Source organism: Pseudomonas sp. MDT1-16 (genome assembly GCF_054898115.1).
Window position 1 is genome coordinate 706,394 of the sequence record NZ_CM142717.1, and the last position, 57,671, is coordinate 764,064.

Consider the following 57,671-nt stretch of genomic DNA (forward strand, 5'->3'; position numbering starts at 1 on the left):
GCGGCGCTGAGACTGACGTATGGGTGACTTATCGGTCATACGACTAAAGTCTTGAGCCTCTGCGCGTATTTGTCGCACAACCGCCCGGGCGACGAAGTGCAGGAACCAGATCCGCCAATCACAGTCTTTAAAGTTCGCGAGGAAGGTCGCCCGCCAGCAAAATCAAGGCCTTGCGCCTGGATAACCCTGGCATCCATGGTGACTTTTCTTTATCGTACGCGCCCCTTGAAAATGCTTGGAAAATCAAAATGTTGGAAGCATCCCTAAGCCAATTGGAACAGCTGGTCAGCGACCTGGTGCAACAGAACCAGACCCTGCTCGGCACCCACCAAACCCTGAGCGCAGAATTGGCCCAGGCCAAGGATGAAAACGAAAGCCTGCAGCTGAGTCTGATGGAGCAGGAAGAGAAGCAAGGTGCCACTGCGGCACGCATCCAGGCCCTGGTTGAGCGCGTCAGCGCCGGCCCAGTCAGCGCATGAGTCACGGCGCCGCAGGGGTAAAAGTCGTCTCGATCCTGGGGGAGGACTATTCGATCAAGGCGCCGGCCGGGGAAGAGCAAACCCTGCTGGACGCCGCATTAATGCTGAAGGCTGCCCTGGCCGACACCAAAAAGAAGTACCCGACGCTGATCGGTGACCGCTTGCTGGTGCTGGCGGCGATGAATCTGTGCTCCCAGCAGATCGAAATGCAGAAACGGCACAAGCAGGAACTCGACCGTTACCAAGAGCAAGTCAGCGCCACGGTTGAAGTGATCTCCAAGACGATCAATCAGGCCTGATCGGCTTTGCGCACAACCAAGGAATAAATTGTCGTTTGCATTGTATACAATCGGCACGGCTGTTGCAGTGTTTCAGCCTCTTATTCTTTGGGGGTGCTCCATGCAGTTCTGGCGACGCAGTATTCAATGGCAGTTGATCCTGAGTATGGGCACCGCCCTGCTGGTCAGCATTCTGATCGTGGTTGGCGTTTATACCCTCGTGGTCAACCGTCTCGCCCAGCGCTATCTGGTCGAACAAGCGCTGCCGTCGAGCATCGAAGCGATGCGCAACGACATCGAGCGAATCCTCGTTCAACCCCTCACCGCCGCCAAGGACATCGCCAGCAATAGCATGGTGCGCGACTGGTTGGCCGGGGGCGAAAACAGCGCCCAGACCGCCACGTTCGTGCGGTATCTGGAAGGCATCCGCGCCGAGCACAAGGCCTTTACCGCGCTGATCGTCGGCACTCCCTCAAGCAATTACTTCACTGAAAAAGGTCTGGACCGGACCCTCAGCCGCTCCAACCCCAAAGACGCCTGGTTCTACTCGTTTCTCGACAGCAATCAGCCGCGAACCCTCAATATCGACAATGACACCGCGACCGGAGAATTGGCGCTGTTCATCGACCTCAAAGTCGAGCAGGCCGGCAAAGTCGTGGGCGTTGCCGGGCTTGGCCTGAGCATGAAAGAGCTGTCGGAGTTGATCCACAACTTCAACTTCGGTGAGCGCGGCAAGGTCTATCTCGTGCGTTCCGACGGTTTGATCCAGGTTCATCCCGAGGCGCAATTCAGCGGCAAACGCACGTTGGCCGAGCAAATTGGTGCAACTGCCGCACAAGCGGTGATGGGTCAAAAAGTTGCCACCAACAGTAGCTTTGTCCGCGACGGCGAAGATTATCTGGCGCTGAGCCTGCCGCTGAGGGACTTGGGCTGGACCCTGGTGGCCGAAGTGCCGCAGTCGCAAATCTACGCCGAAGCCCGCCGCGCCATGTGGACCAGCAGCGCCATCGGCCTGGCGGTGGCGCTGGTCTGCCTGTTGCTGGTGGTGTTGCTGGCCCGCGGATTGGTGCGCCCGATTCGTCAGGTAACAGCGGCGCTTGTAGCCATCGGTAGCGGTGGGGGAGATTTGACCCACAGGTTAGATTCCAGTCGCGCCGATGAGCTGGGTGACCTGGCGCGTGGCTTCAATCGGTTCCTGGAAAGTCAGCGCGACATGATTGGCGAAGTGCTGACCACCAGCGAGCGTTTGCGCACGGCAGTCGGCCAAGTGGCGCGGGTGGTGGACAACACCGCCGAACGCTCCGGCCGTCAGCAGGAAATGACCGACATGGTCGCCACCGCCGTCCACGAAATGGGCCTGACGGTGCAGGAAATCGCCCAAAACGCCGGTAACGCCGCGATGGCTTCGCAAAACGCCCGTGATGAGGCGATGCAGGCGCGAGAAGTGGTGGGCGGATCGATCCGGCATATTGAAAGCATGTCTGCCGAAATCGGCCTCGCCGCGAGTGCGGTGGGTGAGCTGGCCCATCAAGTGGCGTCCATTGATCAGGTGTTGGCGGTGATTCGCGGGATTTCCGAGCAGACCAATTTGCTGGCGCTTAACGCGGCCATTGAAGCGGCGCGAGCCGGGGACATGGGCCGTGGGTTTGCCGTGGTGGCGGATGAGGTGCGCACGTTGGCGCGGCGGACTCAGTCGTCGACTGATGAGATTCAGCAGATGATCGGCAGCCTCAAGCAAGGCGCGGAGAATGCGGTCTCGTCGATGCATTCGGGGCAGGCGGCGACGGGCACTGGGGTTGAGTCGAGCCAGCGCACCGGGGCGTCGTTGACGGCGATCACCGGGCAGGTCGAGCGGATCAGCGACATGAACCATCAAGTAGCGACCGCGACGGAAGAGCAGTCGGCGGTGACCGAAGAGATCAACCGCAACGTGCAGGGGATTTCCGATTTGGCTCGGGCAACGGCTGGGGAGGTCAGGGCTTGTCGTGAGGATTGCCAGACGTTGCAGCGGTTGGCGGATGATCTGGCGCGGCAGATGGGTAGTTTCAAACTGAGCTGATACTTGTGACTGATCGTTCCCACGCTCCGCGTGGGAATGCAGCCCGGGACGCTCCGCGTCCCATTGGAACGCGGAGCGTCCCCTGAGGCATTCCCACGCAGAGCGTGGGAACGATCAGTGTGAGGGATCAGAACCACTCATCCTGCATCCCCAGGCACACATCATCCCGAGCCTCAAGAATCGCCAGCTCATGGTGGCAACCCGGCACTTCCCACGTCAGGAAGTACCGCGCCGCCTGCAGCTTGCCCTTATAGAAGCTCGCATCCGCCGCATTCCCTTTGGCCAACCCTTCTTCGGCGCGAATCGCCTGTTCCAGCCAGCGCCAGCCAATCACCGTGTGCCCGAACACCTTCAGGTACAGCGCCGAGTTCGCCAGGCTGCTGTTGACCTTGCCTTGCCCCAAATCCGTCAGCAAACCAATCGTCACTGTTTGCAGGCGTGCCACCAGTTTCTCCAGCGGTTCACGCAGCGCGGTTAACGATTCATACGCTTGAGCGCGCTCGGCGGTATCGGCGATCAGTCGAATCAGTTGCTTGAGCCCAGAACCACCGTTCTGCGCCAGTTTACGTCCCAGCAAGTCCAGCGACTGAATGCCATGAGTGCCTTCATGAATCGGGTTCAAACGGTTGTCGCGGTAGTACTGCTCAACGGGATATTCGCGGGTGTAACCGTGGCCGCCAAGAATCTGGATCGCCAGTTCATTGGCCTTCAGGCAAAACTCCGACGGCCAGGATTTGACGATCGGTGTCAGCAAATCCAGCAACTCATGGGCCTGTTTGCGCTCGGCTTCAGTCTCAAGGGTCGTGGTGTCATCGAACAGCCGCGCCGCGTACAGCCCGAGGTCGAACGAGCCTTCGACGTAGGCTTTCTGAGTCAGCAACATGCGTTTGACGTCGGCGTGCTGAATGATCGCCACCGGCGCGGTGTTCGGGTCCTTGCTGTCCGGCACGCGACCCTGCGGACGCTCGCGGGCGTACTCCAGGGAATACAGATAGCCGGCGTAACCGAGCATCACCGCGCCCATGCCGACGCCGATCCGCGCTTCGTTCATCATCTGGAACATGTAGCTCAGGCCATGGTGCGGCTTGCCCACAAGGTAGCCGACACACTCGCCGTTATCGCCGAAATTCAGTGCAGTGGAGGTGGTGCCGCGCCAGCCCATTTTGTGAAACAAGCCGGCCAGCAGCACGTCGTTGCGCTTGCCGAGACTGCCGTCATCGTTGACCAAAAACTTGGGCGCGATGAACAGCGAAATACCTTTTACCCCGGCCGGTGCGTCCGGCAATTTCGCCAGCACCATGTGCACGATGTTTTCCGACAACGGGTGATCGCCGCCGGAGATGAAAATCTTATTGCCCTTCAGGCGATAGGTGCCGTCAGGCGCGGGCTCGGCGCGGGTACGAATATCCGACAGCGACGAGCCAGCATGCGGCTCGGTCAGGGCCATGGTGCCGAAGAAGCGGCCATCGATCATCGGTTGCAGGAAACGCTGTTTCTGCTCCTCGGTGCCGAAACTTTCGATCAGGTTTGCCGCGCCCATGGTCAGGAACGGATAAGAGGTCGACGCCGCGTTGGCCGACTGAAAGTGCGCGAAGCAGGCTTGGGACAACAGCGTAGGAAGTTGCATGCCGCCGGCGTCGAAACTGCGCGCGGCGTTGAGGAAACCGGCTTCAAGGAAGGCATCCACCGCCGGTTTCACCTCCGGAATCAGAATAGCCTGACCGTCTTCATAGCGCGGCTCGTTCTCGTCACCCTTGCGGTTGTGCGGGGCGAAGAACTTCTCGGCGATGTTGCGGGCAGTGCCGATGGCAGCGTCGAAGGTCTCGCGGTTGTGTTCGGCGAAACGCTCGCGCTGAGTCAGGCCCTCGGCATCGAGGACTTCATACAGCTCGAAAGCCAGATTGCGGGAACTGAGCAGCGTCTCGGACATGTCGGCCTACCTTTTTTTGGAATGGACCGAGTCTAGGCGTGGGAAGGGCGGAGTGAACAGGATGATTGATGAGCGTGATGGAGGGGCAAAACGAGGGTAGGACATGATCGTTCCCACGCAGAGCGTGGGAACGATCACGAGGAGGGTTTAGCCAATAGTCATCAAACTGGCATTACCACCCGCCGCAGCAGTGTTAACACTCAATGCCCGCTCGATCACCAGACGCTCCAACGCAATGTTGGTCTCGCCTTGCGACAAACCATGAACCCCGACAATTGCACCGGCACGCTTGGCCACCTGCTGGCAGACCGCACGCAGCTGATCGGAATGGCCGTGATGCAGAGCCGCATCAAACAGCACTTCGTCCTTACTCCAGTCGGAAACCAGCTTGATCCTTGCCTGAACTTCCTTCGGCAGACGTGCGAACAACGCCTTGGTCAATTCAGCTTCCGGCCATACCGCCGAACCGCCGACGGCCAATACCGCCGCCAGTTGCGTCAGCAGATCGCCTTCGACTTCCGCCAGGCACAGCACGTGTTCGCGCGGCAGGATGGCGTAGCTGTTGCGCTCGCCGGTCGGGCCCGCCAGAACACGGGTGATCCCGCTTTGCGATTGCGCCGCGAACTGCACGCACAGGGCGCTTAGGTCGGCAAACTTGTTGCTGTCAGCCCAGGCTTGCAGAGCCTTCAGCGGCTTGCTCATGGCATCACGCAGACGAACATCCGGGGCCGCGATAGCATCACCGCGAGCGAAGGACTGTTCGATCGCATCGGTAGGGCGCGTCGACAACAGACGGTACAGGTACAGCGGACCACCCGCCTTCGGCCCCGTGCCCGACAAACCTTCGCCGCCGAACGGCTGCACGCCGACCACGGCACCCACGATGTTGCGGTTCACGTAGACGTTACCGGCGTTGACGTTGTCGATCACCTTGGCGATGGTCTCGTCGATGCGCGTGTGCACGCCGAGCGTCAGGCCGTAACCGGAAGCGTTGATCTGGCCAATCAGCTGATCGATGTCTTTGCGCTTGTAGCGAACCACGTGCAGCACCGGGCCGAAGATCTCCCGTTGCAGCTCATCGAAGCTTTCCAGCTCGATCAACGTCGGCATCACGAAGGTGCCGCGTTTGACTTCTTCGGTATTGGCGATTGCCACCTGGTACACGCTGCGACCTTTGTCGCGCATGGCCTGGATGTGTTTCTCGATGCCCGCCTTGGCTTCGGCGTCGATCACCGGGCCGATGTCCACGGACAGGCGCTCAGGATTGCCGAGACGGCATTCAGCCATGGCGCCTTTGAGCATTTCGATGACACGGTCAGCGGAGTCTTCCTGCAAGCACAAGACGCGCAGCGCCGAGCAACGTTGACCGGCGCTGTCGAACGCCGAGGACACAACATCGATCACCACTTGTTCGGTGAGTGCCGAGGAGTCGACGATCATCGCGTTTTGGCCACCGGTTTCGGCGATCAGCGGAATCGGGCGACCTTGAGCATCCAGGCGACCGGCGACGTTGCGTTGCAGCAAGCGAGCGACTTCGGTGGAGCCTGTGAACATCACACCTTTGACCCGATCGTCACCAACCAGACGGGCACCGACGGTTTCGCCGCGACCCGGCAGCAGTTGCAGCACACCTTCCGGAATCCCGGCTTCAAGCAGCAAGCGCACGGCCTGAGCGGCGACCAGCGGGGTTTGTTCCGCAGGCTTGGCCAATACCGGGTTACCGGCGGCCAGTGCGGCAGCGACTTGACCACTGAAAATCGCCAGCGGGAAGTTCCACGGGCTGATGCAGACCACCGGACCCAGTGGGCGGTGGGCGTCGTTGGTGAAATCGTTGCGAGCCTGCACCGCGTAATAACGCAGGAAGTCCACGGCTTCACGCACTTCGGCGATGGCGTTGGCGAAGGTCTTGCCGGCTTCGCGAGCCAACAGGCCCATCAGCGGCTGGATCTCGCCCTCCATCAAATCGGCGGCACGTTCCAGAATCGCGGCGCGTTCGGCGGGCGGAGTGGCCTGCCAGATCGGCGCGGCGCTCAAGGCGCACTGGATCGCATTGTCGACGTCTTCGACGGTGGCTTCCTGCACATGGCCGACCACATCACGCAGATCGGACGGGTTCAGCACCGGCGCCGGCGTTTCAGTGCTGGACGCGCAACCGAGCATCGGCGCAGCTTTCCAGTGGTTATGAGCGGTCGCCAGCAGGGCGCAGGACAGGGAAGCCAGACGATGTTCGTTGGCCATGTCGATGCCGCTGGAGTTGGCGCGCTCGGCACCATAAAGATCACGCGGCAGCGGGATACGCGGGTGCGGCAGGCCGAAGCCGCCTTCCAGCGTCGCCATCTGCTCGATGCTGGCCACTGGATCGGCCACCAGCGCCTGAATCGAGATGGACTGATCGGCGATCTGGTTGACGAACGAGGTGTTCGCGCCGTTTTCCAGCAGGCGACGCACCAGGTACGCCAGCAATGTTTCGTGAGTGCCGACCGGTGCGTACACGCGGCACGGACGGTTCAACTTGCCTTCGGAAACTTTGCCTACAACCTGTTCGTACAACGGTTCACCCATGCCGTGCAGGCACTGGAACTCGTACTGGCCGGGGTAATAGTTCTGACCGGCGATGTGGTAAATGGCCGACAGGGTGTGGGCGTTGTGCGTGGCGAACTGCGGGTAGATGACTTCCGGTACCGACAACAGTTTGCGAGCGCAGGCGATGTAGGAAACGTCGGTGTACACCTTGCGGGTGTAGACCGGATAGCCTTCCAGGCCTTCGACCTGGGCGCGCTTGATCTCGCTGTCCCAGTACGCGCCTTTCACCAGGCGAATCATCAGGCGATGACGGCTGCGACGCGCCAGGTCGATTACGTAATCGATCACGTACGGGCAACGCTTTTGATAAGCCTGGATCACGAAACCGATGCCGTTCCAGCCGGTCAGTTGCGGCTCGAAGCACAGACGCTCCAGCAGATCCAGCGACAGCTCGAGACGGTCGGCTTCTTCGGCGTCGATGTTCAGGCCGATATCGTATTGCTTGGCCAGCAGGGTCAGCGACAGCAGGCGCGGGTACAACTCGTCCATCACACGTTCGTACTGGGCACGGCTGTAGCGCGGGTGCAGGGCCGAAAGCTTGATGGAAATGCCCGGGCCTTCATAAATCCCGCGGCCGTGAGACGCTTTGCCGATCGAGTGGATGGCTTGTTCGTACGAGGCCAGGTACTTCTGGGCATCGTGCTCGGTGAGTGCGGCTTCACCCAGCATGTCGTAGGAATAGCGGAAGCCTTTGGCTTCGAACTTGCTGGCGTTGGCCAGGGCTTCGGCGATGGTTTCACCGGTGACGAACTGCTCGCCCATCAGACGCATGGCCATGTCGACGCCCTTGCGGATCATCGGCTCGCCGCTCTTGCCGATGATGCGGCTCAGCGATGAAGTCAGGCCGGCTTCGTTGTGGGTGGCGACCAGTTTGCCGGTCAGCAGCAAGCCCCACGTAGCGGCGTTGACGAACAACGACGGGCTGTTGCCCAAGTGCGGGTGCCAGTTGCCGGTGCTGATCTTGTCGCGGATCAGCGCGTCACGCGTGCCTTTGTCCGGGATGCGCAGCAGCGCTTCGGCCAGGCACATCAACGCCACGCCTTCCTGGGACGACAGGGAAAATTCCTGCAACAGGCCCTGAACAATCCCGGCACGGCCGCCGGCGCTTTTCTGATTGCGCAGTTTTTCGGCAATCGAAGAGGCGAGTTTGTTAGTGGCTTCGGCCATCGCAGCAGGCAGACGCGCCTGTTCGATAAGCATCGGCACCACTTCCGGCTCAGGGCGACGGTAAGCAGCCGTGATCGAAGCGCGCAGCACCGATTGCGGCAGGATGCTTTCGGCGAATTCGAGGAAGCATTGGTGGGCGTGATCCAGAGGCGCATCGACGACGTCGTCGGAATCCTTGGTCAAACCGCTCAGCTCGGTCAGGGTTGCACCACCCTCGAGTTTTTCCAGGTAATTGAAAATTGCCTGCTTGATCAGCCAGTGCGGCGTGCGATCAATCGAGGTCGCGGCGGCCTTGAGGCGCTCGCGGGTCGGGTCGTCAAGTTTGACCCCAAGGGTGGTGGTAGCCATATTTTTATCCTCATGTTTGCCACGACCGCGTGGCATCAGCTGGCGGCAAGATTAGCTGCGCAACTCTCGAGGTGCAACCGGGTGCAACCCTTTTTTTGTCGGAATAATAAGCAGTTCGTCAGGAATTAAATTCCGGTACGAACGTACCGCTCCTGCTTGGTGCTTTTGCTTCTAGTAAATCGCGTGGACTGCGCTAAAAGGGAGCAAAAACAGGACTTTTTCAGATAAATCCGACTAGGTGCAACTTATTCTCACGAAACTGGTTGCACCTTATTTGCTTTGTTGAATAGCATTCGCGCCCAAGGTGCAACCAGTCAAAAAAGACAGGTGCCCCGGCTGATGGCTTTCCTGGGGAAACATCAGTCATAAATGCGCGGGACCCGAAATCGTCTGTCAAACGTCGTCGTTTGCGTGCGGTTCACCAGCCGCCGCTACATAAAAACAAAGCCAGGGCGTAACTTAATGAGCGTTAGCAATCCAACCCTGATCACTTTCGTGATCTACATCGCAGCAATGGTGCTGATCGGCTTCATGGCCTATCGCTCCACCAATAACCTTTCTGACTACATTCTGGGCGGTCGTAGCCTGGGCAGCGTCGTGACTGCATTGTCCGCCGGCGCCTCCGACATGAGCGGCTGGTTGTTGATGGGCCTGCCGGGCGCCATCTACATGTCCGGTCTCTCCGAAAGCTGGATCGCCATCGGCCTGATCGTCGGTGCTTACCTGAACTGGCTATTCGTCGCCGGCCGTCTGCGGGTGCAGACCGAGCACAACGGTGATGCGTTGACCCTGCCGGATTACTTCTCCAGCCGTTTCGAAGACAAAAGCGGCCTGCTGCGGATCATCTCTGCGGTCGTGATTCTGGTGTTCTTCACCATCTACTGCGCCTCCGGCATCGTGGCCGGCGCCCGTCTGTTTGAAAGCACCTTCGGCATGTCCTACGAGACGGCGCTGTGGGCCGGTGCTGCAGCGACGATTGCCTACACCTTCGTCGGTGGTTTCCTGGCAGTGAGCTGGACTGACACCGTACAAGCCACGCTGATGATCTTCGCTCTGTTGCTGACGCCGATCATTGTGCTGCTGGCCACTGGCGGCGTCGACACCACGTTCCTGGCCATCGAAGCACAAGATCCAAGCAACTTCGACATGCTGAAAAACACCACTTTCATCGGCGTGATTTCGCTGATGGGCTGGGGCCTGGGCTACTTCGGCCAGCCGCACATCCTCGCGCGTTTCATGGCGGCGGATTCGGTCAAGTCGATCGCTAACGCTCGTCGTATCTCCATGACTTGGATGATCCTGTGCCTGGGCGGCACCGTCGCTGTAGGCTTCTTCGGTATCGCTTACTTTTCGGCGCACCCGGAGCTGGCCGGTCCTGTGACCGAAAACCCAGAGCGCGTGTTCATCGAACTGGCCAAAATCCTGTTCAACCCATGGATCGCCGGTGTACTGCTGTCGGCCATTCTGGCGGCGGTAATGAGTACCCTGAGCTGCCAGCTTCTGGTGTGCTCGAGCGCCCTGACCGAAGACTTCTACAAGACCTTCCTGCGTAAATCGGCGTCCCAACTGGAGCTGGTTTGGGTCGGTCGTGCCATGGTGCTGCTGGTTGCCCTGATCGCCATCGCGATGGCCGCTAACCCGGAAAACCGCGTACTGGGCCTGGTCAGCTACGCCTGGGCTGGTTTCGGTGCTGCGTTCGGTCCGGTTGTCCTGATCTCCGTGATCTGGAAAGACATGACCCGTAACGGCGCATTGGCCGGCATCCTGGTCGGTGCGATCACCGTGATCGTCTGGAAACACTTCGAACTGCTGGGTCTGTACGAAATCATCCCTGGTTTCATCTTCGCCAGCCTGGCGATCTACATCGTCAGTAAAATGGGCGAGCCTACCAAAGGCATGCTTCAGCGCTTCGCTGCTGCCGAGGCAGATTTCCGCCTGAACAAGTGATGGGGATGAGCTGATGCTCTGACCTTTCGCCGAACATGAAAAAGGCCCGCTTCCTCATGGACGCGGGCCTTTTTTTGTCTGTGCGACCAATCTGACGGGTATGTCTGTAGGTCACTGTTCCGATTTTTGAAGGACGATTCCCTAAAAAAGTAGGGCAAATCTGATTTTCCTGTCCCTCCCTCAACACCCCTATCCGCTCATGCAGAATCGCCCGCCTTCAATCTGCAGAGACACATCGGATGTTCGCTCCTGCCAATCAACCGCGTTTCACGTTGACCCTCGACGGCGTCCAGAATGAGCTCAAAGTGCTTGAGTTCACGGGCAAGGAAGCCATCAGCCAGCCCTACCGTTTTGACCTGGAACTGGTCAGCGAACGGCCGGACATCGAACTCGAAAGCTTGCTGCATCGTCAGGCATTTCTGAGTTTTGATGCTCAAGGTTCCGGCATTCATGGTCAGATTTTTCGGGTCGGCCAAAGCGATTCCGGGCAACGCCTCACGGGTTACCAAATCAGTCTCGTACCGCGACTGGCGTACTTGGGCCAGCGCATCAATCAGCGGATCTTTCAGCACAAAAGCGTGCCGACGATCGTCGCGCAAATCCTCAAGGACCATGGCATCCAGCGCGATGCCTTCGAGTTTCGGCTCGGCAGCGACTACCCAGCGCGCGAGTACTGTGTGCAATACGCCGAGAGCGATCTGGGGTTCATCCAGCGGCTGTGTGCCGAGATCGGCATTCACTACCACTTTCAGCACAGCCTCGACGGGCACCTGCTGGTGTTTGGTGATGACCAGACGGTTTTCCCTCGTCTGTCCGAGCCGACGTTATACCTGCCGGGCAGCGGAATGGCGGCGGATGCGCCAGCCGTCAAGCGTTTCAACGTGCGGCTGGAAACCCGGTCGACAGCGGTAACCCGTCGCGATTACGACTTCCGCAAACCGCGCCTGCAACTTGAAAGCCGCCTCGACAGCGAACAGCGACCGGTGCTGGAGGATTATCACTTTCCTGGCCAGTTCACTGATCGCGAACACGGCAAACATCTGGCTCAACGAGCACTCGAACGCCACAACGCCGACTTCCGTCAGGCCGAAGGTCGGGGCGACGAATCTGCGTTGGTCTGCGGGCACTTCCTACATCTCGCCGAGCACCCGCGTCAGTCGTGGAATGATCTGTGGTTGATCACCGAAATTGAGCACCGTGGACGCCAGCCGCAAGTGCTGGAAGAGTCGGTCACCAGCGACAGCCCGGAAGATTTCCAGGGCTATCGCAATACCTTTCTGGCAATCCCGTGGGACGTTTCGTTTCGTCCGCCGCTCGGGCCGGAAAAGCCACGCATGCTCGGCTATCAACCTGCCGTGGTCACCGGTCCGACCGACAGCGAAATCCATTGCGACGAGTTCGGCCGGGTCAAGGTTCAGCTCGCCTGGGACCGTGACGGTCAGCTCAATGAACACTCCAGTTGCTGGCTGCGCGTGGCCACCGGCTGGGCGCACGACCGTTACGGCAGCGTGCTGATCCCGCGAGTCGGCATGGAAGTGCTGGTCGGGTTCATCGACGCCGATGCGGATAAACCGCTGGTGATGGGTTGCCTGCCAAACGCGGCGACACCGCTACCGCTCGACTTGCCCGCCGACAAGACCCGCAGCATTTTCCGCAGCCAAAGTAGTCCCGGTGGCGGCGGTTACAACGAATTGCGCATCGAGGATCGCAAAGGCGCCGAGGAAATCTACCTGCGCGCCCAGCGAAACTGGACTCAACACGTGTTGAACGATCAACAGGTGCAGGTCGATAACCAGCGCAGCATCGTCGTCACCGGCACCGCTCGCCATGAACTGAAGGCCGACGAACAACGCATCACCCACGGCCAGCGCCAGGCCGAAGTGAAGCTGGACGATCACTTGGTGGTGATCGGCGACCGGCACATTCGTGTGACCAGTCAGGCGCTGAATGCCAGTCAGCAATTCCATGTCAGCGCCGGTCAGCAAGTGGTGATCGACGGCGGCGCCAGTGCGACGATTCAGGCGGGTGGGCAGTGGATCAACATTGGTCCCGGTGGGATTTTCAGCAGCGTGCCGATTCAGGTCGGTGGTGCGTTGATGCCGGCCATGACTGCTGCGCCAGCCTCGCCGGATACGCTGTTGAATCTCGTTGCCGCTCCGGCGGCGCTGCTGAGTGCTGCACAGATTCTAAGCCTGAAAAGTGATGCGCCGTTCTGTGAGGAATGTGAGCGTTGCAAGGAGGGTGTCTGTGCAGCCTGATCGCTTGTCGCCCCACGACTGGCTGGTAAGCCAACCCCTCAAATCTTCTGAGCAGCTCTTCGCCATTTTCAGCAACGCGAGCTCCGCTGAACCGTTTAAAGCTTGGCAGCGTTCGAGCATCGCTCAAGCACCCAGCCCGATTTGGGCCGACAGCGCTTACGCCGAGTGGGAACCGGTGATGCCCTATGTCGGAATCGTCGCCGCTTGCAGTGAGTTTCTGGAGTGGGTCGCCACGACCGAATCAAGCGATTGGGGTTGGCTGGCGGTTTCTTCGGCCTCTCAAGAAGTGCTGGTCGAGCATTTGCGCAGCCTTACCCAAGTCCTTTTGCCCAACGGCAACGCGGTGTTTTTCCGCTTTTGGGATGGGCGTTATTTGCTGTCGATCCTTAAGTCTCCCGAAGTTAACGCCACGCAGTTAATGCCTGTGATCGACCGCTGTTTGATCAATGGCCAGCCGCTCGCCATGGGTGGCAGTGCGTTGAAAACCGCAAGGGTTTTTCCTTGGTGGGAAGTTTCTGAATCGCTGCTTAAACACCTCGCTGCGGAGTCCGCAACAACCCGCATCAACAACTTGGTGAAGTGGTTGAGCGAGGAACGCCCTGATCTTTATGAAGGGTTTTCGATAAGCGTATTGCGGCACAAGGTCGCGATCTTTCTTGAGACGCCGGACCTGCCTCAAGCACCCCAAACCGCCTTGGTGGACTACCTGATGGCGGAGCTGAACTGATGGATCAGATCGTACTCATCGAGCAGGAGCTCGACAGTTTCCCGAACACCCTTTCCCTCTACCGTGAACAGCTTAAGCATTGGTTGAGCCGGGCGGCAGACAAGGCCAGTCACGCGACTGATTTGCCTTCGCTAATGGGGATGGAGCGGATCATTCGGTTCGGCAATACCAGCACCACTGTGAGCAGTGGCGATGACGATTTTCTCTCCACCGTCGTGCAGTGCCCGAAGGGTGGGATGCTGGAAATCGAGAGCAAGTTCGAATCGGTTTATGACGTTCCCGTTGGGAGTATCCAGGTTGATGTGATTGCTATCGACGGCGGTAAAACAACGCCTGTCACGCTTGATGAAAATGGCAAAGGGACGTTCAAGGGGGACGAGGGCAAGTTCTACCGCATTCACGTCCACAACGAAGTCACACCGCAGCAAGTTGATGATCTTTTCTCTTCCTACGATGGCCTGACCAAAGAGTTGGAAGGGTGGCTGCGCAAAGAATGGGAAGGCTTTAAACCGCAATGGTCGCAGTCGACTTTTGCGGCCGCTGGGAACGGAATGCTGGCGGGAAGTTGGGCAGCAGTCATGGGTGTTTGGGATGGCCTGAACCTCGTCTTTGAAATCCTTAAAAATCCTGGCGCCCACCTTGAACGGCTCGGCAGCAGTGCGCAGCAACTTATCGATCTGGCGGAGCAATCACCCGCCGCGATGGAAAAAGCCATGTTGCTGGCCAGCGATGAAGCGGCGCTTTGCCTGCTGTTTCGTGCCGCGACTCTTTGGTTTTCGGCGTTACCGTCTAGCGAAATTGCGGGTACCACAGCAGAGGCCGCCAGCCATGCCATTGTCTCGGTACTGATCGACATTCTGATTGCTTCGGCGCTGGCTCTCACGGGTGTCGGCATGCCCGCTGCCGTAGCCTATTTGAAGCTTCGTGGAATCAAGTACGGAATGGTGCTCGCCGGTCTGGCTACGCGCTTCGTCGAGGCTGTTTTCAGTATCCTCAACACCTTCATGAAGTACGTCGACCAATACAAATCGGTCGCCGCGCGCGGTGTGGCTGCGGGCCTGAAACAAGGTCGGATGCAACTACGTTGGGACGCCAAGCGCAACACCACGCTCAAGCAAAACGAACACCACGACAACGTCCCGGACCAAGCGAAAAACCCCAACGGCGACAGCGCCGATTCCGCCGATAAAACCGCCACCAACAAATGCCCGGTGTCGATGGTCACCGGCGAAGAACTGCTGACCCTCACCGACGGCTCGCTGGACGGCATCCTGCCGTTCGACTTCACCCGGCTCTATCGCACCAGCGCCGCCGACATCGATTGCGGCCTCGGTTTCGGCTGGAGTCACAGCCTCGCCCATCGACTGGAAATCGATGGCGACACCGTCGTCTGGATCGACCACGAAAACCGTCGCACCACTTTCCCGCTACCCAACCGCGAACGCCCGGCGATCCACAACAGCCTGTCGCGCGCGGCGATTTACCTGGGTGATGAACCCGAAGAACTGATCCTCGCCCAGGCGGGTGACGACACGCGGTTCTATCACTTTCAAAAGGGCCGACTGACAACCATCAGCGACGCTTACGACAACCGCCTGCGCATCACCCGCGACCGCCAGGACCGGATCAAACGCCTCGACAACGGCGCCGGTCGTGCCTTGCGATTGCGCTATGACCGCAGCCATTTGGTCGCCGTCGACTATCAGGTTTTTGTCCCGGCCCAGACCCTCGACGAGGCTTGGCAGACCGAGCAAACACTGGTCAGTTATCGCTACGACGCACGCGCGCAACTGATCGAAGCGACCAACGCCGCCGGCGAAAGCGAGCGTTACGACTACGACGATCAGCACGTCATCCTGCAGCGGCAGTTGGCCGGTGGGGCGAGTTTCTTCTGGGCGTGGGAAAGGTCCGGCAAGGCGGCCCGATGCATCCGCCACTGGGCGTCGTTTTCACAGATGGACGCGCGTTACGTCTGGGATGACGAGGGCAGTGTCACCGTTCAGAACATCGACGGCAGCGAAGAGGTTTACGTCCACGACGATCGGGCGCGGCTGGTGCGCAAGGTCGAACTGGATGGCGGCGAACACCTTAAGGCCTACGACGACCAAGGGCGGTTGATTGCCGAGCAGGATCCGCTGGGTGCCGTCACCGAATACCGTTACGACGAAGTCGGACGGCTGGTCGCGCTGATTCCACCGGAAGACGAACCGACGGCCTACGAGTATCGCAACGGTTTCCTGCACGCGCGGTATCGCGGCAAAGCGGTCTGGACCTATCAGCGCAATGCTCAGGGCGCTATCACCGAAGCGACCGATCCCGACGGCCATGTCAGCCACTACCACTACGACAAAAAAGGCCAGCTGCTGTCGATCCGTTACCCGGACAACAGCCGGCATGTCTTCGTCTGGAGCGCCTTAGGGCAACTGCTCGAAGAGACCTTGCCGGGCGGTGGCCAGCGGCGGTTTTCCTACGATGTGATGGGGCGGCAGATTACCCGTCAGGACGAACACGGCGCCGTCACCCAGTACCAATGGGATGCCGTTGGCCGACTGATCCAGACGACTTTTCCTACCGGTGCCAGCCGCGCGTTCAGCTACAACGCCTACGGCAAGATCACCGCCGAACGTGACGAACTGGGCCGCGTCACGCGTTACGAATACGTCGACGATTTGCACCTGGTCAGCCGCCGCCTCAACGCCGACGGCACCCAGCTGAAGTATCGCTACGACAACGCCCAGCTGTTGCTCACGGAAATCGAAAACGAATCCGGCGAAAAATATCAGCTGGACTACACGGCCAACGGCCTGATCCGACAAGAAACAGGGTTCGACGGCCAACGCACGGCGTATGCCTACGACCTCCACGGCCAGCTGCTGGAGAAAACCGAGTTCGGCGAAGACGGCTCACGGCTGGTGACGGCTTACCAGCGGGATTCGGCCGGACGGTTGCTGGTCAAAACCCTGCCCGACGGCATCAAGGTTGAATACCGCTACGACAGCCTCGGCCGACTGGTCAGCGTCGACGACGGCCACGACCATCCGCTGGAATTCGAGTACGACCAGCAGGACCGGCTGATCACCGAGCACCAAGGCTGGGGCACCCTGCGTTATAGCTATGACGCCTGCGGTCAGCTGAATCGCCTGCGCCTGCCGGACGGCAGCAAACTCGATTACCTCCACGCCAAGGGCGGCGCACTCACAGCCATCGACCTCAACGGTGCGCGACTCACCAGCCACCAATTCGCCTTCGGTCGCGAACAGCAACGCCAGCAGGGGCAACTGCTCAGCGAATATGCCTACGACGATCAGGGCCGATTGAAGGCCCACGCTGTCAGTCAACAGCACCAAACGCTGTATCGCCGCGACTATGCCTACAGCGCCAACGGCAATCTCGACAGCATCGCCGACACCCGTCACGGCCAACGTAATTACCAATACGACCCGCTCAACCGCCTGACCCGCGTCCGCCATACCCGCGATCAACAACCGGAAAGCTTCGCCCACGACCCGGCGGGCAACCTGCTGATGCAGGATCGTCCCGGCGCCGCGACGGTCAAAGGCAATCGCCTGCTGATGCAAGGCGACCGCCACTACGACTACGACGCCTTCGGCAACCTGATCCGCGAACGCCGCGGCACCGCGCAAAAACTCGTCACCGAATACCGCTACGACTGCCAACACCGCTTGATCGGCGTCACCACCCCGGACGGTCGTTGCTCAAGCTACCGCTACGACGCCTTCGGCCGCCGCATCGCCAAAACCGTCGATGGCCACACCACCGAGTTCTTCTGGCAGGGCGACAACCTCGCCGCCGAAAGCAGCCGCGAGCACTACCGCAGCTACGTCTACGAACCGGGCAGCTTCCGCCCACTGGCCATGCTCGACGGCAAAGGCCCGCGCCACGCCTGCCCGTTCTATTACCAACTCGATCACCTCGGCACGCCGCAGGAACTGACCGATTTTGGTGGCGAGATCGTCTGGTCGGCGAAATACAACGCCTACGGCAAGGTCACGCGCCTGGCGTTCGGTGGGGGAGAACAGCTCGAGCAGCCGTTGCGGTTTCAAGGGCAGTACTTTGATGCCGAGAGCGGCCTGCATTACAACCGGCATCGGTACTATGATCCGCAGGTGGGTCGGTACCTGACGCCGGATCCGGTCAAGTTGGCGGGCGGGCTGAACCAGTATCAATACACGCCGAATCCGACGGGGTGGATTGATCCGTTGGGGTTGAGCGGGAATTGTCCGCCGCCGAATAAGCCAGGGTGTCAGGCGCCGGATGATACGACTGGCGTTAGGGTTGATGAGGGTGAGCCGAAGCTGCCGAAGCTGACGGGTGAGCAGCGGCGGGAGCGGATCGATGAGTTGGCTGAAGCAAATGCTAAGCGGCGGGTCGGAGAGTTTGAGCAAATGTATGACATGCATACCGTTGCGAAGCACAATCCCGAGATATCAGATGCAGCTTTGAAGCAAAGATCGATTGATGGGAGTCATCCAACAAAGCCGGGAGTAAAGGAGGGGGTGAACTCAAGCTCACAATTCAGTAGCTGGTTACTGCAGTTTCACGCGATAAATGATGCGGTCTCTAGGATGAATCGAAATCCGCCTGCTCCTACCGGGTTCACAAACAAAGGAGATCCAGTTGTAAGGAAAGAAATGCCTGGTGCTGGCAGAGGGTATAAGCCAAACAAAAAAGATAAAGACAATCCGAAATATGTAGATGAGCTAAATTACTCTGAAGTCAGGTTTCGTAGGCAAGATATTAAGAAACCTTATACCGGGTTTCCAGATTAGGAAAATACAATGTTGAAGTGGCCTATGTTTGATCTTCCGTTTAAGCCTTTGCTTTCATATTGGCTTGGAGGTATTTCCACATACGATCTTGAAGAAACTCTTGGCGTCGCTTTGTCGGCGTATGATCCGAACGACAAAGACGATAGGGAAATAGTCATAAAGAGTTTCATACTGACGAGGTTTGATGATCTTACGTATAGACATAAATTTTTGCTGTTTAAGCTGCTAGACGAGTCGCTAAGGCTTCCGAGTTATGATTTTCCAGCTCAGTTTGAAAGTGATTATGACGAAAACACCTGTGTTGCCTGGGACGAAACTCAAATAAATGATGCGCGTGGCTTCTTCGAGGATATATACAGATTGGCAAGCGAAGAGTGGAGGGAGGATCTTCACAGAGCCAGTCTCGAAGATCAGTCCGCGTGGTGAGCCTTTTATGTCGGTAAGGTCGGGGGATAAGGAATGTTGCGGTGTCCTTTTGTGGATGAAGAGTTTGATGCGGGACTGATGTGGTTCATTGGTCGATTTAATGTATATGATCGTGAAGAAACACTCGGTGTAGAGCTTGAGGTTTACGACCCTAATAATAAGTTTGATAGAGCGGAGCTGATTAAAAAATACGCATTGGATCTCGGATGTCTTTCTTATAGGCATAAGCTTGTGTTGGTGGAATCTCTGGCGGAAAAACTGCGTGATCGAAACTATGATTTCCAAAGTTTATTCGAAATAGATGAGGGCGAAGCATCAAGCTGGCCTCGTGGAGAGTGGTACGAATTGGAGAGCCCTCGGGAATTTCTTCAGCATGTCTACACGTTGGCGCAAGAGGTTTGGAAACGCGATCTGCTCAAAGCGAGCATGGAGGATCGAGCCGCTTGGTGAAGAAACCAATCGTTGATCGCTGGCAACGAAATTTCTGGGCAAGGTCATCGGAAATTTCCTTCAGGTTGTAGCGGTTTGCATGAACTGGTGCGGAGTGAGATCCATGGATAGTCTTTGGCTGTCGCTGCATATGCAGTGGCAGGGTGTAGGAACCCTTACTCCAACGTGCATCAGTACTGTCGATTGATTGCGACACTTAAATCGTGTCCGTAACATCGTTCGCGGCGGCTGTGTGCGGGACACGTTTCGACGTGGCTGAGTTGGAGTATCTCAGTTTCCTACTCCCGCGCACGGCTGCCACCCAAGCCCGTAGGAAAGGCCGTTGGTAGCTTTAAATTAGTACTCCATGGACTTTCAAAAAATGACGACGCTAACCCCCGACCCACCCTACAAAAAACCAACTCCCCACCCCGAAAACCGCTTCATGGCGCTCACCAGCAACTGCGACGACATGCCCACACTGTTCGTTGATACCCAAGCGCCGCTTGATGTTTTGTATGACGCTGCCAGCTACCGAATCCGCGCCGTCACTCAAGTGATGGAGAATTTGTCCATGCGTGGTTCGATTGAGTGTCAGTCCTTCATTCTTAGTGACTTTGCCTTGCTCTGCGCCATTCCGTTGCGGGATGGGTGCGATGTGCTGGATGTTCTTGGCCGGCGTTTGCGGGCTCGGCCGTAACATCGGCATAAGGAGTGATCCTTCCTCTTTGATTGTAGGAAGTATCGTCCTTGTTCATTTTGAGAATCTACTTTGGCAGGTACTGATCCTGAGATTTGATGAATGCGTCGGAGGAGAATAAATAGATCTGTCCCATTTTTTTGTGTTTTTTTACATGCGCGCCGTGTGTAACTTTCAGAGTGTCTTCATTCTGAAATATTAATCTTAATTTTTGCCTTTAGTGGCGTTGGCTCCAGTGCGATTTCGATATTTTGTCCGTTTATATTTGATGTTAAGGGGAGGTGGGTAAGTGATTGGTTGGGCTCCCCTTAATATTGTTCAGGTTATTTTTTTAAATTCACTTGGCTCTTTTCCGAGAGGGCCATCGGTAACTGTGAATTTAACCTTGTCTCCAACACTCACGTTGTAATGAACGTCTGAAGTAGTAACTAATTCCTCAGTGCTGTTATCTAAAAGCACGCGAATGCCGTATTTGATCCCCATGGGGTCAGTTCTTTTGTCGAATGCTTTTATAGTTCCGGTACTGGTTGTCGTTGTTATGGGCTTGGCCATTTCAATTCCCCTGCTTGAAAAGAATAAATTTCATCTGCGCGTATAGTCCACGCATTGACACCATGAAACCCCAGTCTCAGTAATGTGGCTACTGTCAGAGTTGACAGGTAATCCTGATTATTTGCACCGTCTGTCTAGATTTCTGTCCGCAGCATTCCTCTATACGTCTTGACATGTCGAGAGGGCATTGACCACCTCAGCGACTTTGCCTTGCTCTGCGCGATTCTGTTGCGCGACGGGTGTGATGTGCTGGATGTGGCAATGCCTTCCTGATTATCGAAAGCAAGATCAAAGGATCGCAGCCTTCGGCAGCTCCAGGGGAGCATCAATCCCGTGAAGGAGCTGCCGAAGGCTGCGATCTTTTGACGTTGGGACCCACTCAGCTCCCAACCCCTGACTTGCCGCCCCGTACAAGGTAAACTCCCCGCCCTTCGCAGGAGCAATCATGAATTATCGTCACGCCTTCCATGCCGGCAATCACGCCGATGTGTTCAAACACCTGACTTTGACCCGCCTCATCGCTTTGATGTCGCGCAAGGAGCAGCCGTTTGCCTATCTCGACACTCACGCCGGCATTGGTCTGTATGACCTGCAGGGTGATCAGGCGAGCCGTACCGGTGAGTACCTGGAAGGCATTGCGCGTTTGTGGGATCAGCCGGATCTGCCGGCGTTGACCGCGGATTACATGAAGGTGCTGCACGACATGAACCCGGATGGCCAGTTGCGCTATTACCCGGGTTCGCCGGAGTTGGCGCGCCGTCTGACGCGGCCGCAGGATCGGCTGATGCTCAACGAGAAGCACCCGGAAGACGGTGTGTTGCTCAGAGATAATATGGCGGGCGACCGTCGGGTGAAGGTGCATTTGGGCGAAGGCTGGCATGTGCCGCGTGCGATGTTGCCGGTGCAGGAGAAGCGGGCGGTGATGTTGATTGATCCGCCGTTCGAGCAGCTTGATGAGATGCAGCGCTGTGCGGCGTCGTTGAAAGAGGCGATTGGCCGGATGCGGCAAACCGTGGTGGCGATCTGGTACCCGGTGAAGGACCCGCGCATGTTGCGTCGGTTTTATCAGGATTTGGCGGGTAGTGGCGCGCCGAAGTTGTTGCGGGTGGAGTTGCTGGTGCATCCGCTGGATACGCCGAACAGTCTGAATGGCTCGGGTTTGGCGATTGCGAATCCGCCGTGGGGGCTGGAAGAGGAGTTGCGTGAGTTGCTGCCGTGGTTGTCCAAGAAGTTGGGGCAGACCCAGGGTGGTTGGCAGATGGATTGGTTGATTGCCGAGAGTTGACCTGTGATCGTTCCCACGCTCTGCGTGGGAATGCAGCTCGGGACGCTCCGCGTCCCTGCCGAAGCGGACGCAGAGCGTCCATTGAGGCATTCCCACGCAGAGCGTGGGAACGATCAGTGCGGTGTCAGATCGGGCAAGTCACGCCTGTACCGCCAATCCCGCAATACCCTTCAGGGTTTTTCGCTAGGTACTGCTGGTGATACGCCTCGGCGAAGTAGACCGTCGGCGCTTCTTCGATTTCGGTGGTGATGGTGCCTTTGCCAGCCTTGGTCAACTCGGCCTGGAACACCTGCTCGCTGTGCTTGGCGGCTTCCAGCTGCGTCGGGTTGGTGGCGTAGATCACCGAGCGGTACTGCGTGCCGATGTCGTTGCCCTGACGCATGCCCTGAGTTGGGTTGTGCAATTCCCAGAACATCTTCAGCAGCTCTTCGTAGCTGACTTTTGCCGGCTCGTAGACCACCAGTACCACTTCGCTGTGGCCGGTCAGGCCCGAGCAGACTTCTTCATACGTCGGGTTCGGCGTAAAACCCCCGGCGTAACCCACCACCGTACTGACCACACCTTCGCGCTGCCAGAACTTGCGTTCCGCGCCCCAGAAGCAGCCGAGGCCGAAGATGGCGAAATCCACATCAGTGACGAACGGGCCCAGCAGCGGCGCGTCGTGGACGAAGTGTTTTTCTGGCAGGGTCATTGGGGTTTCGCGGCCAGGCAGAGCTTGTTCTTGAGTCGGGAGCACGTTTTTGTTCACCAGAATTTCCGAGCGCAGAACCATGATCAGTCCTCTCAGTCAGGTTGGGATGTAAAAAGTCAGACACGCAGTTTGCCCGAGTGTTACGCCGCTGTCAGGCGATCGGGCCACGCGGATAGCGCTTGAGCTTTTCGATCAGCTCGGAGCCCGGTATCGGTCGGTCGAACAGGTAGCCCTGGCCAACGTCGCAGCGGTGACGGCGCAGGAAGGCCAACTGCTCGGCAGTCTCGATGCCTTCAGCCACGACCTTGAGTTTCAGGTTGTGGGCCATGGCGATCACCGCGGAGGTGATTTCCATGTCGTCCTGGTTGTCCGGGATTTCGTGGATAAAGCTTCGATCAATCTTAATGATGTCGATCGGGAATTTTTTCAAGTAACTGAGCGACGAGTAACCGGTGCCGAAGTCATCCATGGCCAGGGTCAGGCCCAGACGCTTGAGTTGCTCGAGCTGCAAGTGGGTGTCTTCGGTGGCTTCCAGCAGCAGGCCTTCGGTGAGTTCGAGTTCCAGCAGGTTTGCCGGCAGCGCTTCTTCTTTGAGGATATTGGCGATGGACGACACCAGGTCCGGGTCGGAGAACTGCTTGGGCGAGAGGTTGATTGCCACCTGAAGATTGCCCAGGCCAGCGGCCGTCAGGTCTTTGCTCATGCGGCAGGCCTGGCGGGCGATCCATTTACCGATGGGAATGATCAGCCCGGTTTCTTCGGCGACGCTGATGAACTGGTCCGGGCGGATCATGCCTTTTTCCGGATGGTTCCAGCGCAGCAAGGCTTCCATCCCGAGCAGGCGACCGCTGCGCAGGCAGAGCTTGGGCTGATAGAAAACGTCCAGCTCGTTCTGGGTCAGGGCGCGGCGCAGGTTGTTCTCGACGAACAGCTTGTAACTGGCCTCGGCGTTCAGCGCTTCGGTGAACACTTGAACCTGGTGTTTGCCGTTGGCCTTGGCCTTGTGCAGCGCCAGGCCGGCGTTGCGCATCAGGGTTTGCGGGTCGCGGCCATGCAACGGCGCGCAGGCCAGGCCCACTGAACCGGTGACGCTGATCAGCTGATTGTCGACGAACATCGGTTTGTCGAGGGTCATCAGCAATTCGCTGGCGATCTGTTGGCCCGCACGCAGGTCGGTGTTGTCCAGCAGCACGGCGAATTCGTTACTGGCAAACCGCGCCAGGCTGCCACTCGGGCTCAGGCTATTGCGCAGGCGTCTGGCCAGGCTGATCAACAGTTTGTCGCCGGTCTGGTGGCCGAGGCTGTCGTTGATCCGCTTGAAGTTGTCGATGTCGACCAGCAGCAGGCTGATAGGGGTATCGCTGTCTCGGGCGAAGCGTTCATCGAGGTTGCGGATAAACGACGGACGGTTGCCGAGGTTGGTCAGGTTATCGGTGTAAGCCAGACGTTCGATGCGCTGCTGAGCGAGTTTGGTCTGGGTGATGTCTTCGTAGATGCCGATGTAATGGGTCAGTTCACGGTTGTCGCCGTAGACCTTGGAAATCGACAACTGGCCCCAGTAGGGTTCGAGGTTTTTGCGGCGACTTTTGAACTCGCCTTGCCAGCTGTTGCTCTTGGCCAGCGCCGAGGGCGCGTCGAACAACAGTTCGCTGAGATTTTCCAGTGCAGGCAGTTCCGACAGCCGCTGGCCGTGGACTTCTTCGGTGCTGTACTGGGTGATCGCCGTGAAGCTCGGGTTGACGTATTCCACCACGCCATCGCAATTGACCAGCAAAAAGGCGTTGGCGCTTTGCTCTACCGCACGCTGGAACAGGTGCAGGGCGCTGGTGGCGGTGCGGCGGTTATGGTTGTTGATGACCTGAGCGAATTGATCCGCCAGTTCGCCGGCGAAAGCGATTTCGTCCGATTGCCAGGCGCGGGTCGTACCGATCTGCTCCAGGCAGAGTACGCCGACCACTTGGCCGTCGACGCGGATGCTGGCGTCGAGCATCGCATTCACATCGCGCGGGCGCAGGCTTTCGGCCATTTCCCGGGTGCGTGGGTCGCGCATGGCGTTATGAGCATCGATGGCGCGGCCGGTGTGCAAGGCTTCCAGGTAATCAGGGAAGTGACTGACATCGATCGGCTCCGGCAGTTGGTATTTCTGGCTGGCGCGGTGATAGGCCGAGATCGGCACGAGCAGCGAACCTTCGAGGTTCCACAGGCTGGCGCAGTCGATTTCGTAAATGTCACAGGCACTGCGAGTGATCAGCTCGGCGGCTTCTTGCAGGGAGTTGTTGCTGCGGTAGCGCTGGCGGGTCAGCAGCAGGATCAAGTCTTGCTGGGCGCGCACCCGGTCCAGGTGCAGGAGCTGTTCCTGCTGAGCGAGTTGATTGAGCGCCAGGGCGATTTGCAGGCGAGAGTTCTGGGTTTCCAGGTCCAGGGCCGGCAGCAGTTGCTTGCCCTCGAAAAGGCTGTCGACCACCAGCAGGTAGCCGCGCAGCAGGTGTCGGTTGTGTTGCTTGTAGGCTTCGCCCAATTCCAGCAGGTTCAAGGCGCCTGCGGCGGTGTGCAAGGTGTAGCGGATCTGGTAATTCGTACTTTCGGTGAGCTGCTGCTGGACCTCGTCATGCAGCTGATAGCGCGCTTCAGGTTCCATCAGGCTGGCGTACGGTGAGTCGACTAGAGCACAGAGGTCCACCGCCGGCAGGCCGAACTGTCGTTCGCAATTGGGATCGAGAAACAGCAGTGCCCAGCTTGGTTCATTCAGCCGTTCGAAACGCAGCATGCCGAGCCGCGAGGGCACAGGCAACTGCGTCACTACCTCGGCCACCATACGGCTGGCGGCATCGGGTTGGCTTTTCATTGAGGGAAACTCGCTTCGAATATGCTGATCGCGCCGGGCTCTCGCCCTCTTTACTGTTGTCTGCGGCAAGGTTGCATCATTGCGGCACTGACTGACAAGAGACATGAAGGCCAAGTGCTATAAGAATACATCGGCAGGGACGAAGATTTCTTCAGCAAGAGGTCGAAAACTAATGAATCTGGCCTTCATGGGCTTAGCGCAACGTGATACTGGCCGATTCTAAAAGCTTGCCGTCCCGGTCGTGATAGTTGACCTGAACCTTCTCCTGATCAACGACCAGATGGGCAAAGTTGTCCTCGCTGACCACCTTGCTAGTCAGTTCATGCCGATAGTCGCCCGCGACCGTTTGCACCAGTGGCTGATCGAGAATGAATGTGGATGCCTTGGCATACGGCAGCAGTTTGCTGTTGCACAGCGGTGACGACACGATGGTGTGCATTTCGAAGTCCGGGTCCTCGCTGTGGGTCAGGCGACTGGTCAGGGAGCCGTGGACATCGCCCGAAATGAAGAAGACGTTCTTGATGCGGTGTGTACGAATCGTCTCCAGCAGCCGTAGTCGTTGTTCCGGGAAGGCTTTCCAGGCGTCATCGCCATGGGCTTTGCGGTCGGGATAGAACATCACGCTGGTGACCACGAATTTGACCCTGGCCGGGCTGTGGATCAGCCATTTGCACAAAGCCTGTTCCTGCTCTTTGTCGAGAATGCGTCGATCATCGGCCGACAGGTTGCGGCGGGTTCGGCTGTCGGTGACAAACCATTCGATATCGCCTTCGGCGAACTGATACCCATACTGTTCCAGTTTTTTACTTGGTTGTCCGTTGGCTAGAAGTTCATGGGCCGGACTATGGCTGGTTTGATATAACTCGTACGCCGCCATAGCGTTCTTATATAAGTAGTCATCGGCTTTACTCTTGTTGGCAGGCCAGTTGTCTTCTATTTCATGGTCGTCGAGGATCATGTAAGTCGGCACACTGGACATTAATTTTGCAATATTGGGTTGGGAAAAAGCCGCGCGGTACTTACTGAGTATGGCCTTGTATTCCCGGTCGGGCGCAATGACGTTCAGGTCATCGACATAAATTTGATCACCGGTCATCAGCAGGGCGCTGATGGGCGGTTCGGCCTGCTGCGCCAGATTCGTGACAGAGGCGAAGATTCGATCCCCCAGATGCGCTGCAGACGGGATGCCAGCAGTCATGCGCAGGTAACGACATGAGCCGACGATATAGGCCCGTGGAATCGTGCCTTTGCTGGACTGCGTGCGAAACCGGTAGATATCCCGCGGCCATTGCAGCGGCAACTCCTGAACCGTTTCCACGGTATGCACCGGGCTCATGGGACTGAACCAGCCCGCCTGGTATTCGTAGTCGGTATCGGTGGCCAGATCGTTGAGTGCAATGACATCGGACATGTCGCGCACGATCGTCAATTTTGCAAATGCACCTTGGGACCAGCGTTCTTCGCCAGGTTGGCGATAACGAATGCCTGCAAATACCGGTGCGTTGTTTTGAAATTCGCCGCGCAAGAAGATGCGTGTGTGATTAGTTGTAGTGTGGCCAATAATAGGGCCGACAGTCGGTTTGAACATGTTCGAATCCGTTCGAAGTAATGCTAACTAAGCAAGAGAGACTGATGATGTTTAAATCAATAATCAGTTGGGCTAAGCCTAGTTAATGGTGCGCAAAAAATATCGGGTGAAAGTGGACTTGAGTTGTGGGCGACGTCAGCCACGAATGTAGGAAGAAACTTTCTTCCTGGCAAAAAAAAGCCCCGCCAAACTGGCGGGGTTGAGGTACGAGCGTGGCGCTCGGAAAACGTGGAACGCAACAGGCCCTCCGGTGAAGGAGGACCGATCGGTGTTACAGCAGGATGGTGCGGATGTCCGCCAGCAGATCGCTCAGACGCTTGGTGAAGCGTGCAGCAGCGGCGCCGTTGATCACACGGTGATCGTAGGACAACGACAGTGGCAGCATCAGTTTCGGCTGGAAGGCTTTGCCGTCCCAGACTGGCTGGATGGTTGCCTTGGAAACACCGAGGATCGCCACTTCCGGCGCGTTGACGATCGGCGTGAAGCCGGTGCCGCCAATGTGGCCGAGGCTGGAAATGGTGAAGCAGGCGCCTTGCATGTCGTCTGCGGTGAGCTTTTTGTCGCGGGCTTTGGCGGCCAGTACGGCGGCTTCGGCTGCCAGTTGCAACAGGCTCTTCTGGTCGACGTTCTTGATGACCGGTACCAGCAGACCTTCAGGTGTGTCGACCGCGAAGCCGATGTTCACGTACTTCTTGCGGATGATCGCTTTACCGCTGGGTGCCAGCGAACTGTTGAAGTCCGGCAGTTCCTTGAGCAGGTGCGCGCACGACTTGAGTAGCAGTGGCAGGATGGTCAGCTTGACGCCAGCCTTCTCTGCAACGGCTTTCTGAGCGATACGGAACGCTTCCAGGTCGGTGATATCAGCCGAATCGAACTGAGTCACGTGCGGAATGTTCAGCCAGCTGCGGTGCAGGCTCGACGCGCCGATTTGCATCAGGCGGGTCATCGGCACTTCTTCGGTTTCACCGAAGCGGCTGAAGTCCACGACCGGAATCGGCGGGATGCCCGCGCCGCCGGTTGCGCCGCCAGCAGCGGCCGGTGCTTCCTTGGCCTTCTGCATCATGGCTTTGACGTAAACCTGCACGTCTTCTTTCAGCACACGACCGTGCGGGCCGCTTGAGCTGACCGCGCTCAGCTCGACGCCGAACTCACGAGCCAGTTGGCGCACCGCAGGACCTGCGTGAACCTTGGCGCCTGGTTTGGCCGGTGCAGCAGCCGGTGCGGCCGGTGCCGGAGCGGCGGCTGCAGGAGCAGCTTCAGCCTTGGCAGCCGCAGGTGCTGGTGCAGCAGCGGCCGGAGCCGGGGCAGCAGGCGCAACGCCTTTGACTTTCAACTTCAGGATCAGGTCGCCAGTACCGACTTCGTCATCCAGCTTGATGGAAACGCTTTCCACTACGCCAGCGGCAGGCGATGGAATTTCCATGCTCGCCTTGTCGGATTCCAGGGTAATCAGCGACTGGTCGGCTTCAACGGTGTCGCCGGCCTTGACCAGCACTTCGATGATCTTGGCCTTGCCGGCCGAGCCGATGTCCGGAACGTGAATGTCCTGAACGCTGTCAGCTACTGGCGCAGCCTGTGCCGCAGCGGCTGGCGCTGGAGCAGCGGCAGCAGGTGCCGCCGCCTGAGCGGGTGCGGCCGCAGCCGGTGCCGCAGCACCTGCCACTTTCAGCGCCAGAATCAGGTCGCCGGTACCGACTTCGTCGTTGAGCTTGACGCTGATGCTTTCGACCACGCCAGCGGCGGGCGAAGGGATTTCCATGCTGGCCTTGTCGGATTCCAGGGTGATCAGCGACTGATCAGCCTCGACGGTGTCGCCGACCTTGACCTGGATCTCGATGATCTGGGCCTTGCCCGACGAACCGATGTCCGGCACGTGCACTTGTTGAGTGGTTGCAGCAGCCGGCGCGGCAGCAGGAGCAGCCGGCGCCGGGGCCGCAGCCGGTTTTGCTTCAGCTTTGGCAGCCGGCGCAGCGGCAGCGGCAGCCGCAGGGGCCGCAGCAGCGGCACCTTCGACTTCCAGCTCGAGCAATTCGTCGCCTTCTTTCAGGCGATCACCCAGCTTCACTTTCAGGCTTTTAACGATGCCGGCCTTGGGAGCAGGGATTTCCATGCTCGCCTTGTCCGACTCAAGCGTCAGAATGCTCTGGTCGGCTTCGATACGGTCGCCGACCTTCACAAATAGTTCGATTACTTCACCTTCACCGCTGCCGATGTCAGGTACGCGAATGAGTTCGCTCACAGAGTGTCTCCTCAGCAGTCCAGTGGGTTGCGTTTTTCCGGGTTGATCCCGAACTTGGCGATGGCTTCAGACACCACCTTAGGTTCGATATCACCACGGTCAGCCAAGGCTTCCAGGGCTGCCAACACCACGAAATGACGGTCGACTTCGAAGAAGTGACGCAGCTTCTTGCGGCTGTCACTGCGGCCGAAACCGTCGGTGCCCAGGACTTTGAATTCCTTGGACGGGACCCACTGACGAATTTGCTCAGCGAACAGCTTCATGTAGTCGGTAGAGGCGATGACCGGACCCTGACGGCCGTTCAGGCACTCTTCGACATAACTCAATTTAGGCTTCTGGCCCGGGTGCAGACGGTTGCTGCGCTCTACGGCCAGGCCGTCGCGACGCAGTTCGTTGAAGCTGGTAACGCTCCAGACATCAGCGCCGACGTTGAACTGTTCACGCAGGATCTTCGCCGCTTCGCGCACTTCACGCAGGATGGTGCCGGAGCCCATCAGTTGAACGTGATGCGCCGCTTCGCGGGTGTCTTCCTCGAGCAGGTACATGCCCTTGATGATGCCTTCCTCGACACCGGCCGGCATGGCTGGCTGCTGGTAGGACTCGTTCATCACGGTGATGTAGTAGAAAACGTCCTGCTGCTCTTCGGTCATCTTCTTCATGCCGTCCTGAATGATCACCGCCAGCTCGTAGCCGTAGGTTGGATCAAAGGTGCGGCAGTTCGGGATGGTGCCAGCCAGGATGTGGCTGTGACCGTCTTCGTGTTGCAGGCCTTCGCCGTTCAGCGTGGTCCGGCCGGCGGTGCCGCCGATCAGGAAGCCACGGGTGCGGCTGTCGCCAGCGGCCCAGGCGAGGTCGCCGATACGCTGGAAGCCGAACATCGAGTAGAAGATGTAGAACGGCAGCATTGGCTGGTTGTGGCTGGAGTACGAAGTACCGGCAGCGATGAAGGAGCTCATGGCGCCCGCTTCGTTGATGCCTTCTTCGAGAATCTGGCCCTTCTTGTCTTCGCGGTAGAACATCACCTGGTCTTTATCGACTGGCTCGTAGAGCTGGCCGACGGACGAGTAGATGCCCAGCTGACGGAACATGCCTTCCATACCGAAGGTACGGGCTTCGTCCGGGATGATCGGGACGATGCGTTGGCCGATTTCCTTGTCCTTGACCAACTGCGCCAGGATGCGCACGAATGCCATGGTGGTGGAGATTTCACGGTCGCCCGAACCATCCAGGATCGCCTTGAGGGTATCCAGTGGCGGGGTTGGAATGTCGAAGCTTTTGGCGCGACGCTGTGGCACGAAACCGCCCAGTGCAGTGCGACGTTCGCTCAGATAACGGGCTTCGGCGCTGCCTACTTCGGGTTTGAAGAACGGCAGGTTTTCCAGCTCGGAGTCTTTAACCGGAATGTCGAAACGATCGCGGAACAGCTTCAGGCTTTCAACATCAACTTTCTTGGTGTTGTGCGCCGTGTTCTTCGCTTCGCCGGCACCGGTGCCATAACCTTTGATGGTCTTGGCCAGGATGACGGTGGGTTGTTCTTTGTGGTTGACCGCTTCGTGGTACGCCGCGTAGACCTTGTACGGGTCGTGGCCGCCACGGTTGAGTTTCCAGATCTCGTCGTCGGACAGATCAGCAACCATCGCCTTGAGTTCTGGCGTGTTGAAGAAGTGTTCACGCACGAACGCGCCGTCTTTGGCTTTGTAGTTCTGGTACTCGCCGTCGATGACTTCGTCCATGCGGCGTTGCAGGATACCGTCGACGTCTTTGGCCAACAGTGGGTCCCAGAAACGGCCCCAGATGACTTTGGTCACGTTCCACTGAGCACCGCGGAACACGCCTTCGAGTTCCTGGATGATCTTGCCGTTGCCGCGAACCGGGCCATCAAGGCGCTGCAGGTTGCAGTTAATGACGAAGATCAGGTTGTCGAGCTTCTCGCGGCCAGCCAGCGAGATCGCGCCCAGGGATTCCGGCTCGTCACACTCGCCGTCGCCCAGGAAACACCAGACTTTTTGCTTGCCTTCGGGGATAAAACCACGGGCTTCCAGGTACTTCATGAAGCGTGCCTGGTAGATCGCCTGGATCGGACCCAGACCCATGGATACGGTCGGGAACTGCCAGAAATCAGGCATCAGCCAAGGGTGCGGATAGGACGACAAGCCCTGGCCGTCGACTTCCTGGCGGAAGTTGTTCATCTGGTCTTCGGTGATGCGGCCTTCCATGAACGCACGGGCGTAAACGCCTGGCGAGGTGTGACCCTGGAAGTAGATCAGGTCGCCGCCGTGTTCGTCGGTCGGGGCCTGGAAGAAATAGTTGAAGCCGATGTCGTACAGCGTGGCGCTGGAGGCGAAGCTGGAGATGTGACCGCCCAGGTCAGAATCTTTCAGGTTCGTACGCATTACCATGGCCATCGCGTTCCAGCGAACCAACGAGCGAATGCGGCGTTCCATGAACAGGTCGCCAGGCATGCGTGCTTCGTGGGTAACGGGGATCGTGTTGCGGTATGGCGTGGTGATGGCGTAAGGCAATTGCGAACCGCTACGGGTTGCGAGTTCACCCATACGGGTCATCAGATAGTGAGCGCGGTCTTCGCCTTCTTTGTCGAGAACCGATTCCAGGGCGTCCAGCCATTCCTGGGTTTCGACGGGATCGAGGTCTTGCATGGCTTGCTCCAGGGCGGAAAGGCTTCCAGAATCGGTTGCCTGAGTTTGCGACTGGCCTTGTGGGCAGACGATATAAATTCTTGGATTGCCGAGAGGTTGTTCCGGCGGCGTGTAGTTTTACTACAAATCATCGGGCATTTCAGCCTTTCGAATGTATATACGAGTAGTAAAACTACAGATGAGCGGCTTGTGGCCTCCAGCTGCGTTGTGAGAATAATCGTTAAGGTTGGTCTTTAGCCAACCAGAAAAGGTGAAAGCTTGATGCTGTCTGCCAAAAATAAAGAAATTTCAGCTATTTCTAACCTTTGTTCGACAGTCGATCACGTAGTGCATTCTGGCGAATCACTACATGCAGCCCTCTACACGCCGATCAAGGATAGACCATGAGCCTCCCTTCGCTTGCCGTACTGCCCGGCATTCTCCTGCCGTTTGTCACCCGCGCCGAGCAGTCGTTCCGTACGGCCGTCGCCGGGCTGGACGACGACCATGGTCTGTCTGGCTGGACGCCTGATCGCTGGGCGCAATGGGCCCGTGTCACCGCTGCCAGCGATTTCGTGATCGAGCAGAGCGTGCGTGATCCGTTGATGTTGCTGGAACTGGTGCAGTCCGGTGAGCTGGATCGAAGTTTTGTTCCCGGCGAGCTCTGCGCACAGATTGCGACGGCGGTAAATGAAGCGGAAACCGAAGATGGACTGGGTCGCGCCCTGCGTCGTCAACGTACCCGCCATCAAGTGCGGATCATTTGGCGCGACCTGACTCGTCAGTGCGATTTGATCCAGACCTGTCGCGACCTCTCGGACATGGCCGATGCCAGCATCGATCAGGCCTATCAGTGGTTGTACTCGCGGCATTGTCAGCAGTTCGGCGTGCCGACCGGTCGGCGCAGCGGCGAGCCACAGCAAATGGTCATCCTCGGCATGGGCAAGCTTGGCGCGGTGGAGCTCAACCTGTCGTCGGACATTGACCTGATCTTCGCCTATCCCGAGGGCGGCGAAACCGTCGGCGTGAAGCGCTCGCTGGATAATCAGGAATTTTTTATTCGTCTCGGTCAGCGGCTGATCAAGGCGTTGGACCCGATGACCGTCGACGGTTTTGTATTTCGCGTCGACATGCGCCTGCGGCCTTACGGTTCGGCCGGCGCATTGGTGTTGAGCTTCAACGCGCTGGAGCAGTATTACCAGGATCAGGGTCGCGACTGGGAACGCTACGCGATGATCAAGTCGCGGGTGGTGGCCGGCGATCAAGTGGCCGGCGCGCAATTGCAAGACATGCTGCGGCCGTTCGTCTACCGGCGCTACCTCGACTTCTCGGCGATCGAAGCGCTGCGCACCATGAAGCAGCTGATTCAGCAGGAAGTCCGGCGCAAGGGCATGGCCGACAACATCAAACTCGGCTCCGGTGGCATTCGTGAAGTCGAATTTATCGCCCAGGCGTTCCAGCTGATCCACGGCGGCCGCGACCTGAGCCTGCAGCAACGTCCTCTATTAAAAGTACTGAGCACGCTGGAAGGTCAGGGTTATCTGCCGCCGGCGGTGGTCAGCGAATTGCGCGAAGGCTACGAATTCCTGCGTTACACCGAACATGCGATCCAGGCGATTGCCGACCGCCAGACCCAGATGCTGCCGGACGGTGCGCAGGATCAGGCGCGCATCGCCTTTATGATGGGTTTCGCCGATTGGACCGCTTTCCACGAACAGCTCATGTATTGGCGCGGCCGTGTGGCGTGGCACTTCGGCCAAGTGATCGCCGATCCCGATGAAGAGCAAGGCACCGAAAGCGAAGTGGTGGTCGGCGGTGAATGGCTGCCGCTTTGGGAAGAGGCTCAGGATGAAGAGGCCGCTTGCCGCCAGTTGGAACAGGGCGGTTTTGCCGATGCCGGCAAGGCGCTGAGAGCCTTGGCGGGCTTGCGCGGCAGTCCACAATTGCGGGCCATGCAGCGTCTGGGGCGTGAACGCCTCGATGCCTTTATTCCACGATTACTGGCTCAGGCCGTGGAGCACGCCAATCCGGATCTGGTGTTGGAGCGGGTACTGCCACTGGTGGAAGCCGTGGCCCGTCGTTCCGCGTATCTGGTGTTGCTGACCGAGAACCCCGGCGCGCTGCGACGCTTGTTGACTCTGTGCGCCGCGAGCCCGTGGATCGCCGAACAGATCACCCGCTTCCCGTTGCTGCTCGACGAATTACTCAATGAAGGTCGGCTGTTCAAGCCGCCGCTGGCGCCGGAACTGGCCGCCGAGTTGCGCGAGCGTTTGACGCGGATTCCCGAAGACGACCTCGAACAACAGATGGAAGCCCTGCGGCATTTCAAGCTGGCGCACCGTTTGCGGGTTGCCGCTTCGGAAATCGCCGGCAGCCTGCCGTTGATGAAGGTCAGTGATTACCTGACCTGGCTCGCCGAAGCGATTCTCGAACAAGTGCTGGCCCTGGCCTGGCGCCAGACCGTGGCCAAATACGGCACGCCGCTGCGTACCGACGGCACTTTGTGCGATCCCGGCTTCATCATTGTCGGTTACGGGAAAGTGGGCGGTCTGGAACTGGGGCATGGTTCGGACCTGGACCTGGTGTTCATCCACGATGGTGATCCGCAGGCAGAAACCGACGGGCCGAAGCCTATCGACGGCGCGCAATTCTTCACTCGGCTGGGGCAGCGGATCATTCACTTACTGACGGCCCAGACCAACTCCGGTCAGCTGTATGAGGTGGACATGCGCCTGCGGCCGTCCGGCGCGTCGGGGTTGCTGGTGAGTTCGCTCGGGGCGTTTGCCCGGTATCAGGAAAACGAAGCCTGGACCTGGGAGCATCAGGCGCTGGTGCGGGCGCGGGTGCTGGTGGGCAGTCCGGACGTCGGCCAGGCGTTCGAGAAAGTCCGTGCGGCGGTATTGGGCAAACTGCGGGACCTTGCGACCTTGCGCCAGGAGGTCAGTGAGATGCGCGCCAAAATGCGCGATAACCTTGGCAGCAAGAGCACCGCGGCCGGCACCGCGGCAAATGCCTTCGAGGCCACGGCGCCGTTCGATCTCAAGCAGGACGCCGGAGGTATCGTCGATATTGAATTTATGGTGCAATACGCGGCCTTGGCGTGGTCTGAGACACACCCGCCGTTGCTGCGCTGGACCGACAACATCCGCATCCTGGAAGAGCTGGAACACGAAGGGCTGATGCCCGCCGAAGACGCCAGCCTGTTGCGTGAGGCCTACAAAGCCTACCGCTCCGCCGCCCACCGGCAGGCCTTGCAGAAGGACGCCGGGGTGATACCGGGCGACCAGTTCGTGGACGAACGGCGGCAGGTAGTGCGGATCTGGCGCGAGCTGGGGCTAAGCTGATTCTCGAGACGGGGAGGCATAAAGCCTCCCCGGCTCGTTTTTGGAAACCACATGAAAATTCTGATCGTTGGGCCCAGTTGGGTCGGTGACATGGTGATGGCGCAGACACTGTTTCAGTGTCTCAAGCAGCGCCACCCGCAATGCGAAATCGACGTGCTGGCCCCCGAGTGGAGCCGGCCGATTCTTGAGCGCATGCCCGAAGTCCGCCAGGCCTTGAGCTTTCCGCTCGGTCACGGTGTTTTGGAGCTGGCGACGCGTCGGCGTATCGGCAAATCCCTGGCCGGCCAGTACGACCAGGCGATCCTGCTGCCCAATTCCCTGAAGTCGGCCTTGGTGCCGTTCTTCGCCGGCATCCCGAAACGCACCGGCTGGCGTGGCGAATTTCGCTACGGCCTGCTCAATGACGTGCGCACGCTGGATAAAGAACGTTATCCGCTAATGATCGAGCGCTTCATGGCCCTGGCCTATGAGTCCGGTGCGGAGCTGCCGAAACCTTATCCACGCCCGAGCCTGCAGATCGACCCGGTCACTCGCGAAGCGGCAATGGCCACGTTCGGCCTGGCCCTCGACCGCCCGGTGTTGGCGCTGTGCCCCGGCGCCGAGTTCGGCGAGTCCAAACGCTGGCCGTCCGAGCACTACGCCAAAGTGGCCGAAGCGAAGATCCGCGAAGGCTGGCAAGTCTGGCTGTTCGGTTCGAAAAACGATCACGCGGTCGGCGAAGACATCCGTTCGCGGCTGATTCCCGGTCTGCGTGAAGAGTCGGTGAACCTCAGCGGCGGCACCTCCCTGGCCGAAGCCATCGACCTGATGTCCTGCGCCGACGCGGTGGTGTCCAACGACTCCGGCCTGATGCACGTCGCCGCCGCGCTGAATCGCCCGCTGGTGGCGGTCTACGGCTCGACGTCGCCGGGTTTCACACCGCCACTGGCCGAGCACGTCGAGATCGTGCGCCTGGGCATCGAATGCAGTCCGTGCTTCGATCGCACGTGCCGCTTCGGTCATTACAACTGCCTGCGCCAGCTCATGCCGCAAGCGGTGAACGAAGCCTTGCAGCGTTTGCAGGGCACTGTGGTCGAGGTCAAATAGTTTGCGGGTACTGCTGATCAAGACTTCTTCGCTGGGCGACGTGATTCACGCGTTGCCGGCGCTGACCGACGCGGCGCGGGCGATCCCCGGCATCACGTTCGACTGGGTGGTGGAAGAAGGCTTCGCCGAAATCCCGACCTGGCACCCGGCCGTGGGCAAGGTGATTCCCGTGGCGATCCGTCGCTGGCGCAAAAACATCTGGCAGACCCTCAAGAGTGGTGAGTGGAAGCGCTTCAAGCAAAGCGTTCGCGCCAACCAATACGATCTGGTGATCGATGCCCAGGGCCTGCTGAAAAGTGCGTTGCTGACCCGATATGCCAAAGCCCCGGTGGCCGGGCTGGATAAAAACTCGGCCCGTGAGCCGATTGCCGCACGTTTTTATTCCCGGCGTCTGGCCGTGGCCCGTGGGCAACACGCGGTGGAGCGGGTGCGTCAGCTGTTCGCCGTGGCGTTGGGGTACGACCTGCCCAAAGGCTTGGGCGATTACGGCCTGAACGTCGAACGACTGGTGGAATTGCCGCGCAAGAATGCTTACGTGGTGTTCCTGCACGGCACCACGTGGGACACCAAACACTGGCCTGAAGCCTATTGGCGCGAGTTGGCCGAGCGCGTCGGCTATCTCGGCGTCGGGGTGAAGCTTGCGTGGGGCAACCCGATCGAAAAAGCCCGAGCCGAACGCATCGCCAAAGACATGAAACACGTCGAAGTGCTGCCCAGGCTGAACCTGGCCGGTGTCGGCAAGGTGCTGGCCGGCGCGCAAGCCTGCGTGGCGGTGGACACCGGTCTCGGTCATCTCGCCGCCGCACTGGACGTGCCGACGCTGTCGCTGTTTGGCCCGACCAACCCGGGCCTGACTGGCGCCTACGGCAAGTCGCAGATTCACATGGCCAGCGACTTCCCTTGCGCGCCATGCCTGCAAAAGAAATGCACCTATCAACCGACGGCCCAAGATGCCCGTCAGTTTGACCTTAAACGTGAGTGGCCCCTGTGCTTCACGCGTCTGAATCCCGAGCGTGTCGCGACCCGACTGAGCACGTTGTTACTGGCTGAGGAGCTGCGCTGATGCAACTGGCATTCGTCTTGTACAAGTACTTTCCCTTTGGCGGCTTGCAGCGCGATTTCATGCGCATCGCCCTGGAATGTCAGCAGCGCGGCCATCAGATTCGGGTCTACACGCTGATCTGGGAAGGCGACATTCCACCCGGCTTCGAAGTGTTGGTGGCGCCGGTCAAAGCGTTCTTCAATCATCGACGCAACGAGAAGCTCAGCGAATGGATGGAGGCTGATCTGGCCAAGCGTCCGGTGGACCGTTTGATCGGCTTCAACAAGATGCCGGGTCTGGACGTCTACTACGCCGCCGACGGTTGCTTCGAAGACAAGGCGCAAAACCTGCGCAACTCGCTGTACCGTCGCTGGGGTCGCTACCGGCACTTCGCGGAATACGAGCGCGCCGTGTTCGCCAAGGATGCCAAGACCGAAGTGCTGATGATTTCCGAAGTCCAGCAGCCGCTGTTCATCAAGCATTACGACACGCCGCTTGCGCGCTTCCATTTGCTACCGCCCGGTATTTCTCAAGATCGGCGCGCGCCGGCCAATGCCGCCGAGATCCGCGCCGAGTTTCGTCGCGAATTCAACCTGAAAGACGATGAACTGCTGCTGGTGCAAATTGGCTCCGGGTTCAAGACCAAAGGCGTGGATCGCAGCCTCAAGGCGCTGGCCGCATTGCCCGCCGATCTGAAGAAACGCACCCGGCTGTTTGTAATTGGCCAGGACGACCCCAAATTATTCCAGATGCAGAGCGCTACATTGGGGCTCGGCGATAACGTGACGTTCCTCAAGGGGCGCAGTGACATCCCGCGTTTTCTGCTCGGCGCCGATCTGTTGATCCACCCGGCGTACAACGAAAACACCGGGACCGTGTTGCTCGAAGCCCTGGTGGCCGGCCTGCCGGTGCTGGTGAGCGCGGTCTGTGGTTACGCCCATTACATCGCCGAGGCCGACGTTGGTCTGGTGCTGGACGAACCTTTCGATCAGGCGCAGCTGACTCAGTACCTGACCGGCATGTTGAACGACGCTCAAGCACGGGCGGCCTGGAGCCGCAACGGTCTGGCCTTCGCCGAGACGGCCGACCTCTATAGCATGCCGCAGCACGCGGCCGATGTGATTCTGGCGGAGCACGCTTAATGAAGTTGATGCTGGCTGAACCGTTCAAGAGCCTCTGGGCCGGACGCGACCCGTTCGCCGAAGTCGAGGGTCTCCAGGGCGAGGTGTACCGCGAACTTGAAGCGCGCCGGACCCTGCGTACCGAAGTCAATGGCAACGGCTTTTTCGTGAAGATCCACCGTGGCATTGGCTGGGGTGAAATCTTCAAGAACCTGCTCACGGCCAAGCTGCCGGTGCTCGGTGCCGGCCAGGAATGGAAGGCCATTGCGCGCCTGCAAGAAGTCGGTGTGCCGACCATGACCGCCGTGGCTTACGGCGAGAAGGGCAGTAACCCGGCAGACCAGCATTCGTTCATCGTCACCGAAGAGCTGGCGCCCACGGTCAGCCTCGAAGACTTCAGCATCGACTGGGTCAAGCAGCCGCCCGAGCCGAAACTCAAGCGTGCGCTGATTGCCGAGGTCGCGCGCATGACCGGCATGATGCACCGCGCCGGAGTCAACCATCGCGACTGCTACATCTGCCACTTTCTGCTGCACACCGACAAACCGGTGACGGTCGACGATTTCAAGCTTTCGGTGATCGACCTGCACCGCGCCCAGACCCGCCCTTCGGTCACTCAGCGCTGGCGCAACAAGGACCTGGCGGCGCTGTACTTTTCGGCCCTGGACATTGGCTTGACCCGGCGTGACAAATTGCGTTTCCTCAAAGGTTATTTCCAGCAGCCCCTGCGCCAGATACTGGGCGAAGAAGCCGGGTTGCTCGCCTGGCTGGAAGGCAAGGCCAACAAGCTCTACGACCGTAAACAGCGATATGGGGATGCGCTCTGATGGCGGGTTGGAAACTGGAACCTGCGTACAGCGATCTGGCAGAAGATTTCGGCAGTCTTGAGGCTGTGTTCGCGCTTCAGGGCGAGCGCCTGACCCGCGACCTGTTATCCGAGGTCATTCGCGTCCAGCGCAATGGCGTCAACTATTACGTCAAACGCTACGTGGGTGCCGGCAAAGGTCTGCGCCGTTACTTGGGCAAACCCCGGGTGAAAGCCGAGTGGCAGAATCTCAAGCGCTTCGCCAAGTGGGGGATTCCCACTGCCGAAGTGGTGGCCTGGGGCCTGGAACGTCGTGGTGCGGCGTACGATCGTGGGGCGATGATTACCCGTGAGCTGCCGCATACCGAAGACTTGTCGGCCCTGGCCGAGCGGCATGATCCAAAGCTGGCGGACCGCGCCTGGGTCGACAACGTCAGCCGGCAGCTGGCGGGTTATACCCGGACCATGCACGACCATCGTTTCACCCATAACGATTTGAAGTGGCGCAACCTGCTGATCGACGATGAGCCCCGGCTGTTTTTGATCGATTGCCCCAATGGTGATTTCTGGCGTGGCTTTTGGCTCAAGTACCGGATCACCAAGGACTTGGCGTGTCTGGACAAGGTCGCCAAGTATCACTTGTCGGCCACCCAGCGCCTGCGCTTTTACCTGCAATACCGCCAGCGTGATCGGCTGAATGCCGCCGACAAAAAAAGGATCCGGCACGTGGTGAGATTTTTCGAGGGGCGCGAATGACTGATTTTCTGGCCGCTGAAGACCGTGCGCTGCTTGAGCGTCACGGCCTCGGCACCTTCGACGCACTCTGGGCCAAGCAGCTCGACGCTGTGGACGAGCCCAACACCGCACGCGGTGGCTGGAGCAGCGTGTTTCGGCTGGATCTGGAGGGTCATGGCTACTACCTCAAACGGCAGAGCAACTACCAGATGCGCACCTTGCATGCGCCCTTTGGCGAGCCGAGCTTTGCCCGTGAGTTTCGCAATATCAGTCGATATGAAAAGTTCGGTATTCCAGCGCTGAAGGCGGCATTCTTCGGTGAGCGCAAGGTCAACGGCGAAGTCCGGGCGATTCTGCTGACCCGTGCCCTGGACGGTTGGGATGACCTGGATTCGCTGTTGCAGCGCTGGTCGGACCTGAGTTCGGCGCAGCATTCGGCGATTATGAAGGCCTGTGGTCAACTGGCTCGGCGCCTGCACGGCGCGCGTCAGGTTCACGGTTGCTTCTACCCCAAACACATTTTTCTCCAGGCCACCGGCGACGGTTACCTGGCCCAGCTGATCGACCTGGAAAAGACCCGGCCGTTGCTGTTTGGTCTGCGTGACCGGGCGAAAGATCTGGAGCCGTTGCTGCGCCGGGCACCTCAGTGGAACGAAACGCAGTTGCGCGAGCTGCTGGCTGCCTATCTGGATCAATCCCAGGACAGCTCGTTGATCGACAGCTGGCTGGCGCGACTGACCGCGCGGCGCACTCACAAGGAGGCGCGCTGATGCGTTTGTCCGAGCTGAAAAACGCTGGCCGCAGCCCCGGCCTGCCGCTGAACATTTCACTGGCCGATGCCGCCGGCCCTGCCGAGTTGCAATTGCTGAGTCTGTTGCGGGTGTTGCCGGGGCAGCGTTATGTCGGTGCCGGCGTCTGGCGTGGTCGGCCGGTGCTGGCCAAGTTGTTGGTCGGCAGCAAAGCGGCGCGGCATTTCCAGCGTGAACTGGACGGCGTGCGGTTGCTGGCGGCTCAGGGGTTGACCACGCCGTTGCTGCTGGCTGATGGCCTGAAGGACGGCGAGGGCGGTTGGCTGCTGTTCGATTTCCTTGAAGGCGCCGAAAGCCTTGGGGATGCCTGGAAGCAGGTCGAACACTTGCCGATGCTGGCGGATGAGCAATCGGCGGTATTGGCCGATGCGCTGGGTGCGATTGGTCAATTGCACCGCAAGGGCCTGTGGCAGGAAGACTTGCACCTGGACAACCTGCTGCGCCAGGGCGGCCGGCTGTATTTGATCGATGGTGCCGGGATTTGTGCGGAAACGCCTGGCCAGCCGCTGTCTCGACAGAAAGTCCTGGAGAATCTCGGGGTGTTTTTCGCCCAGTTGCCCAAGACGCTGGAACCCTACACCGAAGAGCTGCTGGTGTATTACCTGCTGAGCAACGGCGAGCATGCACTGCCCATGGAAGCGCTGCAGAAGCAGATCAGCAAGGTCCGCAGCTGGCGCCTCAAAGACTTCCTGATCAAGGTCGGCCGCGAATGCACGCTGTTCAGTGTCCAGCGCGGAGCGTTCGGGTTACGGGCGATTCGCCGCGAAGAAGAAGCGGCGATGCTGCCGGTGCTGGAGCAGGCCGATGCGTTGCTCGATCAGGGCCATCTGTACAAGACCGGCGGCGCGGCGAGCGTCGGCAAGGTCGAGGTGGCCGGTCGTACGCTGGTGATCAAACGCTACAACATCAAAGGTTTTGCCCATTGGCTCAAACGCTTCTGGCGCCCGAGTCGTGCCTGGCATTCCTGGCGCGAAGGCAATCGCCTGGCGTTTCTCGGCATCGCCACGCCCAAGCCGTTGGCGTTGCTGGAGAAGCGTTTCCTCTGGTTGCGCAGTCGAGCTTATCTGGTGACCGAGTATTTACCGGGGCCGGATATCATCGAGCGCTTTGCACCTTATGTTGAAGGCGGTGAGGCGCCGGAAGCCGAGTTGCTGGCGCTGGATCATTTGTTTGCCGAGCTGATTCTTGAGCGGATCAGTCATGGGGATTTCAAAGGGCATAACCTGTTCTGGCAGCAAGATCGCTGGGCGCTGATTGATTTGGATTCGATGTGTCAACACGGCTCGCTCAGTAGCTTTGCCCCGGCGTATGCGCGGGATCGGGCGCGGTTCATGCGTAACTGGCCGGAGAGTAGCGCGCTTTATCAGGTCATTGATCAGCGTCTTCCCAAGGATATCTCCAGCGTTGCTTGAATCCCTTCGCGAGCAGCACGCTCCCACAGAACCACCGTGTTGACGGAAAGGCTCAGGGCGTGAAGGGGCCAGACCAGCCACTCGAGATTAAGGGACAGGTTTTTATGAATCGTCCTACATGATCTACAGAGCCCATGAACTGTGCCCTGAATAGCCGCGATGCTAGTTTGCCTGACGTTCACGGAGGGCAGATTTTGACGATAAAGATGGCGGTGTTGCTGGGCACTTTCTCATTGGCGTTATCGGGCTGTGGGACCGCTGTTACGGTGCTGCAGGATGATGCCGAGGCTACCCGCGGCCTCAGGAAGCAAAAGACTTATTGTCAATCCATTCCCCGTATTTACAGCGGTCTGGCTTACGATTTCTGTGTGCTGAATGCGCCGCCGGACCCCACGGGTTTTCTTGTGCCGTTCGTTCTGCTGGATCTGACGTTGTCTGGTGTTCTGGACACCGTTGCATTGCCCTACACGATTTACCGGCAGACAACCGACGGCAATATCAGTATTTACTGGAGGTCAGGCCGCGGATGAGCAATCCCGCCTGCTTTCGTCCGGATCATCTTTACAGGGGCAATATGCGCTGGGTCATTCCCGCCATGTTTACGCTATAATCCCGCCCTTTAGCTGCCACTCGCCCTTTGCGAGGGCACATTAATCTTTGAGGCGCCTTGCGCCTGCATGCAGACTGAAGAGGCTAGACCCCTGTGGCATTGACGATTCTTGGCCTGTCCGGCGCCCTTAGCCATGATCCTTCCGCAGCTTTGTACATCGACGGCAAGCTGGTCGCGGCGGCTGAGGAAGAGCGCTTTGTGCGCGATAAACATGCAAAGAACCGCATGCCTTACGAGTCGGCGAAGTTCTGCCTCGAGCAGGCTGGCATCAAGCCGTCCGACGTTGATGTGGTAGCGATTCCATTCGCACCAATCAGCCTGTTCGGCAAGGCTCGCTGGCATTACGCCAAGCGTTACTGGTACGCCCCGGACCGCGCGCTTGACGCGATCCTGATGGGTAACCGTCGCTACAAGCGCTATCGCAACAAGATTGTCTGGTGCCTCGAGCAATTGGGTTTCGATCCGAAAAAAATCAAGATCGAACCGGTCGAGCATCACCTGGCTCACGCCTCCAGCGCTTATCACTGCTCCGGTTTCAAAGAGAAAACCGCGATCCTCGGGATCGACGGCAAGGGTGAGTACGCCACGACCTTTTTCGGTTACGGCGAAAACGGCAAGATCCACAAGATCAAGGAATTTTTCGATCCGGATTCCCTCGGCGGCCTGTACGGCGCGATCACCGAGTTCCTCGGTTTTGAGATGCTCGACGGTGAGTTCAAGGTCATGGGCATGGCGCCGTATGGTGATGCCAGCAAATACGATTTCTCGCGTCTGGCTTCGTTCGAGAACGGCGAGCTGGTGATCAACACCGACTACGCCAACGTCATCGGCTTGCGTCGTTATAAAGAGAAAGGCAAAGGCTTCTATTTCTCGCCGAAGCTGATCGAGTGGCTGGGTCCGAAGCGCGAAGGCGACATCGCCGACGAGCCGTACATCCACTACGCCGCGAGCATCCAAGCGTTGTTCGAAAAGATCTCGCTGCAGATGATCGACCACTATCTGGGCGACGTACTCAAGGAAACCGGCAAACTGGCCTTCGCCGGTGGCTGTGCGTTGAACGTCAAACTGAACCAGAAAATCATCGCCCGCGACGACGTCAAAGAGTTGTTCGTGCAGCCGGCGTCCGGCGATGCCGGTACTGCGGTCGGTGCTGCGGCTTACGTGTCCCACGCCCGTGGTGTACCCGTCGAGAAGATGGAACACGTCTACCTCGGCCCGTCCTACACCAACGAAGACGTGCTCGCTGCGTGTGCCCGTCACCCGAGCAAGCCTGTATGGCGCAAGCTCGAGAACATGCCGGAAAACATTGCCAAAATCATGGTCGACGGCAACCCGGTGGCCTGGTTCCAGGGTCGCATGGAGTTCGGTCCGCGCGCCTTGGGTGGTCGTTCGATCATCGGTTGCCCGAGCGCCACCGGCGTGGCTGACCGGATCAACCATCAGATCAAGTTCCGCGAGCGCTGGAGGCCTTTCTGCCCGTCGATGCTCGACACCGTTGCACCGCAGATGATCAAGATTGATCATCCGGCGCCGTTCATGACCTTCACCTTTGAAGTGGCTGAAGAGTGGAAGACCCGCGTGCCGGAAGTCGTCCACGAAGACGGCACGTCGCGGGCCCAGGTGCTCAAGCGCGAATACAACCCGCGCTACTACGACATGATGAAGGCGCTGGAAGTGCTGACCGGTAACGGCGTGTCGCTGAACACCTCGCTCAACCGTCGTGGCGAACCGATGATCTGCTCGCCGACGGATGCCCTGAACATGTTCTTCGGTTCCGATCTACAGTATCTGATCATGGAAGACATCCTGGTGGTCAAAGAGGGCGCGGACGCATATGACACGCTCGGCTGAACGCCATGTGCTGCAGTTCTGTCACGGCTATGACGGGCCGTTTCTGGACTGCGCCCGGCAGTACGCCAGCCTGTTCGCGGGGACCGGTTATCGTGTGACCACGGTGTTTCTGACCGGGGCCGCAGACAGTGAGGTCGCCGCGAGCTGCGCTTCCGATGAAGTGCTGTTCATGGAATACAGCTCCAAGGCCATTCGTGGCCTGAAGCTGGGCGCCATCGGCGATCTGCGCAAGATCGCCGCCTCGCGCAATTTCAGTCTTTGCATCGCTCACCGATTCAAACCTATCTATATCGCCTTGCTCGGTACCTCGTTGCCGGTGATTGGCGTGCATCACGCGTTTGACGATTACAAGCGCGGCACCCGCAAACTCTTCGCGAATATTTTCCGCAAACGCCTGAGCCTGCTCGGGGTTTCCGATGCGGTGCGCGACGACATGCGTCATTGCCTGCCGAAGTGGCCGGCGGCGCGGATTCAAACACTCTATAACCGGATTGATGTGCAAACCTTGCAGGACAGCCAGGTGTCAGTTCGCGAAGCTCGGGAAACCCTGGGCCTGGCGATGGATGCCTGGGTTGTTGGCAACGTCGGACGGCTGCATCCGGACAAGGATCAGGCCACGCTGCTGCACGGTTTTGCTGCGGCGTTGCCGGGTTTGCCTGCCAACAGTCAACTGGTGATTCTCGGTGCCGGTCGACTGGAGCAGGACCTCAAGGCCCTGGCCCGTGAGCTGGGTATCGGCGACCGCGTGCTGTTCCTCGGCCAGGTACCTGAGGCTCGGCGTTATTTCCGTGCCTTCGATGTGTTTGCGTTGAGCTCCGATCATGAACCGTTCGGCATGGTGCTGCTGGAAGCCATGGCTGCCGGCGTGCCGTTGCTCGCCACGGCGTGCGGTGGGGCGAAGGAAGTGGTTGAGGGCGTCGGTATTCTGTTCCCGCTGGGCGATGCCGAGCACTTGGCTCAAGGGCTGCAACATCTGGCCGCGATGGACGAGCAGCAACGTCACCAGTGTGTCGAGCTGATGCTTGATCGCTTGCGTGAGCGCTTCTCCGACCGCACGGTGCGCGATGCTTTCTGGCGTTTGCCGCACGTTACCGAACTGGCACCGAGGGGCTGATGCTCAACCGATTTCAAGGCTGGCGCGAACGTGGCTGGGCGGTAGTCGACGCCTCGGCATATGCCGAGGCCTGGCAACGTTATGGCGGCAGCGTCGCCACTCATCCCATGGTGGTCGACCGGCTGGCGCAGTTGGCCGACATCCCTGTGCGCTACCTGGCCTGGGAGCAAAACGGTGAAGTCAAAGCTGCAATCCCGACCTGGGGGCGCGACCTTGCCTTGTCCAAGGATGTACTCAAGCGCTGTGGTAAAAAAGGCCTGTTCGACCTCGGTAATGCCGAGTTCATCCTGCCGGCCGCTGCCGATGCACAAGCGCCGCTGCGTCATCGCGCACGCTACTTGTCGGTGCTGAATGAAGGCCGCTTCACCGGCATCAAATTGCAGGCCGAGCAACTGGCGATGGCCCGCACTCCCGAAGAACTGTCGAAGAAGTTTCGCTACAACCAGCGCCGTGAATTGCGATTGCTGGAAGAGGCGGGCGGAGTGGTTCGGCCGGTCGCCGAATTTTCCAGCAGTGAACTGGCAGCGATCTATTGCGACCTGTTCCAGCGCCGCTGGGGCTTCTCGGCGACGGGGGCCGAGCGCATGGCTGAGGTCATCGAATTGCTGCGTGACTTGCTGATCGGCTCGGTGATTTTTCTCAACGGTGCGCCGATAGCGATTCAACTGGTCTACCGTGTCGAGACACCACAGTGGATCAGCGTCGAGTACATCAATGGCGGCGTCGATCCCGAAACCCGCGAATTCAGTCCCGGCAGCGTGCTGAGTTTTCTCAATACGCAAAGCGCTTGGGAGCATGCCCGGGCGTTGGGCAAACCCTTGCGCTTTTCTTTCGGTCGCGCTGACCGTGAATACAAGGATCGTTGGTGCAATCCTGTGCCGGTGTTCACCGTATGAGCCAGCCCATGAACCGCAAACAGCAATTGCTCAAGCGTCATCGGCGCATCAAGCGCATCGGTCTGCTCATCGCGTTGGCGCTATTGATTGCCATCGGCGTACTGGTGACCTGGTGGCTGCCATTGGTGCTCGCGGTTCTGGGCTGGATTGCCCACGAGGCATGGTTCGCCGACCATTTGTTTTATTCGCCCAAAGACGATTACCAGTACAGCTTTCCACCGTACACCCAACAACCCAAGGTCCACCTTGATGGTGAGCGTTTGCGCCTGGACGACGGCGTCATGCTGGTCGACGACGCCACTCTGGTTTTGGCGCTGCGGATAAAAAGCACCTGGCTGGGACGCTTTATCGATCCAGTGGTCGAGTTGTCGGGGGGGGATAACCCGGACCGACAAACCTTTGAGCGTGGTGTGAACGGCCTGCGTTACCTCAACCTCAGTGGTCAGGCGCACGTTCTGTCGCAAGGTGAGTTACGTCTGCGCGGGCGTTTCTGCCGATTGCTCGGTGAACCGGTGCTCTGGGCGTTCGAGCATGCGGATTACAGCCGTCAGCGGGTGATGGTGATCGCGCCCCATGCCGACGATGCCGAGCTGGCCGCATTCGGGTTGTACAGCAGCGCCAATCAAAGCTGGATCGTGACCATGACCGCCGGTGAAATCGAGGCCGAGCACTATCAGCAGATGGGGCTCAACGGCGTCGAAGCGTCACGGCTGAAAGGCTCGCTTCGAGCCTGGGACAGTCTCAGCGTGCCGTTGTGGGGCGGCGTACCTCAGGAACGCTGCATTCAGTTGGGGTATTTCTGCCTGCAATTGCCCGCCATGCAAAGCGCGCCGACCGAGGCCGTGGTGTCCCGTGAGGCACAACTTGGCGATACTCGGTATTTTCGACGGTTCAATCCGTTTGCCCTGGGCAGTGACGTCGATGGCATACCGTCCTGGAACAATCTTCTGGCCGACCTGAGCGAGTTGATCGAGCGCATCCAGCCCCAGGTCATTGTCTTGCCGCATCCGCGTTTCGACCCGCACCCAGACCATCTATGCTCACAGCAGGCGGTGATGCAGGCACTGAGCGGGACAGCCTGGCAGCCCGAAACCTTGTTGCATTACGCCAATCATTTGCATGACAACGATCGCTGGCCAATGGGTGATGCCAGTACTGGCGTGACACTGCCGCCACAGATCAATAGTCATGAACCGTTGCGGCCTTGGGCACTCTGCCTGTCGTCCGAAAAACAGTGGCACAAGGCTATGTCGTTGGGCATGATGCACGACCTTCAGCCCCGACTTCCCCTCAAGCGTCTACTTCGCCGGGCGATACAACGTTGTCTGGCGGCCCGACACTGGCCGGCTTTCGGCGAAAACGAGTTCTTCCGTAAAGCGGTGCGACGCCACGAATTATTCTGGGTCCAAGAGCTGTCTGGAAAGAGAGAGACCAATTGAAAGTTCTGTTTCTGGTGCAGAAAGAGCAGCGAGCGATCCTCGATCGACTGTATGACGGTATCGCCGAGCACTGCGACTGCGACAAGCGCGAGCTGACCAGCGCGGAGCAGGACGACTTGCAGGGCTACTTTCGCAAGCATGTCGATGTGAGCCGCTATGACAGGATTGTTTTCTTCCTGCGCTTCAAAAAAGAAATCAGACAGGTGAGGTTCATACAAACCCTGCCCAATCTGGTTATTCTGGAGCACGATGCGTACCAGAATTACATCCCGTGCAAGTACACGGGCAAGTTCAGCGACCATTACCGCAAGCTGCCTTGGGTGCGGGTGATCAGCTCGGGTTTCATGGTCAGCCAGCGCTTGCGTGATGAAGGGTTTGACGCGCATTTCGTGCCCAAGGGCTACGATCAGGCGCTGTTGCAAAACTGCCAGCGTGAACGTGATATCGAGCTGGGTTTCGTCGGCAGTCTCAACAGCGTGGCGTATGCCGGACGCAAGGCCATGCTCGAGTCCGTGGCCGAAGTGGAGAACCTGCTGATCACGCGCACCAAGTCGGGTGAAGAATACTGCGAGACGTTGAGCCGGATCCGTTACTTCGTGAGTGCCGACGTTGGCATGGGCGAATACATGATCAAGAATTTCGAAGCCATGGCCTGTGGTTGTGTGCTGTTTGCTTACGATCAAGGGGAAGCAGAGAATCGCGCGCTGGGGTTTGTCGATCTGCACAACATCGTGCTCTATCGAACCCGCGACGAACTCAGGGAAAAACTGGCGGTGTTACGCGAGTCCCCACAGCTGACCGAGGCCATTTCATTGGCCGGACAGGCTCTGGTAGAGCAGCGTTACACGTTCCGGGCTGTAGGGCATTCGATTGTCGACGCCCTGCGTGCGCCGCTGCGCGAGCATGTCCCGCTGGGCTGGAAAGAAAAATTACGCTTGTCGCTGGGGCTGTAAAGCCGGGCGATTAAACAACCAATGGTGCGGTGTAAACAAATGCTGTTCAGCGAGACTAGCGACATTTCGGTAGTAATTACTAGTTGCGGTCGCTTCGATCTGTTGAAGCGAACCCTCGAGACGTTTGACCGGTTCAACACGGCTCCCATCCGTAAAGTGTTCATCACCGAGGACTCCGGCGACAGCGCCGTAGAGGCCTGTATTCCGGAGCACTGGAGGGCACATACCCAGTTCTTCATCAACAACCCACGCCTGGGTCAGTTGCGGTCCATCGATGCCGCCTATGCCCAGGTGCAGACGTCGTGGATTTTCCACTGCGAAGACGACTGGGACTTCTACCGTGAAGGGTTTATCGAAGAATCCCAATGCCTGCTGGAGGAAGATCCACAGGCGCTGCAAGTGTGGTTGCGCAGCTTCAATCATGACCTGATGGTTCACAGCCCTTACGTGTTCCTGAACGAGCGCAAAGTCAGCCGTGGCATTCCTTTCTACGTACTGGGCTCGCAAAAGGCCGAGTGGCAAGGTTTTTCCTTTAATCCAGGGCTGCGCCGTCGTGCGGATTACCTGACGCATGCGCCGTATTCCGCATTTTCCGGGGAGAAAGACCTGTCGCGTCTGTATGCTGGCGAAAACCGCTATGCGTTGATTCTGGAAAACGACGCGGTATTGCACACCGGCTTCGGAGAGCATGTGGTGGTTCCGAAGGAGCGAGTGAGCAAATTACGGCGTAAACGTATCGATCGGCTGAAGCTGATCGCAGCTCTTATTTTGGGTCTTGCAATAGGTTGGGTGCTGCATGGAATTTAGCGGCATGAAGCCAGGAAAGATCACCATGGCCTCTTATTTCGGAGCGGCGCTCTGCCTGTTTCTTTTGAGCTTTGTGGTGGGCTGGTCGTCGAAGTGGACCAACAACCTGTTCTACGTCCTTATGGTATTGCCGGGCCTGGTGTTCCTGATCAAGGAGCGCGGTGCTGGCTTGCTCAAGGAGCCGCTGGCGTGGGGTTGGCTGGCGTTCATTCTGTGGTTTCTGGTGCCTGCGACGATTGCAGGGCAGATGCAGTTCTACAAACACGTCTTCTATGTACTGATGTTCGTCATGGTGGTCGGCGCCCTCACCGATCCGAAATTTTTCCGCAGCTCAGCGTTTATTCGCGCTCAGTTCTGGATCCTGACGTTGTACATATTCAGCAGCGCGCTCTACGGTTGGGCAACCGGTGAATTCGCCGTTGGCGGCCGGGTGGCGCTGCTTCCGGCACGCTTGGAGAACGTCATCTACGCCAGCATTTGGCTGTTCTGTGCGTTGGCGCTGGCGCTGCCTATCTGGTTCAAGGAACGAAAGTATATCGAAGGTGGCCTGGCCATCGTCTTGTCGGTGTTTGCGGTAGCCTTCGTCATGCAGACGCGCACTGCGTTTGTGGGGGCTGTGTTCCTGTTCGGCGTCTGGTTGCTTTACGGCATTTACCACAAGCCGCGGCTGGTTGGCAGTGCGGTGGCAATCGGCGCGGTTGTTTTAGGCCTGCTGTTCTTGGTGGTGCACAACGAAGCCTGGTACCAGTCCCTCTGGAATCGAGGCGATTCGTACCGCATCGAAATCTTTCAGATCATGGTCGGCGAGTGGCGCAACTGCGGCTGGGTACTGGGCTGCGGCATCGGCTTCCACACCCCCCAGGTACTCGATGGCTGGATGCCGATTCAGCATCCGCACAACATTTTCGTAGCGCTGGGGCTGTACAGCGGCGGGGTTTCGCTGATGTTGTTCGTTGCGCTGATGGCAGTATCCCTTTGGCAGGCTTGGCGTCTGCGCGACGTGTGGGGTATGTACCTGGCGTGTGCACTGGTGATGCTGAACTTCGATGGCAGTTTGCTGATCGGTAACCCTGACGAGTTGTGGCCTCTGGTGCTGCTGCCCGCTGCGATGATCCTCTCTCGTGTGCTGAAGGCGCGGCAACCCGCGCTGGCGTAATGCCTGGCCTTCGTCTCCTCCTGGAGGCTAAGGCGCTCAGATCATTTTTGCAGGGCGACGCTCAGCTCCTCCGGGGAGCAGATGCTCTGGGTCTGGCCATAATGGTGCATGAAGACTTCGCCGCGACCGTCAAGCAACCATTGCCGGTCTTGCGGGTAACGCACCATATGCTTGAAATTGCGCAGCCGCAGGGTCTTGCGCAACGGACGGCGATACACCCGCATGTCGGCAATGTCGATCAGGCCCAACTGATGCTCGGGTGTGAGCACGATGTTGCCCAGGTGCGCCGAGCGGAAGTAAATCCCCCGCTCATGCAAAGTGGCCATGAAGACCCCCAATTGACCGCGCAACGGATCGGCATCGCCCTGGGTATCCAGTAGCTGGCGCAGGGTCTGGCCCGGTAGTGGATCGTAGTGCACGGCATCACGCTCGATACTCGGGATGCGGTAAACCTGACGAATCGACGGGCAGGGGATGTGCCGTTCACGCAACGCATCGCAGTTGTCGGCAAAGCGTTTGGCGTACGGATACCATGCGGCCGATGTCAGCAGGCGCTTGCGGCGAAACAGTTTGAGTATTGAACCGTCCGTCAACCGCAGAACCTTGTCCCCCGAACCATCCGCTTCAAGGACTTGTGCTCCCTCGCGCAGGGCGAGATATCGGGTGTGATCAAGCGCTTGCATCAATACTCCGGGTTGGGCGCCGTGAGGCATGGATAGCCGGCCATGTTACCGCAGGTCAGCGACTAAAATGGCCTGTGTTACACTCGCGGGCTCTTTTCTCATACAACGGGTTCTCATGACCAGCCCTGATTCGCCTGCGCCGTCGAGCTTGAAGATTTACCTGCGCCTGCTGTCGTATGTGCGTCCGTACTGGGGCATGTTTGCCATCAGTATTGTCGGCTTTGTGATTTTTGCCTCGACGCAGCCCATGCTCGCCGGGATTCTCAAATATTTCGTTGATGGCCTGAGCAACCCTGAAGCGGTGCTCTTCCCTACAGTTCCGTATCTGCAAGACCTGCAGTTGCTGATGGCTGTGCCGCTGCTGATCATCCTGATCGCCGCCTGGCAAGGCCTGGGGTCTTTCCTGGGTAACTACTACCTGGCGAAGGTTTCGTTGGGGCTGGTCCACGACTTGCGTGTCGAACTGTTCAACAAGTTGCTGGTATTGCCCAACCGTTATTTTGACACCCATAACTCCGGGCACCTGATTTCGCGCATCACCTTCAACGTGACCATGGTCACCGGTGCGGCCACGGACGCCATCAAAGTGGTCATTCGTGAAGGCCTGACCGTGGTGTTCCTGTTCGCTTATCTGTTGTGGATGAACTGGAAGCTGACCCTGGTGATGCTGGCGATCCTGCCAATCATCGCGATCATGGTGAGCAGCACCAGCAAAAAATTCCGCAAGCAGAGCAAGAAAATCCAGGTGGCGATGGGCGATGTGACTCACGTGGCCTCCGAGACCATCCAGGGTTATCGCGTGGTGCGCAGCTTCGGCGGCGAGAGCTATGAAGAGCGTCGTTTCACCGAAGCCAGTCAGGGCAACACCGACAAGCAATTGCGCATGACCAAGACCGGTGCGGTCTACACGCCCATGTTGCAATTGGTGATCTACACCGCCATGGCGGTGTTGATGTTCCTGGTGCTGCTCCTGCGCGGTGATGCCACCGCCGGTGACCTGGTGGCCTACATCACCGCGGCGGGCCTGTTGCCCAAGCCGATTCGACAGTTGTCGGAAGTCAGCTCCACGATCCAGAAGGGCGTCGCCGGTGCCGAGAGCATTTTCGAGCAACTGGACGTCGAGCCAGAGATTGACAAGGGTACCGTCGAGCGCGATCGCGTCACCGGCCACCTGGACGTGCGCAACCTGAGCTTCACCTATCCGGGGACCGAGCGTGAGGTGCTGAAGAACATCAGCTTCACGGCGGCACCGGGGCAAATGATCGCCCTGGTCGGTCGTTCGGGTAGCGGCAAGTCGACCCTGGCCAGTCTGATTCCGCGTTTCTATCACCACGAAACCGGCGAAATCATGCTCGATGACGTGGAAATCGAAGATTATCGTCTGCGCAATCTGCGTCGGCACGTGGCGCAGGTGACACAGCATGTGACGCTGTTCAACGACACCATCGCCAACAACATCGCTTACGGTGACCTCGCCGGCGCACCACGTGCCGACATCGAAAAGGCCGCCACGGATGCTTACGCGATGGACTTCATCTCGGAGATGCCGCAGGGCCTGGACACCCAGGTCGGGGAAAATGGCGTGTTGCTGTCCGGCGGCCAGCGTCAGCGCCTGGCGATTGCCCGGGCCTTGTTGAAGAACGCACCGTTGCTGATTCTCGACGAGGCAACGTCGGCGCTCGATACCGAGTCCGAGCGGCATATTCAGGCTGCACTGGATCAAGTCATGAAAGGTCGCACCACGCTGGTGATTGCTCACCGGTTGTCGACCATCGAGAAGGCCGACCTGATCCTGGTCATGGACCATGGTGAAATCGTCGAGCGCGGCACCCATGCTCAATTGCTCGCGCAAAATGGCTACTACTCGCGTCTGCATGCGATGGGCCTGGACGAACCGGTCACCGCCGGAATCGCCTGACCCGACGAGAGGGTGAGCTTAACTCATCCTCTCTCGCTGACTGCTTACTGCTGAATGTGAAATTGACACCTAGGCGCTGGAATTGACGGACGCTTGTCGTCGATTGTCGGATTTTCTGATCAATAAATGAGCAGAAAACCCTGCTGAATCATCCCATTGCAGCCGTCGCACGAGCCCGCGCCAACCCTGTGTTAATATCGCGCCCCTGTTCATTCTGTATGTGGGTTGCTCCATGAAGTTGTCCATGCCGCGATTCGATCAAGCCCCTGTCTTGGTGGTCGGCGATGTCATGCTCGACCGTTACTGGCATGGTGGTACCTCACGGATTTCCCCTGAGGCGCCGGTACCGGTAGTCAAGGTCGAGCAAATCGAGGACCGCCCCGGCGGTGCCGCCAACGTTGCGTTGAACATTGCCGCCCTCGGCGCACCGGCCTCGCTGGTCGGCGTGACCGGCGACGATGAAGCTGCCGACAGCTTGGCCAATAGCCTCAAAGGCGCTGGCGTACGGGCGTTGTTCCAGCGCATCGCGCACCAGCCGACCATCGTCAAGCTGCGGGTCATGAGCCGTCACCAGCAACTGCTGCGTATTGACTTCGAAGAACCCTTCGCCACCGACGCCCTGGCGCTGGGTGAGCAAGTCGACGAATTGCTCGAAGGCATCAAGGTGCTGGTGCTGTCCGACTACGGCAAAGGCGCGCTGAAAAACCATCAGGCGCTGATCCAGGCGGCCCGTGCCCGTGGCATTCCGGTGCTGGCCGACCCTAAGGGCAAGGATTTCTCGATCTACCGTGGGGCGAGCGTGATCACGCCGAATCTCAGTGAGTTCGAAACCATCGTCGGCGGCTGCGCCGATGAGCATGAGCTGGTGAGCAAGGGCGCGCAGCTGATGCACGACCTCGACCTCGGCGCATTGCTGGTGACCCGCGGCGAACACGGCATGACTCTGCTGCGTCCGGACCATCCGGCACTGCACCTGCCGGCCCGTGCCCGTGAAGTGTTCGATGTGACCGGTGCCGGCGACACGGTCATTTCCACCCTGGCGGCCGCTATTGCCGCTGGCGAAGAACTGCCCCACGCGGTGGCCCTGGCCAACCTGGCCGCGGGCATTGTGGTCGGCAAGCTCGGTACCGCGGCCATCAGCGCGCCGGAACTGCGTCGCGCTATCCAGCGTGAGGAAGGTTCGGAGCGCGGTGTGCTCGGCCTTGAGCAGCTGTTGCTGGCGGTCGATGATGCGCGTGCGCATAAAGAGAAGATCGTCTTCACCAACGGCTGCTTCGACATTTTGCACGCCGGCCACGTGACCTACCTCGAGCAGGCGCGGGCTCAGGGCGATCGCTTGATCGTTGCGGTCAACGACGATGCGTCGGTCAGCCGACTGAAAGGCCCGGGTCGTCCGATCAACAGCGTCGACCGTCGCATGGCCGTACTGGCCGGTCTGGGTGCCGTGGATTGGGTGATCAGTTTCGCTGAAGCCACCCCGGAAAACCTGCTGCGCGAGGTCAAGCCGGATGTGCTGGTCAAGGGGGGGGACTACGGGATCGAGCAAGTGGTCGGCGCGGACATTGTAACCGCTTACGGCGGAACGGTGAAAGTGCTGGGGCTGGTGGAAAACAGCTCGACCACAGCGATTGTCGAGAAGATCCGCAAATCCGAGTGACGTTTAAAAAATCGCAGCCTGCCGAAGGCTGCGATTTTTTGCTTTCAAGAGCTGACTTTTTTACGCGGCACGATCTTCTTCAGCAGTTGCTTCGCCTTCCCACGCAACCGGGCTAATCCGGAATCCTTTCCCGGTGGGCTCAAGCCCTGTTGCCGCACCCAATCCTTCCAGCGAATCCGCTCGTCCCGCACCAGCCAGCCTTCCTGCTGGGCAAAACTCTCTGCCAGGTACAACCCGCGAGTACTCGCCGGGTACAGCTGATCCTTTTTCAAGGTATAGAGTTCAGCCATCGGTTGGCCGTCCTGCAGTGGCATTAAATACAGATCGGGGCGTTTGCGATCGAGGCGGGCCACCAGTTGATCGCCTTCCAATCGCTCGTCGACATGAAACAAACTCAAGGATTTGGCTTCCTTGGGCACGTCCAGGCGCAAGTCATAGATCAATTGCAGCGAGGCCGTCGGCAAATGCACGTAAGCCCGCGGGCGTTCGATCAACTGCATCTTGGCGCAACGCACTGGCCGCGCCGAACCAGACAGCGGCGTCAGGCGAAACGGCAAAGCCTCGCGATAATGCAGCGCGGACGAGTAGGGCGCCGGCAGCCAAGTGTCGTTGAAGCGCCCGCCGAGCCAGCCTTCCGGCGTTTCCAACAAGCACTCTTCGGCAATCTCCTGGATCGCCGTGTGCAGCGGCAGGTTCAGCTCATGGGCTGGCACGTAACCGGAGATCAGCTTGAGCACCACATCGCCACGATCCTGCCGACGCTGACGGACCAGCACCCAGTAGTCGCGATTTTGCCAATGCAGGGTCAGGCGCACCGAGACCCCAAGATTGGCCAGCTCAAGGGAAAACCGCTCGGTGTCTGTCACCGTCACCGGGCGGCGACGTTGCAGGGTCTGGGAGAAGTTCAGCGGCATCCCGACGCTTTGATAACTCAGGCCTTCGGGAGTCGCTTCGACGAATAACGGCAGGGTCTTGAAGTTGCTCGGGTTCTTTCTTATGAGCGTACGCGGCATGTCGGCTCCTGCTTAAGGCCGCGTGGGCGGCATCAGTTTCTACGTAGGACCTGGGCAACGGTCGCGACGTTATGGGCGAGGTGCAGCGGATTGATGGTCCCGACAATAGCACTGGCAACACCCGGATGTTCAAACAACAACTCGAAGCTGGCGCGAACAGGGTCCACGCCCGGACTCAGGCAGACGTGGCCGCTGGCGAGGGCTTTTTTGACCAGAATGGCTTTGCCGTGAGCAGCAGCATAGTCAATGACCGGCTTCTCGTTCTGTTCGTTGAGATTGTAGGTGACCATGGCGCAATCACCTTGTTCCAGAGCCTTCAAACCGCCTTCGACGGTTTTGCCGGAAAAACCGAAGCCACGAATCTTGCCCTCGCTCTTCAGCGCCACGAGGGTCGCATAGACTTCGCTGTCGTTGAGGATCGCCAGGTCGTTGCCGTCGGAGTGCACCAGCACCAGGTCGATACAATCCGTTTCCAAGCGTTGCAGGCTGCGTTCCACCGACAATCGCGTGTGGGCGGCGCTGAAATCGTGACTCGACTGGCCGTCAGTAAACTCTTCGCCGACCTTGCTGACGATCACCCAATCCTGACGCTGCCCGCGCAGCAACGGGCCGAGGCGCTCTTCGCTGCGGCCATAAGCCGGGGCGGTGTCGATCAGGTTAATACCCAGGTCGCGCGCGAGTTTGAGCAGCATGCGCGCTTCGTCGTCATCGGGAATCTGGAAACCGTTGGGGTATTTCACGCCTTGGTCACGGCCGAGCTTCACGGTGCCCAGGCCCAGTGGCGAAACCAGCAGGCCGGTGCTGCCCAGCGGGCGATGCAGATCGTGCAGGGTCGGTTGGCTCATGGCAGCAGTTGCTCCCAGGCAGGGACGCCCATCGGCGGTTTTGGCAGGTCGGGCAGCGGTGCCGAGTGGCTTGGCTGGATGCCGTCGCGCTGCAAGGAGGCGATGACCCGGTCGGCGAAGTCCGGCGCGAGGGCCAGTTTGGTCGGCCAACCGACCAGCAACCGGCCCTCTTCGGCAAGAAACGCGTTGTCGGGGCGAGTCAGGCCCGATTGTAGCGGCTCGGCGCGATCCACTCGCAAGGTCGCCCATTGCGCGGTGCTCAGGTCGATCCATGGCAGTAACTGGCCGAGTTCTTTCTGCGCCGTGGCGATTTGTGCCGCGGGTTCACGATCGACACCTTCTGCTTCGGCGATATCGCCGCCCAGGTACCAGACCCACTGGCCATCGGCGGCCGGATGGGTGGTGACGGTAATGCGCG

The 57,671-nt window shown here is 59.1% G+C and carries 41 protein-coding genes and 3 pseudogenes (2 of these 44 running past the window's edge); 31 read left to right on the forward strand and 13 right to left on the reverse strand.

What is annotated here, in order from left to right; genetic code table 11:
- A pseudogene (locus ACYZT3_RS03210) lies at positions 1-39 on the reverse strand (MCP four helix bundle domain-containing protein); its annotated part reaches 798 nt to the left of the window's first position; the annotation flags it as partial.
- 209 nt (positions 40-248) lie between these two features.
- On the opposite strand from ACYZT3_RS03210, the gene ACYZT3_RS03215 reads away from it, so the two are divergent.
- The 4 genes and pseudogenes from ACYZT3_RS03215 to ACYZT3_RS03230 all read left to right on the forward strand — a co-directional run bounded on the left by ACYZT3_RS03215 (position 249) and on the right by ACYZT3_RS03230 (position 2,816).
- Entirely contained in the window at positions 249-479 is a 231-nt protein-coding gene (locus tag ACYZT3_RS03215; protein WP_282379813.1) for a hypothetical protein, read from the forward strand.
- On the forward strand, positions 476-778 hold the full coding sequence (locus ACYZT3_RS03220) for a cell division protein ZapA (protein WP_282379811.1): 303 nt from the start codon (positions 476-478) through the stop codon (positions 776-778). Before ACYZT3_RS03215 ends, ACYZT3_RS03220 begins: the two co-directional genes overlap by 4 nt.
- Before the next feature lie 145 nt (positions 779-923).
- Positions 924-1,949: pseudogene (locus ACYZT3_RS03225) on the forward strand (HAMP domain-containing protein); the annotation flags it as partial.
- Positions 1,950-2,084: 135 nt separating this feature from the next.
- The gene (locus ACYZT3_RS03230) at positions 2,085-2,816 is read left to right on the forward strand and encodes a methyl-accepting chemotaxis protein (RefSeq protein ID WP_462032332.1); all 732 of its coding nucleotides are present in this window, start codon (positions 2,085-2,087) and stop codon (positions 2,814-2,816) included.
- A 127-nt stretch (positions 2,817-2,943) separates the two neighbouring features.
- Here ACYZT3_RS03230 and ACYZT3_RS03235 read toward each other — a convergent pair whose 3' ends face one another.
- Together ACYZT3_RS03235 and putA are read right to left on the reverse strand one after the other, a co-directional pair.
- Positions 2,944-4,746: an acyl-CoA dehydrogenase gene (locus ACYZT3_RS03235; RefSeq protein WP_462031490.1), complete on the reverse strand. Its 1,803-nt coding sequence runs from the start codon at positions 4,744-4,746 to the stop codon at positions 2,944-2,946.
- A gap of 147 nt (positions 4,747-4,893) precedes the next feature.
- Positions 4,894-8,844 carry a trifunctional transcriptional regulator/proline dehydrogenase/L-glutamate gamma-semialdehyde dehydrogenase gene (gene putA / locus ACYZT3_RS03240; protein WP_462031491.1) on the reverse strand — a complete coding sequence of 1,317 codons (3,951 nt, stop codon included), beginning with the start codon at positions 8,842-8,844 and terminating at the stop codon, positions 4,894-4,896.
- Between the two features lie 462 nt (positions 8,845-9,306).
- Here putA and putP point away from each other — a divergent pair, with 462 nt between their 5' ends.
- The 7 genes from putP to ACYZT3_RS03275 all read left to right on the forward strand — a co-directional run bounded on the left by putP (position 9,307) and on the right by ACYZT3_RS03275 (position 20,121).
- Positions 9,307-10,791, forward strand: a complete 1,485-nt coding sequence (gene putP, locus ACYZT3_RS03245) for a sodium/proline symporter PutP (protein ID WP_282379803.1) — start codon at positions 9,307-9,309, stop codon at positions 10,789-10,791.
- A gap of 239 nt (positions 10,792-11,030) precedes the next feature.
- Entirely contained in the window at positions 11,031-13,049 is a 2,019-nt protein-coding gene (locus ACYZT3_RS03250) for a type VI secretion system Vgr family protein (protein WP_462031492.1), read from the forward strand.
- Complete coding sequence (locus tag ACYZT3_RS03255; protein ID WP_462032333.1) at positions 13,039-13,776, forward strand: DUF4123 domain-containing protein; 738 nt, start codon at positions 13,039-13,041, stop codon at positions 13,774-13,776. The genes ACYZT3_RS03250 and ACYZT3_RS03255 overlap by 11 nt, the downstream gene beginning before the upstream one ends.
- Positions 13,776-18,566, forward strand: coding sequence for an RHS repeat-associated core domain-containing protein (locus tag ACYZT3_RS03260; protein WP_462031493.1), 4,791 nt, complete (start codon positions 13,776-13,778; stop codon positions 18,564-18,566). The genes ACYZT3_RS03255 and ACYZT3_RS03260 overlap by 1 nt, the downstream gene beginning before the upstream one ends.
- A gap of 9 nt (positions 18,567-18,575) precedes the next feature.
- The gene (locus tag ACYZT3_RS03265) at positions 18,576-18,992 is read left to right on the forward strand and encodes a hypothetical protein (RefSeq protein ID WP_462031494.1); all 417 of its coding nucleotides are present in this window, start codon (positions 18,576-18,578) and stop codon (positions 18,990-18,992) included.
- Positions 18,993-19,043: 51 nt separating this feature from the next.
- Positions 19,044-19,442 (forward strand): hypothetical protein, encoded by a 399-nt coding sequence (locus tag ACYZT3_RS03270; RefSeq protein WP_462031495.1) that lies wholly within the window; start codon positions 19,044-19,046, stop codon positions 19,440-19,442.
- Between the two features lie 361 nt (positions 19,443-19,803).
- Positions 19,804-20,121: a hypothetical protein gene (locus ACYZT3_RS03275; RefSeq protein ID WP_462031496.1), complete on the forward strand. Its 318-nt coding sequence runs from the start codon at positions 19,804-19,806 to the stop codon at positions 20,119-20,121.
- Between the two features lie 318 nt (positions 20,122-20,439).
- Here the strand turns inward: ACYZT3_RS03275 and ACYZT3_RS03280 are convergent, their stop codons facing one another.
- Positions 20,440-20,673: a hypothetical protein gene (locus tag ACYZT3_RS03280; protein WP_462031497.1), complete on the reverse strand. Its 234-nt coding sequence runs from the start codon at positions 20,671-20,673 to the stop codon at positions 20,440-20,442.
- Positions 20,674-20,868: 195 nt separating this feature from the next.
- Between ACYZT3_RS03280 and ACYZT3_RS03285 the strand changes: the two are divergent.
- Both ACYZT3_RS03285 and ACYZT3_RS03290 read left to right on the forward strand, forming a co-directional pair.
- Positions 20,869-20,946, forward strand: a pseudogene (locus ACYZT3_RS03285) (short-chain dehydrogenase); the annotation flags it as partial.
- A gap of 172 nt (positions 20,947-21,118) precedes the next feature.
- A complete protein-coding gene (locus ACYZT3_RS03290) occupies positions 21,119-21,958 on the forward strand; it encodes a 23S rRNA (adenine(2030)-N(6))-methyltransferase RlmJ (RefSeq protein WP_462031498.1) in 840 nt (279 codons plus the stop codon).
- A 124-nt stretch (positions 21,959-22,082) separates the two neighbouring features.
- Here ACYZT3_RS03290 and msrA read toward each other — a convergent pair whose 3' ends face one another.
- The 5 genes from msrA to aceE form a co-directional block, all read right to left on the reverse strand.
- Positions 22,083-22,730: a peptide-methionine (S)-S-oxide reductase MsrA gene (gene msrA, locus ACYZT3_RS03295; protein WP_282382383.1), complete on the reverse strand. Its 648-nt coding sequence runs from the start codon at positions 22,728-22,730 to the stop codon at positions 22,083-22,085.
- 70 nt (positions 22,731-22,800) lie between these two features.
- Positions 22,801-25,494, reverse strand: coding sequence for a sensor domain-containing phosphodiesterase (locus tag ACYZT3_RS03300; protein WP_282382385.1), 2,694 nt, complete (start codon positions 25,492-25,494; stop codon positions 22,801-22,803).
- A 193-nt stretch (positions 25,495-25,687) separates the two neighbouring features.
- Positions 25,688-27,082 carry an alkaline phosphatase D family protein gene (locus tag ACYZT3_RS03305; protein ID WP_462031499.1) on the reverse strand — a complete coding sequence of 465 codons (1,395 nt, stop codon included), beginning with the start codon at positions 27,080-27,082 and terminating at the stop codon, positions 25,688-25,690.
- A gap of 271 nt (positions 27,083-27,353) precedes the next feature.
- Positions 27,354-29,321 carry a dihydrolipoyllysine-residue acetyltransferase gene (gene aceF / locus ACYZT3_RS03310; protein ID WP_462031501.1) on the reverse strand — a complete coding sequence of 656 codons (1,968 nt, stop codon included), beginning with the start codon at positions 29,319-29,321 and terminating at the stop codon, positions 27,354-27,356.
- Positions 29,322-29,332: 11 nt separating this feature from the next.
- Complete coding sequence (aceE, locus tag ACYZT3_RS03315) at positions 29,333-31,978, reverse strand: pyruvate dehydrogenase (acetyl-transferring), homodimeric type (RefSeq protein ID WP_449642684.1); 2,646 nt, start codon at positions 31,976-31,978, stop codon at positions 29,333-29,335.
- 383 nt (positions 31,979-32,361) lie between these two features.
- Between aceE and glnE the strand changes: the two genes are divergently transcribed.
- The 16 genes from glnE to ACYZT3_RS03395 all read left to right on the forward strand — a co-directional run bounded on the left by glnE (position 32,362) and on the right by ACYZT3_RS03395 (position 51,137).
- Positions 32,362-35,301, forward strand: a complete 2,940-nt coding sequence (glnE, locus tag ACYZT3_RS03320; protein ID WP_282382394.1) for a bifunctional [glutamate--ammonia ligase]-adenylyl-L-tyrosine phosphorylase/[glutamate--ammonia-ligase] adenylyltransferase — start codon at positions 32,362-32,364, stop codon at positions 35,299-35,301.
- A gap of 51 nt (positions 35,302-35,352) precedes the next feature.
- Entirely contained in the window at positions 35,353-36,387 is a 1,035-nt protein-coding gene (gene waaF / locus ACYZT3_RS03325) for a lipopolysaccharide heptosyltransferase II (protein ID WP_282382396.1), read from the forward strand.
- Between the two features lies 1 nt (position 36,388).
- Positions 36,389-37,450, forward strand: coding sequence for a lipopolysaccharide heptosyltransferase I (gene waaC / locus ACYZT3_RS03330; protein ID WP_282382398.1), 1,062 nt, complete (start codon positions 36,389-36,391; stop codon positions 37,448-37,450).
- Positions 37,450-38,571, forward strand: coding sequence for a glycosyltransferase family 4 protein (locus ACYZT3_RS03335; protein ID WP_282382401.1), 1,122 nt, complete (start codon positions 37,450-37,452; stop codon positions 38,569-38,571). The genes waaC and ACYZT3_RS03335 overlap by 1 nt, the downstream gene beginning before the upstream one ends.
- Positions 38,571-39,377 carry a lipopolysaccharide core heptose(I) kinase RfaP gene (gene rfaP / locus ACYZT3_RS03340; protein ID WP_462031502.1) on the forward strand — a complete coding sequence of 269 codons (807 nt, stop codon included), beginning with the start codon at positions 38,571-38,573 and terminating at the stop codon, positions 39,375-39,377. The genes ACYZT3_RS03335 and rfaP overlap by 1 nt, the downstream gene beginning before the upstream one ends.
- Positions 39,377-40,111, forward strand: coding sequence for a lipopolysaccharide kinase InaA family protein (locus ACYZT3_RS03345; RefSeq protein ID WP_282382406.1), 735 nt, complete (start codon positions 39,377-39,379; stop codon positions 40,109-40,111). Before rfaP ends, ACYZT3_RS03345 begins: the two co-directional genes overlap by 1 nt.
- Positions 40,108-40,860, forward strand: a complete 753-nt coding sequence (locus ACYZT3_RS03350; protein WP_462031503.1) for a lipopolysaccharide kinase InaA family protein — start codon at positions 40,108-40,110, stop codon at positions 40,858-40,860. Before ACYZT3_RS03345 ends, ACYZT3_RS03350 begins: the two co-directional genes overlap by 4 nt.
- Positions 40,860-42,311: a lipopolysaccharide kinase InaA family protein gene (locus ACYZT3_RS03355; protein ID WP_282382410.1), complete on the forward strand. Its 1,452-nt coding sequence runs from the start codon at positions 40,860-40,862 to the stop codon at positions 42,309-42,311. Before ACYZT3_RS03350 ends, ACYZT3_RS03355 begins: the two co-directional genes overlap by 1 nt.
- Positions 42,312-42,505: 194 nt before the next feature.
- The gene (locus tag ACYZT3_RS03360; RefSeq protein ID WP_282382428.1) at positions 42,506-42,841 is read left to right on the forward strand and encodes a YceK/YidQ family lipoprotein; all 336 of its coding nucleotides are present in this window, start codon (positions 42,506-42,508) and stop codon (positions 42,839-42,841) included.
- 173 nt (positions 42,842-43,014) lie between these two features.
- Positions 43,015-44,772: a carbamoyltransferase family protein gene (locus ACYZT3_RS03365; RefSeq protein ID WP_462031504.1), complete on the forward strand. Its 1,758-nt coding sequence runs from the start codon at positions 43,015-43,017 to the stop codon at positions 44,770-44,772.
- Positions 44,756-45,886 carry a glycosyltransferase gene (locus ACYZT3_RS03370; RefSeq protein WP_462031505.1) on the forward strand — a complete coding sequence of 377 codons (1,131 nt, stop codon included), beginning with the start codon at positions 44,756-44,758 and terminating at the stop codon, positions 45,884-45,886. The genes ACYZT3_RS03365 and ACYZT3_RS03370 overlap by 17 nt, the downstream gene beginning before the upstream one ends.
- Entirely contained in the window at positions 45,886-46,782 is an 897-nt protein-coding gene (locus ACYZT3_RS03375; protein WP_462031506.1) for an antimicrobial resistance protein Mig-14, read from the forward strand. Before ACYZT3_RS03370 ends, ACYZT3_RS03375 begins: the two co-directional genes overlap by 1 nt.
- Positions 46,783-46,790: 8 nt before the next feature.
- Positions 46,791-48,221 (forward strand): PIG-L deacetylase family protein, encoded by a 1,431-nt coding sequence (locus ACYZT3_RS03380; protein WP_462032334.1) that lies wholly within the window; start codon positions 46,791-46,793, stop codon positions 48,219-48,221.
- The gene (locus tag ACYZT3_RS03385) at positions 48,218-49,174 is read left to right on the forward strand and encodes a glycosyltransferase family protein (RefSeq protein WP_282382417.1); all 957 of its coding nucleotides are present in this window, start codon (positions 48,218-48,220) and stop codon (positions 49,172-49,174) included. The genes ACYZT3_RS03380 and ACYZT3_RS03385 overlap by 4 nt, the downstream gene beginning before the upstream one ends.
- Before the next feature lie 39 nt (positions 49,175-49,213).
- The gene (locus ACYZT3_RS03390; RefSeq protein WP_282382418.1) at positions 49,214-49,981 is read left to right on the forward strand and encodes a glycosyltransferase family 2 protein; all 768 of its coding nucleotides are present in this window, start codon (positions 49,214-49,216) and stop codon (positions 49,979-49,981) included.
- A gap of 25 nt (positions 49,982-50,006) precedes the next feature.
- The gene (locus ACYZT3_RS03395) at positions 50,007-51,137 is read left to right on the forward strand and encodes an O-antigen ligase domain-containing protein (protein WP_462031507.1); all 1,131 of its coding nucleotides are present in this window, start codon (positions 50,007-50,009) and stop codon (positions 51,135-51,137) included.
- Between the two features lie 41 nt (positions 51,138-51,178).
- Here ACYZT3_RS03395 and ACYZT3_RS03400 read toward each other — a convergent pair whose 3' ends face one another.
- Positions 51,179-51,820, reverse strand: a complete 642-nt coding sequence (locus ACYZT3_RS03400; protein WP_282382420.1) for a BUD32 family EKC/KEOPS complex subunit — start codon at positions 51,818-51,820, stop codon at positions 51,179-51,181.
- A 115-nt stretch (positions 51,821-51,935) separates the two neighbouring features.
- Between ACYZT3_RS03400 and msbA the strand changes: the two genes are divergently transcribed.
- Positions 51,936-53,738 carry a lipid A export permease/ATP-binding protein MsbA gene (gene msbA / locus ACYZT3_RS03405; RefSeq protein ID WP_282382421.1) on the forward strand — a complete coding sequence of 601 codons (1,803 nt, stop codon included), beginning with the start codon at positions 51,936-51,938 and terminating at the stop codon, positions 53,736-53,738.
- A gap of 232 nt (positions 53,739-53,970) precedes the next feature.
- The gene (gene hldE / locus ACYZT3_RS03410) at positions 53,971-55,395 is read left to right on the forward strand and encodes a bifunctional D-glycero-beta-D-manno-heptose-7-phosphate kinase/D-glycero-beta-D-manno-heptose 1-phosphate adenylyltransferase HldE (protein ID WP_282382422.1); all 1,425 of its coding nucleotides are present in this window, start codon (positions 53,971-53,973) and stop codon (positions 55,393-55,395) included.
- A gap of 44 nt (positions 55,396-55,439) precedes the next feature.
- Here the strand turns inward: hldE and ACYZT3_RS03415 are convergent, their stop codons facing one another.
- The 3 genes in view from ACYZT3_RS03415 to ACYZT3_RS03425 are tightly spaced (at most 32 nt apart) and all read right to left on the reverse strand, a layout consistent with a single transcriptional unit that may run on beyond the window.
- Entirely contained in the window at positions 55,440-56,408 is a 969-nt protein-coding gene (locus tag ACYZT3_RS03415; RefSeq protein WP_282382423.1) for a metal ABC transporter ATPase, read from the reverse strand.
- A gap of 32 nt (positions 56,409-56,440) precedes the next feature.
- Entirely contained in the window at positions 56,441-57,253 is an 813-nt protein-coding gene (locus ACYZT3_RS03420) for an aldo/keto reductase (protein WP_462031508.1), read from the reverse strand.
- A protein-coding gene (locus tag ACYZT3_RS03425) for an NAD(P)/FAD-dependent oxidoreductase (protein WP_282382425.1) crosses the window boundary here: on the reverse strand, positions 57,250-57,671 show its end. It continues 754 nt past the right edge of the window; the window shows 422 of its 1,176 coding nt (coding positions 755-1,176); its start codon lies off the right edge, out of view; its stop codon occupies positions 57,250-57,252. The genes ACYZT3_RS03420 and ACYZT3_RS03425 overlap by 4 nt, the downstream gene beginning before the upstream one ends.

What these genes read in the sequence shown, in the direction of transcription:
- ACYZT3_RS03215 (WP_282379813.1), top strand. Translation starts at nt 249, where the DNA reads ATGTTGGAAGCATCCCTAAGCCAATTGGAACAGCTGGTCAGCGACCTG.
- ACYZT3_RS03220 (WP_282379811.1), top strand. Translation starts at nt 476, where the DNA reads ATGAGTCACGGCGCCGCAGGGGTAAAAGTCGTCTCGATCCTGGGGGAG.
- ACYZT3_RS03230 (WP_462032332.1), top strand. Translation starts at nt 2,085, where the DNA reads ATGGTCGCCACCGCCGTCCACGAAATGGGCCTGACGGTGCAGGAAATC.
- ACYZT3_RS03235 (WP_462031490.1), bottom strand. Translation starts at nt 4,746, where the DNA reads ATGTCCGAGACGCTGCTCAGTTCCCGCAATCTGGCTTTCGAGCTGTAT.
- putA (WP_462031491.1), bottom strand. Translation starts at nt 8,844, where the DNA reads ATGGCTACCACCACCCTTGGGGTCAAACTTGACGACCCGACCCGCGAG.
- putP (WP_282379803.1), top strand. Translation starts at nt 9,307, where the DNA reads ATGAGCGTTAGCAATCCAACCCTGATCACTTTCGTGATCTACATCGCA.
- ACYZT3_RS03250 (WP_462031492.1), top strand. Translation starts at nt 11,031, where the DNA reads ATGTTCGCTCCTGCCAATCAACCGCGTTTCACGTTGACCCTCGACGGC.
- ACYZT3_RS03260 (WP_462031493.1), top strand. Translation starts at nt 13,776, where the DNA reads ATGGATCAGATCGTACTCATCGAGCAGGAGCTCGACAGTTTCCCGAAC.
- ACYZT3_RS03265 (WP_462031494.1), top strand. Translation starts at nt 18,576, where the DNA reads ATGTTGAAGTGGCCTATGTTTGATCTTCCGTTTAAGCCTTTGCTTTCA.
- ACYZT3_RS03275 (WP_462031496.1), top strand. Translation starts at nt 19,804, where the DNA reads ATGACGACGCTAACCCCCGACCCACCCTACAAAAAACCAACTCCCCAC.
- ACYZT3_RS03280 (WP_462031497.1), bottom strand. Translation starts at nt 20,673, where the DNA reads ATGGCCAAGCCCATAACAACGACAACCAGTACCGGAACTATAAAAGCA.
- ACYZT3_RS03290 (WP_462031498.1), top strand. Translation starts at nt 21,119, where the DNA reads ATGAATTATCGTCACGCCTTCCATGCCGGCAATCACGCCGATGTGTTC.
- msrA (WP_282382383.1), bottom strand. Translation starts at nt 22,730, where the DNA reads ATGGTTCTGCGCTCGGAAATTCTGGTGAACAAAAACGTGCTCCCGACT.
- ACYZT3_RS03300 (WP_282382385.1), bottom strand. Translation starts at nt 25,494, where the DNA reads ATGAAAAGCCAACCCGATGCCGCCAGCCGTATGGTGGCCGAGGTAGTG.
- ACYZT3_RS03305 (WP_462031499.1), bottom strand. Translation starts at nt 27,082, where the DNA reads ATGTTCAAACCGACTGTCGGCCCTATTATTGGCCACACTACAACTAAT.
- aceE (WP_449642684.1), bottom strand. Translation starts at nt 31,978, where the DNA reads ATGCAAGACCTCGATCCCGTCGAAACCCAGGAATGGCTGGACGCCCTG.
- glnE (WP_282382394.1), top strand. Translation starts at nt 32,362, where the DNA reads ATGAGCCTCCCTTCGCTTGCCGTACTGCCCGGCATTCTCCTGCCGTTT.
- waaF (WP_282382396.1), top strand. Translation starts at nt 35,353, where the DNA reads ATGAAAATTCTGATCGTTGGGCCCAGTTGGGTCGGTGACATGGTGATG.
- ACYZT3_RS03335 (WP_282382401.1), top strand. Translation starts at nt 37,450, where the DNA reads ATGCAACTGGCATTCGTCTTGTACAAGTACTTTCCCTTTGGCGGCTTG.
- rfaP (WP_462031502.1), top strand. Translation starts at nt 38,571, where the DNA reads ATGAAGTTGATGCTGGCTGAACCGTTCAAGAGCCTCTGGGCCGGACGC.
- ACYZT3_RS03345 (WP_282382406.1), top strand. Translation starts at nt 39,377, where the DNA reads ATGGCGGGTTGGAAACTGGAACCTGCGTACAGCGATCTGGCAGAAGAT.
- ACYZT3_RS03350 (WP_462031503.1), top strand. Translation starts at nt 40,108, where the DNA reads ATGACTGATTTTCTGGCCGCTGAAGACCGTGCGCTGCTTGAGCGTCAC.
- ACYZT3_RS03355 (WP_282382410.1), top strand. Translation starts at nt 40,860, where the DNA reads ATGCGTTTGTCCGAGCTGAAAAACGCTGGCCGCAGCCCCGGCCTGCCG.
- ACYZT3_RS03370 (WP_462031505.1), top strand. Translation starts at nt 44,756, where the DNA reads ATGACACGCTCGGCTGAACGCCATGTGCTGCAGTTCTGTCACGGCTAT.
- ACYZT3_RS03375 (WP_462031506.1), top strand. Translation starts at nt 45,886, where the DNA reads ATGCTCAACCGATTTCAAGGCTGGCGCGAACGTGGCTGGGCGGTAGTC.
- ACYZT3_RS03380 (WP_462032334.1), top strand. Translation starts at nt 46,791, where the DNA reads ATGAACCGCAAACAGCAATTGCTCAAGCGTCATCGGCGCATCAAGCGC.
- ACYZT3_RS03390 (WP_282382418.1), top strand. Translation starts at nt 49,214, where the DNA reads ATGCTGTTCAGCGAGACTAGCGACATTTCGGTAGTAATTACTAGTTGC.
- ACYZT3_RS03395 (WP_462031507.1), top strand. Translation starts at nt 50,007, where the DNA reads ATGGCCTCTTATTTCGGAGCGGCGCTCTGCCTGTTTCTTTTGAGCTTT.
- ACYZT3_RS03400 (WP_282382420.1), bottom strand. Translation starts at nt 51,820, where the DNA reads ATGCAAGCGCTTGATCACACCCGATATCTCGCCCTGCGCGAGGGAGCA.
- msbA (WP_282382421.1), top strand. Translation starts at nt 51,936, where the DNA reads ATGACCAGCCCTGATTCGCCTGCGCCGTCGAGCTTGAAGATTTACCTG.
- hldE (WP_282382422.1), top strand. Translation starts at nt 53,971, where the DNA reads ATGAAGTTGTCCATGCCGCGATTCGATCAAGCCCCTGTCTTGGTGGTC.
- ACYZT3_RS03415 (WP_282382423.1), bottom strand. Translation starts at nt 56,408, where the DNA reads ATGCCGCGTACGCTCATAAGAAAGAACCCGAGCAACTTCAAGACCCTG.
- ACYZT3_RS03420 (WP_462031508.1), bottom strand. Translation starts at nt 57,253, where the DNA reads ATGAGCCAACCGACCCTGCACGATCTGCATCGCCCGCTGGGCAGCACC.